Source organism: Lysobacter sp. HA35 (genome assembly GCF_054061195.1).
On record NZ_JBSSDY010000001.1, the window covers coordinates 952,500 to 1,010,170 of the forward strand.

44 protein-coding genes and 1 pseudogene (2 of these 45 cut by a window edge) are annotated in these 57,671 nt (G+C 66.9%); 17 read left to right on the forward strand and 28 right to left on the reverse strand.

The window, feature by feature from the left end; translation table 11 throughout:
* The 14 genes from ACVWZN_RS04750 to aqpZ all read left to right on the forward strand — a co-directional run.
* Window positions 1–83 carry the final stretch of a cytochrome c oxidase subunit 3 gene (locus tag ACVWZN_RS04750; RefSeq protein WP_456952818.1) on the forward strand. Its footprint begins 523 nt before the window's first position, so only the last 83 of its 606 coding nucleotides appear in the window; its start codon lies beyond the left edge, outside the window; its stop codon occupies window positions 81–83.
* Entirely contained in the window at window positions 74–421 is a 348-nt protein-coding gene (locus tag ACVWZN_RS04755) for a hypothetical protein (RefSeq protein WP_456952819.1), read from the forward strand. The genes ACVWZN_RS04750 and ACVWZN_RS04755 overlap by 10 nt, the downstream gene beginning before the upstream one ends.
* Complete coding sequence (locus ACVWZN_RS04760) at window positions 409–2,241, forward strand: PQQ-dependent catabolism-associated beta-propeller protein (RefSeq protein ID WP_456952820.1); 1,833 nt, start codon at window positions 409–411, stop codon at window positions 2,239–2,241. Before ACVWZN_RS04755 ends, ACVWZN_RS04760 begins: the two co-directional genes overlap by 13 nt.
* A complete protein-coding gene (locus tag ACVWZN_RS04765) occupies window positions 2,217–3,053 on the forward strand; it encodes a substrate-binding domain-containing protein (protein ID WP_456952821.1) in 837 nt (278 codons plus the stop codon). Before ACVWZN_RS04760 ends, ACVWZN_RS04765 begins: the two co-directional genes overlap by 25 nt.
* A gap of 100 nt (window positions 3,054–3,153) precedes the next feature.
* The gene (locus tag ACVWZN_RS04770; protein WP_036141991.1) at window positions 3,154–3,504 is read left to right on the forward strand and encodes an HU family DNA-binding protein; all 351 of its coding nucleotides are present in this window, start codon (window positions 3,154–3,156) and stop codon (window positions 3,502–3,504) included.
* A 71-nt stretch (window positions 3,505–3,575) separates the two neighbouring features.
* Window positions 3,576–3,869: a hypothetical protein gene (locus ACVWZN_RS04775; protein WP_456952822.1), complete on the forward strand. Its 294-nt coding sequence runs from the start codon at window positions 3,576–3,578 to the stop codon at window positions 3,867–3,869.
* A 483-nt stretch (window positions 3,870–4,352) separates the two neighbouring features.
* Complete coding sequence (locus ACVWZN_RS04780; protein WP_456952823.1) at window positions 4,353–4,910, forward strand: DUF3302 domain-containing protein; 558 nt, start codon at window positions 4,353–4,355, stop codon at window positions 4,908–4,910.
* Complete coding sequence (locus tag ACVWZN_RS04785; RefSeq protein ID WP_027083127.1) at window positions 4,910–6,124, forward strand: efflux RND transporter periplasmic adaptor subunit; 1,215 nt, start codon at window positions 4,910–4,912, stop codon at window positions 6,122–6,124. Before ACVWZN_RS04780 ends, ACVWZN_RS04785 begins: the two co-directional genes overlap by 1 nt.
* A 3-nt stretch (window positions 6,125–6,127) precedes the next feature.
* Window positions 6,128–7,588: a TolC family protein gene (locus ACVWZN_RS04790; protein WP_456952824.1), complete on the forward strand. Its 1,461-nt coding sequence runs from the start codon at window positions 6,128–6,130 to the stop codon at window positions 7,586–7,588.
* Entirely contained in the window at window positions 7,585–8,661 is a 1,077-nt protein-coding gene (gene cax, locus ACVWZN_RS04795) for a calcium/proton exchanger (RefSeq protein WP_456952825.1), read from the forward strand. Before ACVWZN_RS04790 ends, cax begins: the two co-directional genes overlap by 4 nt.
* 9 nt (window positions 8,662–8,670) lie before the next feature.
* Window positions 8,671–9,354 carry a potassium channel family protein gene (locus ACVWZN_RS04800; protein ID WP_456952826.1) on the forward strand — a complete coding sequence of 228 codons (684 nt, stop codon included), beginning with the start codon at window positions 8,671–8,673 and terminating at the stop codon, window positions 9,352–9,354.
* 116 nt (window positions 9,355–9,470) lie between these two features.
* Entirely contained in the window at window positions 9,471–10,874 is a 1,404-nt protein-coding gene (locus ACVWZN_RS04805; protein ID WP_456952827.1) for a DUF3300 domain-containing protein, read from the forward strand.
* Window positions 10,871–11,779: a DUF2950 domain-containing protein gene (locus tag ACVWZN_RS04810; RefSeq protein WP_456952828.1), complete on the forward strand. Its 909-nt coding sequence runs from the start codon at window positions 10,871–10,873 to the stop codon at window positions 11,777–11,779. Before ACVWZN_RS04805 ends, ACVWZN_RS04810 begins: the two co-directional genes overlap by 4 nt.
* A 97-nt stretch (window positions 11,780–11,876) precedes the next feature.
* Window positions 11,877–12,608 carry an aquaporin Z gene (aqpZ, locus tag ACVWZN_RS04815; RefSeq protein ID WP_456952829.1) on the forward strand — a complete coding sequence of 244 codons (732 nt, stop codon included), beginning with the start codon at window positions 11,877–11,879 and terminating at the stop codon, window positions 12,606–12,608.
* 12 nt (window positions 12,609–12,620) lie between these two features.
* Here aqpZ and ACVWZN_RS04820 read toward each other — a convergent pair whose 3' ends face one another.
* From ACVWZN_RS04820 to ACVWZN_RS04900, 17 genes are all read right to left on the reverse strand, one after another.
* Window positions 12,621–14,315, reverse strand: coding sequence for a SulP family inorganic anion transporter (locus tag ACVWZN_RS04820; RefSeq protein WP_456952830.1), 1,695 nt, complete (start codon window positions 14,313–14,315; stop codon window positions 12,621–12,623).
* Between the two features lie 100 nt (window positions 14,316–14,415).
* Complete coding sequence (locus ACVWZN_RS04825) at window positions 14,416–15,888, reverse strand: OprD family outer membrane porin (protein WP_456952831.1); 1,473 nt, start codon at window positions 15,886–15,888, stop codon at window positions 14,416–14,418.
* Window positions 15,889–16,042: 154 nt separating this feature from the next.
* Window positions 16,043–17,746: an aspartate:alanine exchanger family transporter gene (locus tag ACVWZN_RS04830; RefSeq protein WP_456952832.1), complete on the reverse strand. Its 1,704-nt coding sequence runs from the start codon at window positions 17,744–17,746 to the stop codon at window positions 16,043–16,045.
* 27 nt (window positions 17,747–17,773) lie between these two features.
* The gene (locus tag ACVWZN_RS04835; RefSeq protein ID WP_456952833.1) at window positions 17,774–20,530 is read right to left on the reverse strand and encodes an Orn/Lys/Arg family decarboxylase; all 2,757 of its coding nucleotides are present in this window, start codon (window positions 20,528–20,530) and stop codon (window positions 17,774–17,776) included.
* Window positions 20,531–21,004: 474 nt separating this feature from the next.
* Window positions 21,005–22,663, reverse strand: a complete 1,659-nt coding sequence (locus ACVWZN_RS04840) for a hypothetical protein (protein WP_456952834.1) — start codon at window positions 22,661–22,663, stop codon at window positions 21,005–21,007.
* Window positions 22,564–23,709, reverse strand: coding sequence for a hypothetical protein (locus ACVWZN_RS04845; protein ID WP_456952835.1), 1,146 nt, complete (start codon window positions 23,707–23,709; stop codon window positions 22,564–22,566). Before ACVWZN_RS04845 ends, ACVWZN_RS04840 begins: the two co-directional genes overlap by 100 nt.
* A 7-nt stretch (window positions 23,710–23,716) precedes the next feature.
* Complete coding sequence (locus tag ACVWZN_RS04850) at window positions 23,717–25,003, reverse strand: hypothetical protein (protein ID WP_456952836.1); 1,287 nt, start codon at window positions 25,001–25,003, stop codon at window positions 23,717–23,719.
* Window positions 25,004–25,023: 20 nt separating this feature from the next.
* Window positions 25,024–26,346, reverse strand: a complete 1,323-nt coding sequence (locus ACVWZN_RS04855) for a hypothetical protein (RefSeq protein WP_456952837.1) — start codon at window positions 26,344–26,346, stop codon at window positions 25,024–25,026.
* A 75-nt stretch (window positions 26,347–26,421) separates the two neighbouring features.
* Window positions 26,422–27,483, reverse strand: coding sequence for a hypothetical protein (locus tag ACVWZN_RS04860; RefSeq protein WP_456952838.1), 1,062 nt, complete (start codon window positions 27,481–27,483; stop codon window positions 26,422–26,424).
* Window positions 27,484–27,515: 32 nt separating this feature from the next.
* A complete protein-coding gene (locus ACVWZN_RS04865; RefSeq protein ID WP_456952839.1) occupies window positions 27,516–29,276 on the reverse strand; it encodes a hypothetical protein in 1,761 nt (586 codons plus the stop codon).
* A gap of 227 nt (window positions 29,277–29,503) precedes the next feature.
* A complete protein-coding gene (locus ACVWZN_RS04870) occupies window positions 29,504–30,925 on the reverse strand; it encodes a S8 family peptidase (protein WP_456952840.1) in 1,422 nt (473 codons plus the stop codon).
* A complete protein-coding gene (locus tag ACVWZN_RS04875; protein ID WP_456952841.1) occupies window positions 30,922–31,689 on the reverse strand; it encodes a hypothetical protein in 768 nt (255 codons plus the stop codon). Before ACVWZN_RS04875 ends, ACVWZN_RS04870 begins: the two co-directional genes overlap by 4 nt.
* Complete coding sequence (locus ACVWZN_RS04880; protein ID WP_456952842.1) at window positions 31,686–31,967, reverse strand: hypothetical protein; 282 nt, start codon at window positions 31,965–31,967, stop codon at window positions 31,686–31,688. Before ACVWZN_RS04880 ends, ACVWZN_RS04875 begins: the two co-directional genes overlap by 4 nt.
* Window positions 31,967–32,962, reverse strand: coding sequence for a hypothetical protein (locus ACVWZN_RS04885; protein ID WP_456952843.1), 996 nt, complete (start codon window positions 32,960–32,962; stop codon window positions 31,967–31,969). Before ACVWZN_RS04885 ends, ACVWZN_RS04880 begins: the two co-directional genes overlap by 1 nt.
* Before the next feature lie 9 nt (window positions 32,963–32,971).
* Window positions 32,972–38,245, reverse strand: a complete 5,274-nt coding sequence (locus ACVWZN_RS04890) for an N-acetylmuramoyl-L-alanine amidase (RefSeq protein ID WP_456952844.1) — start codon at window positions 38,243–38,245, stop codon at window positions 32,972–32,974.
* Window positions 38,242–38,586, reverse strand: coding sequence for a hypothetical protein (locus ACVWZN_RS04895; protein ID WP_456952845.1), 345 nt, complete (start codon window positions 38,584–38,586; stop codon window positions 38,242–38,244). Before ACVWZN_RS04895 ends, ACVWZN_RS04890 begins: the two co-directional genes overlap by 4 nt.
* Window positions 38,587–38,892: 306 nt before the next feature.
* Entirely contained in the window at window positions 38,893–39,879 is a 987-nt protein-coding gene (locus ACVWZN_RS04900; protein ID WP_456952846.1) for an AfsR/SARP family transcriptional regulator, read from the reverse strand.
* A gap of 272 nt (window positions 39,880–40,151) precedes the next feature.
* Between ACVWZN_RS04900 and ACVWZN_RS04905 the strand changes: the two genes are divergently transcribed.
* Window positions 40,152–40,511 carry a helix-turn-helix domain-containing protein gene (locus tag ACVWZN_RS04905; protein ID WP_456952847.1) on the forward strand — a complete coding sequence of 120 codons (360 nt, stop codon included), beginning with the start codon at window positions 40,152–40,154 and terminating at the stop codon, window positions 40,509–40,511.
* A 52-nt stretch (window positions 40,512–40,563) separates the two neighbouring features.
* Here ACVWZN_RS04905 and ACVWZN_RS04910 read toward each other — a convergent pair whose 3' ends face one another.
* From ACVWZN_RS04910 to ACVWZN_RS04920, 3 genes and pseudogenes are all read right to left on the reverse strand, one after another.
* Window positions 40,564–41,550 (reverse strand): amino acid permease, encoded by a 987-nt coding sequence (locus ACVWZN_RS04910; protein ID WP_456952848.1) that lies wholly within the window; start codon window positions 41,548–41,550, stop codon window positions 40,564–40,566.
* Window positions 41,507–41,785, reverse strand: a pseudogene (locus tag ACVWZN_RS04915) (amino acid permease); the annotation flags it as partial. The pseudogene ACVWZN_RS04915 and the gene ACVWZN_RS04910, both read right to left, overlap by 44 nt.
* A gap of 49 nt (window positions 41,786–41,834) precedes the next feature.
* Window positions 41,835–42,914: an aromatic ring-hydroxylating oxygenase subunit alpha gene (locus tag ACVWZN_RS04920; protein ID WP_456952849.1), complete on the reverse strand. Its 1,080-nt coding sequence runs from the start codon at window positions 42,912–42,914 to the stop codon at window positions 41,835–41,837.
* A gap of 387 nt (window positions 42,915–43,301) precedes the next feature.
* Between ACVWZN_RS04920 and ACVWZN_RS04925 the strand changes: the two genes are divergently transcribed.
* Window positions 43,302–43,712, forward strand: a complete 411-nt coding sequence (locus ACVWZN_RS04925; protein WP_456954715.1) for a GNAT family N-acetyltransferase — start codon at window positions 43,302–43,304, stop codon at window positions 43,710–43,712.
* Window positions 43,713–43,903: 191 nt separating this feature from the next.
* Here ACVWZN_RS04925 and ACVWZN_RS04930 read toward each other — a convergent pair whose 3' ends face one another.
* From ACVWZN_RS04930 to ACVWZN_RS04950, 5 genes are all read right to left on the reverse strand, one after another.
* Window positions 43,904–44,608: a TMEM175 family protein gene (locus tag ACVWZN_RS04930; protein WP_456952850.1), complete on the reverse strand. Its 705-nt coding sequence runs from the start codon at window positions 44,606–44,608 to the stop codon at window positions 43,904–43,906.
* Between the two features lie 609 nt (window positions 44,609–45,217).
* Window positions 45,218–45,679, reverse strand: a complete 462-nt coding sequence (locus tag ACVWZN_RS04935) for a hypothetical protein (RefSeq protein ID WP_456952851.1) — start codon at window positions 45,677–45,679, stop codon at window positions 45,218–45,220.
* A complete protein-coding gene (gene pgaC, locus ACVWZN_RS04940; RefSeq protein WP_456952852.1) occupies window positions 45,676–46,926 on the reverse strand; it encodes a poly-beta-1,6-N-acetyl-D-glucosamine synthase in 1,251 nt (416 codons plus the stop codon). Before pgaC ends, ACVWZN_RS04935 begins: the two co-directional genes overlap by 4 nt.
* A 220-nt stretch (window positions 46,927–47,146) precedes the next feature.
* A complete protein-coding gene (locus ACVWZN_RS04945; protein WP_456952853.1) occupies window positions 47,147–48,823 on the reverse strand; it encodes an FAD-dependent oxidoreductase in 1,677 nt (558 codons plus the stop codon).
* Between the two features lies 1 nt (window position 48,824).
* A complete protein-coding gene (locus ACVWZN_RS04950) occupies window positions 48,825–49,106 on the reverse strand; it encodes a UBP-type zinc finger domain-containing protein (protein ID WP_456952854.1) in 282 nt (93 codons plus the stop codon).
* Between the two features lie 265 nt (window positions 49,107–49,371).
* On the opposite strand from ACVWZN_RS04950, the gene ACVWZN_RS04955 reads away from it, so the two are divergent.
* The gene (locus ACVWZN_RS04955) at window positions 49,372–49,947 is read left to right on the forward strand and encodes a DUF4136 domain-containing protein (RefSeq protein ID WP_196804330.1); all 576 of its coding nucleotides are present in this window, start codon (window positions 49,372–49,374) and stop codon (window positions 49,945–49,947) included.
* Window positions 49,948–49,963: 16 nt separating this feature from the next.
* Here the strand turns inward: ACVWZN_RS04955 and ACVWZN_RS04960 are convergent, their stop codons facing one another.
* The 3 genes in view from ACVWZN_RS04960 to ACVWZN_RS04970 are tightly spaced (at most 56 nt apart) and all read right to left on the reverse strand, a layout consistent with a single transcriptional unit that may run on beyond the window.
* Window positions 49,964–54,340: a response regulator gene (locus ACVWZN_RS04960; RefSeq protein WP_456952855.1), complete on the reverse strand. Its 4,377-nt coding sequence runs from the start codon at window positions 54,338–54,340 to the stop codon at window positions 49,964–49,966.
* 4 nt (window positions 54,341–54,344) lie between these two features.
* A complete protein-coding gene (locus tag ACVWZN_RS04965; protein WP_456952856.1) occupies window positions 54,345–55,496 on the reverse strand; it encodes a response regulator in 1,152 nt (383 codons plus the stop codon).
* A gap of 56 nt (window positions 55,497–55,552) precedes the next feature.
* Window positions 55,553–57,671, reverse strand: the 3' portion of a protein-coding gene (locus tag ACVWZN_RS04970) for a patatin-like phospholipase family protein (RefSeq protein ID WP_456952857.1). 152 nt of this gene lie beyond the right edge of the window; 2,119 of the gene's 2,271 nt are visible here — the last part of the coding sequence; the start codon falls outside the window, past its right edge — the gene reads right to left on this strand; the stop codon is at window positions 55,553–55,555.

Sequence of the window (57,671 nt, forward strand, 5' to 3'; positions counted from 1 at the left end):
ACAACGCCATGTACTGGCACTTCATCGTCGGCAGCTGGATCGTGATCTACCTCGTCATCTACTGGACGCCGCGATGGCTGTGAGCCGACTGCATCGCTCGCGACTCGCGCCGTGGGCCGGGCTGATCGCCGGCATGGTCGCGGAGATCGTGCACCACCAGTTGCTCAGCGACATGCTGCGCTACGACTGCCGGCTGGGTAACGGAAATTCGGGACTGGCGGTCGGCATTCCCGCGATTCTGCTGATCGCGCTCGGCGCATGGCTGTCATGGGCGTCGACGCGCGGCGGCGATCCGGAAGCGCCGCATTTCCAGACCCGACGCTTCATCGCACATGTCGCGATGATGATGGCCGCGCTGCTGGCGGTCGGCATCGTCTGGCAGACGACGGCGACCATGCTGGTACCTGCGTGCGCACCGTGAGGCGGGCAGTAGCGATCGTCGCCGCACTCCTTCCGCTCGTCGCATTCGCGCACGGCGACGCCGCAGATCGCCTGTCGGCACCGGATTGGACCTTCGATGCGAGCGTCACCGTGCCGCTCGCGATCTCGCTGGTCTGGTACCTGATCGGGCTGACGCGTCTCGCATCCCGCAGCGCGACCACCGCGACGTGGCGGAGCGGGGCGGCCTGGTATCTCTCGGGCTGGCTCGTGCTCGCCGCCGCGGTGGTGACGCCGCTGCATCAGGCCGGCGAACGCTCGTTCGCGGCGCACATGCTCGAACACGAGCTGTTGATGCTGGTCGCCGCGCCGATGCTGGTGATGTCGCGGCCACTCGGCGTGATGCTGTGGGCGCTGCCGGCGTCGCGGCGTGTCGCTCTGGCGTCGACCGGCAAGCAGTCCGCGGTGTCGGGGACGTGGCATTTCCTGACGTCGCCCGTGCCCGCCAGCCTGCTGCAGATGGCCGCGCTCTGGGGCTGGCATGCGCCGCCTGCGTTCGATCGCGCACTGGCGAATCCGGGCTGGCACATTGCGCAGCACCTGTCGTTCCTGATCACGGCGCTGCTGTTCTGGTGGTCGATGCTGCATTCGCCGCGCGCGCAACGCGGTCTGGTGGTCGGCTGCCTTTTCTTTACTGCGACCGCGAGCGGCGCACTGGGTGCGCTGATGGCGTTCTCCGAGAGCCCCTGGTACGCGGGCTATGCATCGTTGCGTCTGGACGCATTCGGGCTGAGCCCGGCGGAAGACCAGCAGCTGGCCGGGTTGTTGATGTGGGTGCCGGGTGGTCTCGTGCACGCGGCGGCGGGTATCGCCTTACTCGCACGCGGACTGGTCGACACCCCATCGCGCGCGATTGGTTCGCTCGCGGTTGCCGCGGCTGCGCTGGTCGCGATCCCGCAGGCTCGCGCCGAAACCATCTACGTCAGCGACGAACAGGCCAACGTCGTGCACGTCATCCACTCGCCGTCGTGGACGCACGAGACGATCGCGGTGGGCAAGCGCCCGCGCGGGCTGCGGATGAGTCCCGATGGCCGCCGTCTGCTGGTCGCCGCGGGCGACGACGACCGCATCGATGTCGTCGACCTTGCGACCAAGCGCGTCATCGATCATCTGCCGTCGGGCCCGGACCCCGAGCGGTTCGCGCTGTCGCCGGATGGACGTCGGCTCTACATCGCCAACGAGGCCGACGCGAAGGTGTCGGCGGTCGACATCGCCGGCAAGCGCATCGTCGGGCAGGCGGGCGTTGGCGCGGAGCCCGAAGGCATGGCGGCGAGCCCGGATGGCCGATGGGTGGTGGCGACGTCGGAAACCGCGAGCCTGGTGCATTTCATCGACGCCGCGACCATGAAGGTGGTCGATAGTCGAATGGTCGGTACGCGCCCGCGCGATGCCTTGTTTACGCCAGATGGGCGCTGGCTGTGGGTGACCTCCGAAACGCGCGCCACCGCGACGCTGTTCGACATGCGCACCCGCACGCCGAGCCGCGTGGTCGACTTCGACCGCGATCCCGGCGCGACCGACACGGTGCAGGCGGTCGGCATGGCGCTGTCCGGTTCGCGCCTCTACGTTGCGCTGGGCCGCGGCGACCGCGTCGGGGAGGTCGACACCGCGACCGGACGCATCCTGCGTTATCTGCCCGCGGGCCATCGCGTCTGGGGCATCGCGCTGTCGCACGACGGCAAGCGTCTCTACGCCGCGAACGGGCTGTCGGGCGACGTCGGTGTGGTCGACCTCGCGACGGGCCGCAGCATCACCACCATCCATACCGGAGGCAAGCCATGGGGCGTCGCCGTCGGGCCCTGACGCTCATCGCGATGCTGCTCGCCGTGCCTGCCGTGCAGGCGCGGGAGCTTCGCGTATGCGCGGACCCGAACAACCTGCCGTTTTCGAAATCGGATGGCAGCGGATTCGAGAACAAGATCATCGCGCTCATCGCCAAGGATCTCGGCGCGGAAGTGCGCTACACCTGGTGGGCGCAGCGCCGCGGCAACGTGCGCAGCACGATCAACGCGAACGAATGCGACGTGGTGCCCGGCGTCGCCAGCGGCGTGGACATGCTGTCGACCACGCAGCCGTATTACCGGTCGACCTACGTCTTCGTGGCGAAGCAGGGGTCGTCGTGGACGAACGTATCGTCGCTGGACGACCCGCGCCTGCGCGACGCAACGATCGGCGTGCAGCTCATCGGCGACGACGGTGCCAACACGCCGCCGGCGCATGCACTTGCACGACGTGGCCTGCACGAGCACATCCGCGGCTACACGGTCTACGGCGATTACGCCGACTCGACGCCGCAGAAGCCCATCCTGGATGCGGTCGCGAGCGGGGAAATCGACCTCGCGCTGGTCTGGGGCCCGACCGCCGGTTACTACGCGAAACAGGCCGCCGCGCCCTTGCTCCTGACCCCGGTCACGCCCTGGCTGGACGGGGCCGAACCCATGGTCTTCGACATTTCGATGGGCGTTCGACGCGACGATCGCGCGCTGCGCCGCGAGCTCGACAGCGCGCTGGAACTCGAGGCGCCTGCGATCGCGAAGATCCTCGACGACTACGGCATTCCGCGCCCGTCGGTCGACCCGGCAGCCGCAGAAATGCCCGACGCGGCGCAAAAATAGCCAAAAGCCGGGATTTCAGGCCGAAAATGGCGGAAACCACTTGCAACCGGGACGCGGTCGCGCGATAACGCGCATTCCTTCCACCCGGAACCTGCAAACCATGGCGACGAAGAAAGCGAGCGGTGCCTCCAAGATCAAGCCGGTAACCGAACCGCTGGGCAAGAGCGGTCTGGTCAACTTCATTTCCGAGCGCACCGAAGTGGCCGCGCGCGACGTCCGCGCCGTGCTCGGCGCACTCGAGGAGGCTGCACACGGCTCGCTGCACAAGAAGGGCTGCGGCACGTTCACCTTCCCGGGCATGCTCAAGGTGACCAAGGTCGACGTCCCGGCCAAGCCGAAGCGCAAGGGCATCAACCCGTTCACGAAGGAAGAGCAGTGGTTCGCCGCGAAGCCGGCGTCCGTCAAGCTCAAGGCACGTCCGCTGAAGAAGCTCAAGGACGCGGCGGTCTGATACGCCTCCAAGCCGCCGGCCACCAGGCCGGCGGTTTTTTTTCGTCCGTACGAAACGCGTAACCTGTCGACATGTCACTCGCCTACGAAGTCGCACGCGATGCCGTGCTCGCCCTCAGCGACGAGGTCGGGCTGGTCGAACGCCTCGCGCGTGCGCACGATGTCCTCGAGACGCTCGATCCTGCCGCGCACCTGCCGGAACACCTCCGCTTCCGCTTCGAGGAACTCGTGGCCGACATTGCCTACGGCGCGGATTCCGTGCACGGCGCGCTCGCGCGCATGAGCGCGGCGGATCGTCACCGGCTTTCCGAGCGCATCGTTACGTTGTTCGCCGAAGTCGCGCGGGCCTTTCCGGGCGATCTCTGATCGCGGATCAGTTTCGATCGTGTGACGCGAAGTCGCGAAACGGAAGAGTCGCTGCTCGCGATCAAAGCGTTGCGGGGCCGTGCCACTCGCAATGTGCAGCAACAAACATCTCGTCGTGGATACGCACTGCTAGTCGGCGTACTCGTCGGTGACAAACAACGCGCCCGACACGACGCACCGAGCGTTCGACGCAGCAAGCCGACGCCCGTCTCCGCTAAAGACCCCTCGCGCACCCTTAGAGAGCACACGCTGGCGGCCATTACGCCGCGTCGTCGCGTGACACGCGAACTGCCACTGCGGCCTCGTCGGCATGAGCTCGCTGGCTCGCCGTGCATAGTCACCACCCGCGTGCATTGCAGCCCGGTAAGCCACGGTGCTCCATGCGCATTCCTGCCCGAAGGGGCAGGGCGGGATACCCCCAGTGTCGATTCCGCGCCCTTGAACCCGCTGGGATGATCGGTGCGGACGTACTGGACCGGATCGATGAATCGACAGTTCGCACGCGTAACGCCTGTGACGCCCGCGACCGCCGATTCCAACGCGTCGCGCCGGGCGCGTCGTCGCAGCCTTGCGACCGCGATGTCGCTCGTCGCGTGGATCCCGGCCGCGCATGCGTCGTTCCTGCAGGGCGAGGCGCTCGACTCGCTCGCGAATGGCGTCGCATGGGTCGCGCTGATCATCGTGCCGGTGGTGCTGATCGCGGTGTTCTGGATCGTCCACATCATGCCGGAGAAGATCGCGGAGAAGCGCCGGCATCCGCAGCTGTCCGCGATCAAGACGCTCTGCCTGCTGTCGCTGGTGTTCGGCGGAATGCTCTGGCCGATCGCATGGTTGTGGGCTTACACCAAGCCGGTGATTCACAAGCTCGCCTACGGAACTGATGTCGACGACACGCCGCATCACGGTGAAGCGCTCACGCCGATCGACGATGCGCACGCGGCACCGCATACGGATGACGACGTGCACGCGCTGCGCCAACGCATCGCGACACTGGAAGCGCAGCTCGATGCGCAGTCGCACGCACCGCGAGGAAGCATCTGATGGAGATCATCCTGCTCCTCATCTATTCGTTCTTCGTCTGGCTGATCTTCTTCAAGTTCAAGTGGCTGCCATGGACGTTCGTCAGCCAGGTGATCGTGGTGACGATCCCCATCATCGGCCTGACGCTGCTGATCCTGCTGCTCAACATCGTGGCGCCCTCGTCGTCGGATGTGCGCGTCATCAATTACGTGGTGCAGGTGATTCCGCGCACGATCGGTCGCGTGACGTCCGTGCCTGTGGAAGCGAACCGGCCGGTGAAGAAGGGCGACGTGCTGTTCAGCGTCGACCCGACGCCATACCGCGAAGACCTGTCGCAGCTGCGGGCGCAGGAACCGGAGCTGATTGCCAAGCTGTCCAGCGCCGAGGCCTACCAGCGCGAACTGCGTGCACAACTGCGTGCGGCACGTGCCGGTGAGACCGCGGTACGCGCCAAGCTCGACCTTGCGAAGCGGCGCGTCGGGCAGACCGGCGATCTGGCGCACTCCGGTGCCGGCCCGAAGTTCGACTACGAGCAGGCGCAGGCAGACGCACGCGCGCTGGAAGCCGATGTCGCGAACAACAACGCCGGCGTTGTGCAGGTACAGCAGAAGCTGTCTGCGACGACACACGGCGGCGAGCTGTCGGAAGTCGCGCAGGCGCGTGCAGCGCTCGAGCAGTTGCGCGCGCAGATTCTCAAGGCCGAGTGGATGCTCAAGGAGAGCACGGTGTATGCGCCGGCCGACGGAACCGTCGTCAACCTGCAGCTGCGCGAAGGGTCGTACGCGAGCAACCTGCCGCTCGCGCCGGTGATGACCTTCGTCGAGAAGGAACAGTGGGTGATCGCGATGTTCGCGCAGAACGAACTGCGCTACGTCAAACCCGGCGATGAAGCGGAGATCGCGCTCAAGACGTTTCCGAACCGCATCATCAAGTGCAAGGTCGATTCGATCGTCTGGGCGTCGGGCACCGGGCAATTGCCGATCGGCGGCATGACACCGCAAACCGCCGCGGTTCCGCTGCAGGGTACCGGCGCGCCGGTCACTGCTGTCGGTGCGCCGGTGCGTTACGCGGTGCGGCTGCGGCCGATCGGCAAGGATGCAACCGCCTTCCTGCCGATGGGCGCGCAGGGCATCGGCGCGGTCTACACGGACCACATCACGCTGATCCAGATCGTGCGTCGCATCATCCTGCGCGTGTCGACCAAGCTCGACTGGCTCGTCCTCAAGCTGCACTGAGCCATGGCCGCCCGCCCGCTTCCGGGATCGTGCATCGGCGGACTCGCTGCCACGCTGGCGGTCGCGCTGGCGATGCAGGGATGTGCGACGTCGCCACCGCCGCCGCGCGATGAGATCGCACGCGAAGCACTCGGCGACGCACATGTCCCGGCGAACTGGGCGTCCGGCCTGCGTGCGGGCGCAGTCGCCGACAACTGGGTCGCGACGTTCGGCGACCCCGAACTCGATCGCCTCGTCGGCGAAGCCATCGCGCACAACGCCGACCTGCGCATCGCCGCGGCCCGGATGGAGGAAGCCGCCGCGCAGGTCGACATCGCGAACTCGCGGCTGAAACCTGCCATCGGAATTCTCGGCCGCGCGAGCAGCAAGCCGTTGTCGGATTTCGTCGCGATGGCCGCCGGCGCGATCGTGCGGTTCGCGTGGGAGATCGACCTCTGGGGTCGCCTGCGTTACGCGCGCAACGCCGAGCGCGCGATGCACGATGCGAGCGGTGCGGACTACCGCTATGCGCAGCAGTCGATCGCTGCGGCGGTGGCGCGCACGTGGTTCATCGCCGCGGAAACGAACAAGCAGCGTCAGCTCGCGGACCAGATGGCGAAGGACGCCGAGGCGCTGGTAGGTCTCGCCGAGCATCGCCTGAAGATCGGCGCAGGCAGTCAGGACGACCTGCTGGTCGCCCGCACGAATGCGGCGAGCTACGCCGACGCCGCGCGACAGGTCGACCTCGCGCATTCGCAGTCGCTGCGCGCGCTGGAAATCCTGCTGGGGCGTTATCCGGCGGCGCAGATCGCATCACGTGACGACCTGCCTGCGTTCCCCGGAACGACGCCCGCGGTCGGTTTGCCGACGGATCTGCTGTCGCGACGCCCGGACATCCTCGCCGCCGAAGATCGCGTTGCCGCGGCGTTCAATCACGTCGGCGAGGCGAAGGCATCGTTCCTGCCGAGCCTGTCCATCCTGCTCGGGGCAGGGCGCCTGCAATCGAATACGAACGGCTTCCAGGACGAGCCGCGCAACACGCACAGCAGCAGCGCGATGCTGAGCGGGCCGCTCTATACCGGCGGTGCGCTGACCGGGTCACTGCGCGCGAGCAATGCCGAACAACAACAGGCGATCGCCGACTACGGCCGCATGGCGCTGAAGGCGTTCAACGAGGCGGAAGACGCGCTCAACGGCGAACAGATACTCGCGTCGCGCGAAACGTTGCTCGCTGGTGCCGCGCGCGACAGTCGCCATCTGGTCGACCTGCAGCGTCAGGCGTATCGCGTCGGCAAGGTCGACATGCGCACGGTGACGCAGAGCCTGCTGACTGCGAACGCGACGGAAGTGACGCTCCTGCACGTGCGTCGCGAACGTCTCAACCAGCGCGTCGACCTGCACCTCGCGCTCGGCGGTAGTTTCGATGACTCGCCGGCCGCAACGTTGCCCGCATCAGCGTCGAGTCCGAAGGAAGCGCGCCGATGAAGTGGCTGCTGCTCTTCGTTCCGCTGGCGATCGCGCTCGAGTTCCTGATGCCGGGCAGGCCGATGGTGATCTTCGCGGCCGCGGCGATCTCGATCATCCCGCTCGCGGCATCGATGGCGCACTCGACCGGAACGCTCGCGGAGCGTTTCGGACCGGGCATCGGCGGTCTGCTCAACGCCACGTTTGGCAACGCGGCGGAACTGATCATCACGCTGGCGGCGCTGCGCAACGGACTGTACGGCATGGTCAAGGCCGCGCTGATCGGCGGAATCATCGGCAACATCCTGATGGTGCTCGGCCTGTCGATGCTGCTGGGCGGCATCGGTCGCTCGTCGCAGAGCTACAACGCGCTGGCCGCGAGTTCGCAGGCGACGATGCTGCTGCTCGCGGTCATCGCGCTGATCATGCCGGCCGCGTTCCGCTCCGTTGCACCGGAAGACTCCGGCGCGCTGAACTCGATCAGCGTGTGGATTTCGTGCGCGCTGATCGCGGTCTATGCCGCGTACGCGGTGTTCAGCCTGGTCACCAATCGATCGATGTTCGAGGACGACGGCGCGGAGCCGTCGCAGGGCGAGGTCGCACACGCGCACGGGCCGCCGCAGTCGACGCGGCGCGCGGCGGTCATGCTCGGCGTCGCAACGCTTGCCGTCGTGTGGATGAGCGAGCTGCTGGTCGCCGGCATCGAACCGACCGCGCACGCACTCGGCCTTTCCGACGCCTTCGCAGGCGTTTTCCTGCTTGCCGCGCTTGGCATTGCGGCGGAAGGTGCGACCGCCGTCGTCATGGCGCGTCGCAACCGCATGGGCCTGTCCATGTCGATCGTGCTCGGCTCCAGTGTCCAACTGGCGCTGCTGATCGCGCCGCTGCTGGTGCTGCTGAGCTACGTGGTCGGGCCGCATCCGATGGGCCTGTTGTTCGGCGGCGGGCTCGTGATCAGCGTGCTGTTCTCGGTGCTCATCGTTAACGGCGTCGCGCGTGACGGGCGTTCGGACTGGCTGCGCGGCGTACAGCTGCTCGCGGTGTACCTGATCCTCGGCAGCGTGTTCTATTTCGCGCCGGACACGGGGGGCTAGGCCGTGCCCGTGCTCACCAGGATCAGCCCGCGCCTGAGCGAACGCCGCTACCTGCTGCTGTTCGGCATGCTGCTCGCGACAATTGCGGTCGGGCCGCTAGCGGAGGAGTTCGGCTTCGGCTCGAAACTGCTCGACGTGTTCCTGGGCCTCACGCTGCTCTCGACCGTGTGGCCTGCGCAGTCCTCGACCGCTCGCGGCGCGACGATCGCGCTGGTGGTCGTAGCGGTGCTGCTGCGGCTGCTGCCGTCCGGCGCGTTGGGCGGTCACGCCGAAGCCATCAGCTACGCGCTCTGGGGCGCGATCGCGCTGTTCGCGGCGTATCGCGCATTGAACTACGCACTCACGAACGTGCCCGTCGACACCGACCACATGATGGCCGCGCTCAGCGCCTATCTGCTGGTCGGCGTGTTCTGGGGCGCGATCTACGTCGCCGTCGAAGAAGGCATGCCGCGTTCGCTGCTGGTCGCGGGCCAGCCGTTCACGAACGGCATGTCGCTCAACGACGGCATCTATTTCAGCTTCGTCACGCTCGCGACGCTCGGCTATGGCGACATCACGCCGATTACGCCGATCGCGCGCGGGCTGGCGGTATTCGAAGCGATCGTCGGGCAGTTCTACCTGGCCGTGCTGGTGGCGCGGCTGGTCGGGCTGCGCCAGGTCGCGGCGTCGGGCGATGGCGCGCGTCCGGGCTGAATTGCCGTCGTGCCAGCGGGGTCGCGAATGCGATCGCGCGTTGTTGTCCCCGTGGCCGTGCGGCCGCGGTCCGGCGGGTGCTGCGGCTCTTCGCCCAACTTCAGGAGTGATCCATCATGAACGCCCCTCGTGATTACGACCGACCCCGCCGGTCCGGGGTCGCGACCGCAGTGGCCTTTGCCTGCGTGCTGCTCGCCTCGATGCCAGGTGGCTTCGCGGTGGCCGCGCCGCAGTCGTCGTCGGCCAGTGCGCCATCGGGCAGCGCCGTGTTTTCCAGCGCCGAGCTCGACCAGATGCTCGCGCCGATCGCGCTGTACCCCGATTCGCTGCTCGCCCAGGTGTTGATGGCCTCGACGTATCCGGGCGAGGTCATGGACGCCGCCACATGGTCGAAAGCCAATCCGAGCGTGAAAGGCGACGCCGCCGTGAAGCAGGTCGCCGGCAAGCCCTGGGACCCGAGCGTGCAGGCGCTGGTCGCCTTCCCGCAGGTGCTCGCATCGCTGGGCCAGGACAGCAACTGGGTGACGCGTCTCGGCGACGCGTTCCTCGCCGAACCCGATCGCGTGATGGACTCGGTGCAGCGACTGCGCGACGCCGCGCAGAAGGGCGGGCACCTCGCGTCGAACGAGTACCAGAAGGTGGAGGAGCAGGGACAGACGATCGTCATCGAGTCCAACGACCCGGATGTGATCTACGTGCCGGCCTACGATCCGTCGTACGCGTACCCGGGCTACGGCTGGGGCGCGTATCCGCCGTACTACTACCCGCCGGGCGCTTACTGGTATCCGGGCTATGCGCTCGGTGCCGGGATCATGTTCGGCATTGGCGTCGGCATCGTCGGCGGCCTGTGGGGCGACATCGCCTGGAACGGTGGCGACATCAACATCGATGTCGATCGCTACAACAACTTCGAGCGCAACATCGATCGCGAAGCCAATCGCGGCGACCGCCAGGGCAATCGCGATACCCGCCGGAGCGAGCGCCAGGCCGGCGACAACAAGTTCCGCCACGACAGCGCGCATCGCGAAGGCACGCCGTATCGCGACAAGGGCACGCGTGATCGCTTCGAAGGCCAGCGCGCGAGCGCCGACAACCGCATGCGTGGCGATACGCCGCAACGTGCGCAGGCACGCGACCAGGCGCGGCAGTCGATGGACAACCGCGGCATGGATTCGCCCGCGCGTTCAAACAGGGAAGCGCAGGACCGCGCACGTTCGGCGTCGAACGACCGCTCGATGCAGAACCGGCAGGGCAGCCCGCCCGGAAGCCGCGACAGCTACCAGCAACGCGGGCAGAACAATATGCAGTCGCGTGATGCGGCGCGCAGCAACTACGGCAGCTCCGGCCGCGGCGATGCGTTCAGCGGGGCGAGCAGCGGCATGCGCGACACCAACGCCGCGTCGAATCGCGGACGGTCGAGCAGCTCGGGCTCGTATGGCGGATCCCGCGGCGGTGGCGCATCGCGTTCGATGAGCCGCCCGCCCATGAGTCGAGGTGGTGGTGGAGGACGTCGTCGATGAACACTTCAAACACACTGCGTGTCATGCCGCGCGCGTTGCTGGTCATCGCGCTGGCGGCATCACCGATGGCTTGGGCGCAGCAGGCCTATCCGACGCCGGACGCCGGCGCCTCAGCACTCGTCGACGCACTCGGTACGTCCACTGCCGACACGGCCAAGCTCGGCCAGGTGCTCGGTTCCAACTGGAAGGACTACGTGCCCGCGCAGGGCGGGCCGAAGCGTGCGGACGTGGATGCCTTCCTCGCCAAGTATCGGCAGAAGCACGCGTTCACCACGTCGGGCGGCAACACGATGCTGACCGTGGGCAACGACGGCTGGACGTTCCCGATCCCGCTCACCAAAAAGTCCGACGGCTGGCATTTCGACACCGCCTCGGGCGCAGCGGAAATGCGTGCACGCGCGATCGGCCGGAACGAGCTCGACGTCATCAAGGCGCTGCAGGCGTATCGCGTCGCGCAGTTCGAATACGCGGACGAGGACCGCGACGGCGATCGCGTGCTCGAGTTCGCGCAGAAGATCGCGAGCAGCGACGGCAAGCACGACGGCCTGTTCTGGGCCGACGACGACAGCAACGAAGTCAGCCCGCTCGGCCCGCTGTTCGGTGACGACAAGCCGAAGGCCGATTTCCTCGGCTACCACTACCGGATCCTGACGGGGCAGGGCGCCTCGGCACCCGGTGGCGCGTACGACTATCGGCTCGGCGACAACATGGTGCGCGGGTTCGGCCTGGTCGCGTGGCCGGCGGACTACGGGAAGACGGGCGTCACCACCTTCGTCATCAGCCAGGACGGCTTGGTGTTCCAGCGCGATCTCGGCAAGGACACGGCGCGCATGGCCGAGGGCATGAAGGTGTTCGATCCGGACAGCGGTTGGATGCAGGTGGGCGACAACACCGCGTCGAAGTAGCAACAGACGAGTCGGCGACACGCGCATCGTCGCGTCGCCGGCGCACGGCGTGCCATGGCGGCGCGCCGTTTCATGCCCATCGGTAAGGAGCGACACCATGACCAAGAAACTCGTCGCCGAGCTGCTCGGAACGTTCTGGCTGGTTCTCGGCGGCTGCGGCAGCGCGGTGCTCGCCGCTAATTTCGGCGGGCCCAGCAATCCGCTGGGCATCGCCTTCGTCGGCGTGTCGCTCGCGTTCGGCTTGACCGTGCTGACCGGCGCGTATGCCTTCGGTCGCATCTCGGGCGGGCACTTCAACCCCGCGGTCACCGCCGGACTCTGGGCAGGCGGACGATTCCCGCCGTCGCAGATCGTGCCGTACTGGATCGCGCAGACGCTGGGCGCGTTGCTCGCGGGCTTCGTGCTGTTCCAGATCGCCAGCGGACATGCGGGCTTCGCGGTCGACCCGGACTCGGCGGGCGCGTTCGCTACCAACGGCTACGGCACGCATTCGCCCGGCGGCTATTCGATGGGCACGGCGGCGGTCTGCGAGTTCGTGCTCACCGCGTTCTTCGTCATGGTGATCATGGGTTCGACGCAGCCCAGCGCGCCTGCAGCGCTGGCGCCGGTATCGATCGGCTTGGCGCTCACGCTGATCCACCTCATCAGCATTCCGGTGACGAATACTTCGGTGAATCCGGCGCGGTCGACGGGTGTCGCCGTGTTCGTCGGTGGCGAAGCGATCTCGCAGCTCTTGTTCTTCTGGCTGGTGCCGCTCGCCGGTGGTGTCGTCGGTGGCGCCATCTATCGCTGGCTGGGGCACGAGGGCGAGATCGCGCCGATGGCATGACACGCCGATGCGTCAGTCGTCTCGCACGACCGGCGCATCAGCGATCGGCGGCAGTTCGTCCCAGACCTCGATCGCATCGGCGACGGTCGCGAATACACGGCCCGGCCCGATCGCTTCGTACAACGGTGAACGACGCACGGTCTCTAGCACGTCGGGGCTCAATGCCGCCAACCACACCTCCGTGCCGGCGGCACGCTGCTTGGCTTCGGCGTCGCCGAGCGCCAGCAGAGCGGTGTATTCGATGTCGAATACCGCGCGCAGGTCGAGCACGATCACGCGTGGACGGTTCTCTGCGAGCAGCGGCTGGATGCGCTGGCCGAAGTACACCGCGTTGCCGAAGAACAGCCGACCTTCAGGTCGCAGCACAAGCAGGCCGGGCACATGTTCATCGTCCGGATTGCGGTCCGACGGCGGGCGGAAGCGACGCGTTCCCGGCTTGCGTCGCAGCACATGCAACCGTGGATGCAGCGATTGGTAGGCCAGCGACATCATCGACACGATGATCGCCACCACGATGCCGCGCAGCGCGCCCATCGCGACGACACCGACCAACGCGACGAGCGCCCAGATGTATTCGGTGCGACGCACGCGACGGATCGCCGCGAACTCCTGCAGGCTGATCAGGCCCGTGGCGAAGACGATGGCGATCGCGGCGAGCGTCGCGCGTGGGACGCTCTCGAGCAGCGGACCGAGCCAGAGCATCGCGCCGAGTGCGAGCAGCGATGCAACCAATCCCGCTAGCTGCGTGCGCGCACCCGCGCGGCGGTTCACCATCGTCGCGCTCGCCTGGCCACTCGCCGGCATGCAGCCAACGAATGCGCCCGCCGCGTTGGCGATGCCGAGCGCACGCAGTTCGACATCGGCGTCGGGGTAGGGCTCGTTCGCGGTCGCAACAGCCTGCCCTGCCGTCAGCGACTGGATAAAGCTCATCAGCGCGATGCCCATCGCGGCTGGCCACAGTTGCAACGCCATGCGGAGGTCAGGTAATACGAGTGACGGCAGGCCGGTTGGTACGCGGCCGACAACTTCGACGCCCGCGGCGTCCAGACGAAACACGATCACCGTCACCGTCGATATCGCCACCGCGATCAGTGGCGCCGGCATCCGCGGGCTCCATCGATGCAATGCGACCAGCAACGCGATGGTGAGCACTGCGACGATGAACGTCGCCATCGAGGTGTCCGGCAACGACGTCGCCAGCGAGACCAGCTCGTCGACGCGACGGTCGCCCTGTACGTGCAGTCCGAACAGGCGAGGCAACTGCTCGATCAGCACGACAATGGCGACGCCGGACCGGAAGCCCGTCAGCACGGGCGCGGATATGAAGTTGGCGAGGAAGCCGAAGCGCAAGGCGCTCGCGATGAGCAACAACGCGCCGGTGAGGGCGGTGAGCGTGGCAGATGCGCGAAGCAGCGTCGCGATGTCGGGGTAGGGCGCCAGTTCGACCAGTGCCGCGCCCGTCAGCATCGCGACCGTCGCGCTGGTGCTCACGCTCAATGCGCGGGACGTTCCGAACAGCACGTACGCCAACATCGGAACGAATGCCGTGTAGAGGCCGACGTACGCCGGGAGTCCTGCAAGCGCCGCGTAGGCCAGCGTCTGGGGAAGCACGATCGCGGCGGTGGTAATGCCTGCGATGACATCGCCACGCAGCCAGCCGATCCGGTAGTCGCGCCAGCCGCCGAGCAGCGTGGTCGCGCGGTTCACGACATATCCCGCTCAGCACGCGGCTGCAAGGCGCGAGGCATTGCAGGCGTGCGAACCAACCATCCGCAAGAACGCGGCACGACCACGACGGTCGTCGCGGTTACAGCGACGGCGGGTCGTAATAGATCATGACGCGGAGGTCGCGCAGGTCCTGGCTCGCTGGATCGTCCTGCGACACCTGGCCGTAGCGCACGCGGAACATGAAACCCTTGAGCGCGCCTTCCGGTACGTTCCACTGCAGGTTGACGTCGGCTTCCTGCCGCGAGAACTGGCCGGGCGCGTCCGGCGTGCTGCCATTGACGTACAGCCCGTACATGCTCAGGCCTTTCACGCTGTGGAAGTTGTAGCCGGCGCGCATCATCCACGCGTCTTCGCCGTCGCGGTTGAAGTCCTCCACCTGCACGCTGGTGTAACCCGGATAGCTGCTCCACGGGTTCTGCATGTTGGTGTCGCCGCCGGCGCTGGTGTACGCGACCGTGTACAGCGCGTTGCCCCAGCCGAGCTCGGCCTTACCACCCCACTGGTGCGATTTGAAGTCGCCGCCGCGCAGCAGGTTGTCGCCGACGTTCTGCTCATCGCTGTACTGCAGCGCGAACCCGAGCTTGGTCTTGTCCGAGAGTTTGTGGTCGTACTTACCCTCGGTATAGAAGATGTTGATGATGTCGTTGCTGTAGTAATCGATCGCACCGACCGACCAGCCGTTGAACTTGTAATTCAAACCTGCGGCATACACGCCGCGATCCACGCCACGCGGTGCGCCCGCGTCCTGCGCCATCGAGACGAAGTGGTCGGCGTTGCGTTCCTTGATCTCGTCGAAGTAGCCCGCACCGAAGCGCCACTCGGGTTGCCCGTCGCCGCCGTACAGGCCTTGCACGACCGCCGCGGTGAAGGTGTTCGGCGTCATGCGGCTGTCGTTGCGGTTGATGTACGGCGTATCGAAGCCGCGCGCGCCCACGGTGAGCTTGGTGTCGTCGTTGAGCAGGAATTCGCCGTACAGCTCGCCGAGCACGGCGTAACCGTGCTGACCCGGCTTCAGCAGCGTCGTGCCGTCCTTGTCTTCGGGGCCGTAGAGCTTGTTGGAGCCGTACACGGTCGAGCCGAACGAGAAACGGTCGCGGAAGTAGCCGGTCTTGAAACCGGCCGATCCGCCGATCGCCCACGCCGTGCTTTCGCTGTCGTCGTACTTGGTGCGATCCAGATAGTAGGTGCGCGCCTGCACGTCGAACTTGGTGTCCTGCCACGCCTTGCGTCGTGTCTCACGCACCGAGTCCTCGTGCGTCGGCGGGCCGAAGCTTTCCGACAGCGGTGCCTGGCCCTGTTCGAGCGACGACGGCGGGCCTTCGCCGTCGGCATCGGCATTGCGTTCGAGGGCCGGATCGGTCGTGCCCGACGTCGCCGCACTGACCTGCGGTTCGAACGGCGCGAGCGCGAGCGCGTCGAGCTGTTGCGCCGTCATCGATGCCGGCGAGCCATGTGGCGTGGCGGCGAACACGACAGCGGCGGGCATGGTGCCCACCGCGGCCAGCATCAGGCAGAGCGACCGGCGCGTGCCGGTGGAAACGTGGCTGCTCATACGTCCTCCCGTTGCTGGCTGGACCGCCGCGCTGTCAGCGGTCGGCCCTCCCGACGCATCCGTCGATCGTCCACAACCTCGATACGTTCCCTCGCCGACTGCACGGTCTTGTGGGGCCGTTTCGGTCGTTTCTTGGGCGCGGACTTCTTTGCCGTCACTGCGACAGCACCATCGCGAAGTAGCCGAACACCGTGTAGAGCACGCCCGACACCGCGTAGCCGACCGGGAATCCGACCCAGGGCACGCTGCTGTTGATCTCCTTCGCCGCTTCGCGCGCGGGGCCGGAGTGCGAGCGCGAACCCGCGACGCCACCCATCAACACCGCAGGGTTGATCTTGAAAATGTGGTAGCCGATGGCCCATGTGACGAAGGGCGGGATCGTGCTGGCGACGAAGCCGGCCAGGAAGATCTTGATCGCGATCGAACCCGTCAGCTGCTCGAGTAGCGTCGCGCCGGCGTTGATGCCGACGATAGCGATGAACGTCACCAGCCCGAGGTCTTCGAGGATGTTGCGCGCGGCATTCGGCGTGCTGCCGAAGAACCGCAGGCGCGACACGACCGACGACACGAGGATGCCAGACAGCAACAGTCCACCCGCGTTGCCCAGGCCTACCGAGAAGCTGCCGACCGGCACGTTGATCTTGCCGACCAGCAGGCCCAGCACCATGCCGCCCGACAGCGTGAGCAGGTCGGTCGACGTGCTCTGCCGCGCCACCTTGCCTAGCAACGCGCCTGCTTTGTCGACCGCGCTCTTGAGGCCGGTAACGTACAGCACGTCGAAGCGCTTGATCAGCGTGTCGGCGCCGAGCGGAATGGTCTCGCCACTGCGTTCGATTCGGCTCACACCGAGCTGGCCGGCGAAGTCGCTCTGCGCCAGCGAGCGCAGCGGCTTCTCGTCCATCGACTTCTCGGTGACGAGGATTTCCGCCTGGTCGAGCGCAATGTTGAGTGCGCGCGAATCCGGAATCTCGCTGCCGACCAGGCCGAGGTTCGACGTCAGGTCGTCGAGACGTCCACCCAGTGCGATGACGTCACCCTGGCGAAGCACGGTATCCGGCGATGCACCCAGCACCTCGTCGCCACGCACGACGTTGACGATGCGGTACTGCGGATAGGTCGAACGGAACTGCGCGATGCTCTGGCCGGCCGTCGTCGCATTCTCGACGCGATACGCACGCAGGCCGCCCGGGCGATAGCCCGTCAGGCCGGTGTCGTCGACGTTCGCGACGCCGTGGGTTGCTTCGTATTCCGCCGCCGCCTTCTTCGCGTCGACGCCCCACCAGCGCGGCAGGTACTTGCACACGAGGATGATGCCAACCGTGCCCCAGAGATACGTCACGCCGTAACCCAGCGCGATCATCGCGGACACCGACTCCGGCGTGCTTCCGGCGGGCACTTTGTACGCGCCCTGTTCCATGGCCATTTCGGCCGTACCGATCGCCGCCGACATGGTCTGCGAACCCGCGAGCACGCCACCCGCCGCACCTGCCGGCAGGTGGAACACCGGGCCCGACATCAACACCACGAGGCCGAGGCCCAGGAACGAGCAGATCACTGCGAGGATGGTGAAGGTGATGCCGTCCTTCTTCAGGCTGTTGAAGAACGCGGGCCCGACGCGAAGGCCGACGCCGTACATGAAGAGGTAGTAGAAGAGCGACTTGGCGAAGTTGTCGAGTTGCAGCTTCACGCCGTAGGTCGACGCCCACGTCGCGAGTGCCGCACCGACGACCACGGCCGCGGCGACCATGCCGAGCCCGTAGCCCTTCACCGAGAACTTTCCGACCAGTACCGCCAGGCCCACTGTCAGGAACAGCAGGATGTACGGGTTGTCGGACAGGAACTGAAAGAACCCTTGCATGGCAGGCCTCCGGTAGCGACGAAGTGCTTACTGCATCGAGGACGCGGACCACGTCGCGAGCACGTCGGGCTTGAGCAACTTGATGCCCTGTTCCGCGTGGTAGCCGTGGATTTCCTTGACGTCGAGCTTGCGCATGAACGCAATCGTGTCGTCGGTGATGACCTGCCCCGGCACCATGATCGGGAAGCCGGGCGGGTAGGGGATGACGAAGTTCGCGGACACCATCTCCGGCCCGTCCTTTAATCGGCGTTCGACGTCGTCGCTGTTGAGGCGCACGAATTCGCAGTTCGTTTCGTCGTAGGCCATGAAGAACGCGGGCCGCATGTGGCCTTCATTGCTCTCGGACTTCGAGTTGTCGCGGAACACGTCGTGGAACCGGCTGAAGTTCGGCAGGTCCGGCACGTCGGTCATCAGCGACTTCACGCGCGAATCGAACTTCGCCTGTCCGGCCTCACCGGAATCGGCGAGCTTTGCATCGATCTCGCGCGACAGATCGGCCAGCGCCTTGATCAGCAACGCCGCATCGCTGTGCGTGTTGTTGATGTTGGTCTGCACCAGGATGCTGTTGCGCGACGTCTTGTTGATCTGGATGTCGAAGCGCTCGGCGAGCATGCCCTTGAACTGCGTTCCGTCGAACCCGGCCGCGCCGCAGATCAGCGTGAGGCGCGTCGGATCGAGCGCGAACTCGTCGTCATCCCAGGCTTCCACGGTGTCCGCCCACGAAGCATTCGGCGGGCCGTAGTCGACGATGCCGGACTCGCGGAACTCGGCCGGGATCATGTCCTCCGGCGTTGCCACGCGGAAATACTTCGAGATCAGCGGATGGGTATTGATCGTGCGGCGCAGGCGGATGGCGAGGTCGGTCATCTGCACGGTCAACGCGAAACCTTCGAGCTCCATCTGCCGACGTGCGAGGTCCAGTGACGCGATCAGCTGCAGGTTGGGCGAGGTCGAGGTATGCGCGAAGAACGCTTCCTCGAACGGGCCTTCGACCTTATGGAAGTCGTCGTCCCAGACCAGCATCATCGAGCCCTGGCGGAACGCCGACATCGATTTGTGCGTCGAGTTGGTCTGATACGCACGGATGCGCACCTTGTCCGGGTCCGGCATCAGCCGCGTGTCGAGCAGCGCCGCGTCGTCGAGGTTCGCGTGCTTGGCCGACCACGCCTTGTACTGCTCGCGGTAGGCCTCACTCTTGTAGCGCTCCGACAATGCGGCGGCCGCACCCATCGCGGTACGCCGACGATGGAACGGGCTGAAGCGCGCGAAGCCGAACCAGGCTTCGTCCCACAGGAACACGAGGTCGGGCTTGATGGCGAGGCATTCCTCCATCACGCGCTTCGGGTTGTACATGTGGCCGTCGAACGTGCAGTTGGTCATGTCGATGACCTTGACGCGGTCGAGCGTGCCCTCGGCCTTGCAGTCCAGCAGCGCCTTCTTGATCGTGCGCAGCGGCACCGCCCCGTACATCGAGTATTGCGTCAGGGGAAACGCCTCGACGTAATAGGGTTGGGCACCGCTGAGCACGAAGCCGTAGTGGTGCGACTTGTGGCAGTTGCGGTCGACGATGACGATGTCGCCCGGCTTGCAGATGGCCTGCACCACGATCTTGTTGGACGTCGACGTTCCGTTCGTGCCGAGATACGCGCGCTTCGCGCCGAACGCCCGCGCCGTCGCGTTCATCATCTTCTTGATGTTGCCGGTGGGCTCGAGAAGGCTGTCGAGCCCGCCGGTGGTCGCCGACGATTCGGCGAACAGGATGTTCGTCCCGTAGAAGTGGCCCATGTCGCGGATCCAGTTGGATCCGAACACCGACTTGCCACGTGCGATCGGCAGCGCATGGAAGGTGCCGATGGGACGCATCGCGTACTTCTTCAGGTTGTCGAAGTAGGGCGTCTCGTAACGGTCCTTGATGCCGTCCAAAATGGCGAGGTGCAGCTCCATCGGTTCTTCGACGTGATGGAACACACGACGCACGGGCGCCGCTTCGTCGCTGCCGGCGAGAAGCTCCGGCGAGCGATCGGTGAGCAGGAACAGGTCGAGTTCCGGACGGAAGTTGCGCAGCCCGCGCGCAAGTCGCGTAGCGAGCGCACCGGGCGCGGCCGTGCCCTGTTCGACGTTGATATGACGTGCGAGGTAAGCCTTGAGGTCGGGCACCTGGTGCTTGGATGCGTACTGGAAGCCGTCGACCAGGATCACGCTCTGGATGTTCGAGTTCACCATCGCGGCGAGCGCGGCATCCTCGAAGCTTCCGACGTGCACGGTGGTGTACAGGAACGGGTCGTCCGGGCGGCGCAGGCGTCGCATTTCGTCAGCGGCGCGCGGCCACGACGATGGATCGGTGGGGGAGACGATAAGCACTTCGAAATACGGGCGGATCTGCGCACCTGCGACGTCGGGCGGCGCGCTGTCGAGCAAGGTCCCGTCGCCTTCGCTGTTCGCGTCCCACGCTTGTTCATCGCGGCGGAAATCGCCGGACAGCAGCGTCGCCGAAATGCGCTGCACGAGGCGCGCAAAACCTGTGGCGTCGCCGGAATCGAGCGCGCCGTCGAGTGACGACAACAGGCGCGTGCCCGGATACGCCCAGCAGAATTCCAGCCGCGTGATGCGGCCCAGCAGCGTGCGGCATTGGCCGCGATAACGCTCGCCCTGTTCACCGGCACTTCGCTGGTCGGCCCATGCACGGGCGAGGGCATTGAGTTCGCGCCATTGATCGGAGCGCGAGCTCGCGGCGGAGAAGACGTGCGACAGGCCGCTGCTGTCCGTGTGAGCGACATCGTTCATGGGTGCGCCTCGTGGATTCGCGTGTGTGCAAATCGCACCCACGCCATGCGGGCGCGCGGATGCTGCCCGTGAAACGTAGGACGCACGCTTCGGCACGACTATTGGCTCTGGTGCCACATCGCATTGCCCGAAGGGGCATGGATTCGTCGTTGTGCGTAGCGCGGTGGACGCACGAGCGACGACGGGACAGCTTCAATGTTCACATCGGAGTTGGCGGACTCGGCCTGCTCGAGTTTCTTCGGGTATCGATGTTGCACCGTGGCGAGACACGGCTGCACCGTTCGAGGCATGCGCTCTTCGCGACTGCGAGACCGACGTCGTTCGGCGTGGAATGCCGCGCGCGGCGCAGCATTCGAGTTGAGAAAACGGATGGCTTGGCGCACGCATCGCGAGCGGCCAGCGACGCGATGTGTCGACGATCGCCGACGACCGTTCGCACGCATAGTCGCGGTAGGGCCCGCTGGGTGTACGCCGTCAGCGGAAGCGCGAGTCGATGGCCCCGCCGATTGCACCGCCGAGCAGTCCGCCGGCCGCGGTACCCACTGCGCCTCCGACCGCGGCGCCGATCGGGGCGCCCACGACCGCACCGACACCGCCGGCGGCAGCACCGATCGCGCCGCCGACCGCGCCTCCGGCGGCCGTGCCCGCTGCGCCGCCCACGGTTGCGCCTACCTGGGTTCCGACGGCACTGCCGGACGTCGGTGCTGGGGCCACAGTGGCGCCGGTAGCGTTCGGCGCGGCCGGTGCCTGTGTGTTCGGGCTCGCCGCGGGTGCTGGTGCCGGCGGAGTTGGAGCCGGCGGCGATTGAGCGGATGCGCCAGTCCCTGGTGTCGGCGGATGCGGTGTACCGCTCGGCGCAGTTGCGGTACCAGGCGCAACGGGCACGGTCGGAGACGCCGTCGAACCCGTCGCTGCGGGGGCAGACGTGGTGCCCGTTGGAACCGTTGTCGTCGTCGTGCCGGGTGCCGGCCGCGCAGGCGCCGCAGCCGCCGGTGCAGGCGCTGGTGTTGCCGTCGGCATCGCGATGGGCGTCGCAGCCCGCCGCGCATCTTCGGAAGCGCGTTGCGCCGCCAGGCGCGCCGTGCGCGCGGCAGCGGGGTCTTCGACGACGGCCGCCGCAGGATTGATCGTGCTGTTGCGGATGCGATCGGCCTGCGCCTGGTTCGCCATCTGGTTCAGCGGCAGGTAGTCGCTACGGAAATTGAGCTCGACCGACGAGTTGAGATCGAGGTCCGTATTTATTTCCTCGGTCGACTGCGAGCGTTGCGTCGACACGTAGCCGATCGTGTTTTCGATTTCCGCACTCGCGCCCCACGGACCCACGCCGAAACTGCCACCGCCCTTGATGCGGTTCCGGATGCTGGTCTGGCTGCCCTGGTCCTGGTTCGCCGCGCTGCGCGTATCGATGTGGAAGCGCATCGCGGCGTTGATCTTGCCGCTGTCCACGACGATGCGCTGCATGCCCATCATCACCATGGTCGCGAGCATCTGCTGTCGTTGCCGTGCAAGGTGTCGACGCGCGAGCGGAACCAGTTGCTCGGGGTTGCTGGCATCCAATGGATCACCTGGCTCCATCCCCAGCGTCGTACGGATGATGTCGGCGGACGGCATCGACGCACCGCTACGCAGTCGCAAACGCGCGTTCGCCACCTCGTCCGGATCCGGCGGCTCGCCCGGTTCGACGTCGGGTGCTTCGTATTCGATGGATTCCGGAAACTGGTCGGCGACCCATTGGCGCACGCGCATCAGGCCGAACTGCGTGCCTTCGAACCCTTCAGCCGACGCCGACACCGCATTGAGCAGGTTGACGTACTGCTGCATCTGCGCCTGGTTCGAATCGAGCATGGCGCGAAACACGCCATTGATGAGGTCGGTGACGAAGCGCGGGAACGACACGGCGTTGAGAACGCTCTGCGTCGTCTGCGCGATCCGATCGGCCGATGCACCAAAATCCGGTTGCGACTGTGCGCGTGCAAGCGGCGCAGGGTGCTTCGACGCGTCGACTGCCGCGCGCGCGTCGCCTTCCTCCTCGATCAACCGCGCCGCGAGCGCCGAAACCCGCACCATCGCATTGGCAAGCGACCGGCGATCACCATGCTCCAGCGCGTGGTAGCCCGGCGCCTGCTCGAGCACGTCACGGACTGCGCCGCGGATCCAGTGCGGCGGCGCTTCGTCAGTGCCCTCCGCGGAGGGCGGCGGCCGAGCGAGGCGTGGCGTGCGCAAGGCCGCGTCCATGGCGTGCTCAGGCGGCGATGGGCAGCGACGATGGCGTGCCGGACGCCGACTGCGCGGGCTGCAGCGGCCCCGCGTCGAGCCATCGCTGCGCGCTCATGATCAAGTCGGCATCCGAGGCAGAACGCGGATCCAGCGCGACGCTCGCGTTGTTGTAGTTGGCCGCCAACCACGTCAGCACCGCCTGGCCGGCGCGACCGCGCTCCGCGTGGTGCTGCACGTCGGTCGCGCTGCCGGGGTGTGGTGCCGTCGCGGCTGGATGCGGTGGCGATCAGCGCCCATAGCGACTGCGTGCCGAATGCGACCTGCAACATGCGATCGCGCAGGAAGCCGATCGCGACGTTGATGGTGTCGATGACGTCACGCACGGCGATGGATGCCATCGAATCCATGCGCTGTGCGATGAACTCGGCCATCGACGATGCGCACGATGCGAGGCCGACGTGCTCGCGCAGGTCTGGCCGCACGCCCGTGTCGTCGGCGTTGTCGGCCTGCGCGGTGATCGCGCGGCATAGCGCCGTCATCAGGCGGTCGAAATGCGGCTGCTCGATCACGCGATTGAAGACGGCTTGGCGTTCGCCTTCCTGCAGACGATCACGTCGGCCGCGCCAGAACGCATTGATCGACTGTGCGACGGGCCCGAGCGGTTGCGTAATAGCGCCGCTGGCGAAGAGACCGGCCACCAGCTCGGCGCAGCGCAGCAGGCCGGCGATTTCGAGTTCCGCGGCGAAGTAGAGCGGACCGGCCGCACGCAGCTGGGCGGCATCCATCGCATTCGGCGCGCCGGCGGGCAGGTCGATCGCACCGGGGTCGTCGGCCAGGGCGAGCGACAGCGCGTGTTCGTGGCGCTGCACCTGCGTGGTCGCCAGCGCGAGCGCGCGAAGCAGGGCGGCGTGCGCCGGTCGCCATGGCACGCGCACGTCGGGCGGAGGCGGGGCGAGGCGCATGGCGGATTCAGGCCGGCGCAGCGACGGTGCCGGCATTCGAGGCGGCGCGCGGCGGTGGAGCGTTCGGATCGACCGGCGTCGAGTTCCCTTGGATCGCCGCGATCATCGCCGGCGACGCGAGCTTCTCCATCGGGAAGTAGTCGCTCTTGAAGTTCACGCGCACCTCGCCGGTGAGCTTGGCTTTCATGTCCTGCTTCGATTCGGACGTCTCATCGACCGACGACGACACCGTGGTCATGTGCCGCTGCACGTTCTCGTTGACGGAACCTGCCGCGCCCCAGCCGAAGTGCACGCCGGCCGCGCTCTTATTGCGGTTGTAGCTCGACTGCGTGTCGGTGAGCCCGGCCTGCGCATCGCGCATCATTTCGTCGCTGGCGCGGAAGTCGAACACGACCTTCGCGTTGATCTGGCCGTCGGTGACGACGATGCGGTTGATGCCGAGGATCACCATCGACGACAGCAGCTGCTGTCGGCTGCGGGCCATCTGCAGGCGCGCGGCCTGCACGAAGCGCTGTTCCTGATCGGCGTCCGAGATGTCGTTGACCGGTTGCGCCAGGCCGAACTCCGCGCTCGCTGCCGCCATGATGGCTTCCATGCCGTCGGCGTCGGTGGGGGCCAGCATGCTCCCGGGGCCGTCGGGGTTCTTCTGCACGCGCAGCGCGTCAGGGAACTTGCCCGCCACGTACTCGCGCGCGTTGTCCATGCTGATGTTGTCCTGCGCGAACTCGTCGACCGACTGCGACACCGACTTCAACAGCTCGGCGTATGCGCGCATCTGCTGGATGGTGGCGTCGACGATCGCCTGGAACACGTTCTGGATGAGCCCGCCGACGAACTTCGGGAAGTCCACCGCTTCCATGAGCTTCTTGGCGTTGGCGCCGAGCTTGCTGGTGGACGCATCGACGAAGTCCGCGCCCGCCGCGGTCCCGATCTTGTCCGACGCCTTCTGCTTGGCCTGCTCGACCGCATCGGCGAGTGACCGCGCGGTCGGCGGCGAGTTCGGCACGGCCGGATCCGCGGCATGCGCGGGCGCGATGCGCAGCGGCTTGGGCTCACGGCGCAGCACACCACCGGTCGCGCTGAGTTCCTGACGTGCGAGATCGTCGGGATTCGCCATGTACGACGCCACCCGCACCATGTTGCGTGCGATCTCCTGTTGTTCGTTCGAGGGCAACGCACGGAAGCCGGGCGAGGACTGCAGCAGCTGACGCACGTGCGGACGAACCACGTCGAGCGTGGCATCGCCCAGCCATCCGGGTTCGCTGCTGGAAACGCGTGGCGCGGCGGCGTACATGGGAGGGCTCCGGTGCGGAATCAGGCGGCGGGTGCGGGCGCAGGCGCGACCGCGGGCGGCTGTGCGGACGCGCCCGGCGACGGCGGACGCCCGGCGAGCGTCTTGACCATCCCGGGCTGCGCGTTCATCTGGATCGCGGCGATCGACTCGGGATTGGCGAGCTTCTCGAGCGGCAGGTAGTCGCTCTTGAACTTCACCTTCATCGTCCCGGCCAGCGACGCCTTGGCCGTGAGCTGCGAGTCGCCCTGCGTCTGCGTCACCGACTGCATCGAAATCAGCGGCTGGCTGACGCTCTTGTAGTCGCCCTTCGTATAGAAGCTGGCATCGCGACGCTGTTCGACGATGCGACCATCCGGCATGCGCGTCATTGTCTGGCTCGGGCCGCTGCGCAGGATCGCGCCATTGGCGACCTGCTCGGTGGTGACCGTCGCATCGCCATAGTCGAACGACTGCGCGGTGTGCTGGAACTGGAAGTTGTCGCGCGCCTGGAAGTCGTACATCACCTTCGCGGTGAGTTCGCCGTCGGTGACAACGATGCGGTTGATGCCGAGCATCACCATCGTCGCAAGCAGTTGCTGGCGTCCGCTCGCGATCTGCGTGCGTGCAGCGGGAACAAGCAGTGCTTCGACGAGCTCGTCGTCGAGCCGGTCGATGGGCTTGTCGAGCGGCAGCGACTGGTTGATGCGCGTGACCGCCGCGGCTTCGTCGACGCCTTCGCGCACGACGACGCGCGGCTGCGGCGTCGCAGGCGCTTCGGCGAACGAACCCGAGCCGAACGAGAACGGATCGTCGCCGCCCGTCTGCAGCTGGAACACGTCAGGAAACGTCTGCACCAGGTGGTCCCGGCCCTGGTTCTGCGTGGTGTTTTCGTCCCGGAAATCGTTGAGGCTTTTCGAGACGTCGGCGACGAGCTTCGCGTAGGCCTCCATCTGCTCGATCGAGGTCTGCACGATTGAATGGAAGACGCCGTTGATCAGCCCGGCGCAGAAGTCGGGGAAGTTGACCTGTTGGAGTAGGGCGCCGGCCACCGACGCGCCTTCGCGCGCGGCCTGTGCGTCGAACTTCGGTGTTGCAGACGCGTCGGATGTGTCGCCTGCGAGTGCACGCACCTGTGCGTTGGGGCGCGCGACGTCGCCACGCGGCGCGACCATCTCCTCGCCGATCCGCACCATGCCCTGCGCGAGGTTGCGCTGCGCATCGGGCGAGAGCTTGCGGAAGGCGGGGCTGGCTTCCAGCAGGTTGCGCACCGCCTGACGCACCGGCGTGCGCGCGTCGGCGGCGGGCGCAGGCGGTGTGTAGGTGCGCGAGCCGGGTGGAAACAGCGGTGCGCGTGCGATGGACATGGCGGACTCCGGATGGATCGGCATGCGATGGAACGTCGCGGAGCGTGTCGGCGCGACACGCGATCCGTTGCAGCGCTACTGCAGGGCGCGGGCGTCTTCCAGCGCGTCGCGCATTTCGAACTCGATCGGCCGCACGTACAGGCTGATGCGCGCCGGCGAAATCGGATTGACGCGGATACTGAGCACGGAGAAATGACCTTCGTCGCCCGTGTCCATGCCGAACGCATCGAGCCAGCGCGTGAGCGCCGCGAGTTGGCGCGGTCGTTCGGACAGGCCGAGCTTGAGCAGGTCGAGGAAGCGCGAGGGCAGGTCGGGGATCGCGGCGAGCAGCACCTCGAGCTTGAGTTCGGCGCCATCCGGCGTTTCGCGTATGCCGACCAGCACGCCGCCCGGCGGCAGGTCGAAACGCCCGCCGAGCGCGACGCCGACGATGCGCATCAGGCTCGGCAACTGGTGACCGATGCCAAGGCGATTCATCAGCGGCCCGAGCGCCGATACGGCCATCGGTCCGCGATGCAGGAACGTCACCCGCTGGCTGCCGCTGTCGCGCTTGCAGCCGATGCTGGTGAAGATCGGCATCAGGTTCGGCATCTCGGTCATCACCTGGCGCGTCAGGTTCGATAGGCCGGGTGACAGGGCCTCGATCTGCGTGGGCAGCAGCTCGTAGTAGACCTTCGCGGCGTAGAGGCCATCCTCGTCGAACGCACTGCCGAACCACGCGCCGTAGTTCATCCACGACAGGCCACCGAATCCGCGCCATTCCTCACTGCGCGAATCGAACCACTTCAATGCGTCGCGGCCGAAGATCGGCGCGACCAGGCGACGCATCTCGCTGGTGGCTTCATCACGCCGTGCGATCGGCGACGCGTTCGGGCCGAGCGGCTCGATGGTGAAACGCAACTTGCCCGGCTCGCTCTCCGAGAACGAGGGCTCGTACGGCACGGCGCCCGGCGCGAGCGAGTTCTGTGCGTACGAGTAATCGTTGTCGGGCAGGTAGAACGTGCGCTCGATGAGGTTGTCGAGGTAGGGCAGCGGGTCGCGCGTGCCGAGGGCGCGCGCGGCCGACTGCAACGAACGCTGGACCAGATGCTTGACCGCCTGTGGTCCGGCCCGTTCGGGGAAGGTGGAGACATTCATGGCAGGGCTCCGGAGTCGGTCAGGTCACTGGTTCAAAGCGAGGGCAGGCTGATGCCGGCCTGGTCGAGCACGGCACGGGCCTCGGGCGGCAGGCCGTTGCCGTTGCTGATCGGACGGCTCGGGATCACCGGCGATTCCACCGACTGCGAGTACTGCTCGATGCTGGCTTCCTGCACGCCACTCACCGCCAGCCACTGCTCGCAGGCCTGCACGAGATCCCAGTCGTTGGGGTTGAGCATGGGCTGGTCGCTGCCGCTCATCTGCGGATTCGTCAGCGCGTTGACGCTGATGACTTCGCCGTAGCGGCCCGCCAGGCGGTCGCTGTGGTTCGCCAGCCAACGAATGACCACCGCGGCCGAACGCGCCTGCGTGCGGTGCTGGTGCGTGTTGCGCAGCCCGCCGAGGTAGTTCGCGTTGATCTGGTCGATGAACTGCCACATGTCGCGCGCACCGACGCATGCACGCAGCTCGGGATCGGACAGCACGTCCCGGAACTCGAGGATGGTCTGCTGCAGTTCGGCGGCCGCGAAACGCACGATGCCGAAGCTGTGCACGGACAGGTTGGCGGCGAGGTCGCGACCGGCCTTGCGCACCTGCTCCTGCGAAACCGCGACGGGCACGTTGGTGCGCAGCATCCGGTCCACCGAAAGCTGGCGTCCGAAGTTGGAGACCGCTGCGATAAACCGCAGCCACAGCTCCTTGAACTCCGGGTTGCCGGGCAGGGACGGATCGCCTTCGTTACGACCGAGCACCTGCCGGTAGAGATCCTGGCGCTCGTTCTGCGTCATCCGCTCGGACGACTTCTTGATGTAGGCATACAGGTAGTCGCCGGCCTTGCCGCGGCTGATCGGCAACAGCCCGGTGCGGAACAGGTCGACGCACTTCTCGACGACCTGGAACATGTTCATGTCCTCGCAGTGCGAGGCGAAGGTGATCGCCTGCGCGCCGAGCAGGTTTTCGCGCACCGCGACTTCGTCGGTGGTGTCGTCGAACTCCGGCAGCGAGATTTCGGCGGACGACAGCGGCGCGCCTTCGATGGCGCCCGACTGCATGTCGTAACCGTTCTGGATGCGACTGGTCAGCCACGGATCGTTCGCGGTGATGCCCGTCGCAACGAGACGACGCACCAGCGCCGCGACATTTCGCGCCGACAGCGCGCACACCATGTCGGTGCCGCTGGGGCGGAAGGCGACATCGGTGCTCACCGCATCGCGGCGTTCGTTCGGATCGCCACCGGGGCGCTCGCAGCCGACGATGTCGGCGTCGATCAGGCCCGCATCGATCTGCGACTGCAGCGTCACCTTGTACTGGTCGGACAGCTGACCGAAGGCGGCATCGAACAATGCGCGGTTGGCGCGGTACTCGCCTTGCGCGGTGCTGATCGCACGCACCAGTTCGCCCTTGCCGCGCGTCACTTCGACATGGTTGTCGAGCTGCAGGATGCCGGCGATGCCCGCGAGTTCGCGTTCGCCTTCCTTCAGCGGCTTGAGCAGATTGGCCGGCACGCGCTGGCTGCCGAGCAGACCGTACTCGTGCACGAAGTCGTTGCCGTCCGACAACTGGCGCCACGGCGTCTGGGTGATGGTTTCAGCCACCACCTGGTAGAACGGATCGGCGGTGATGTCGCTTGCGAGGGCCTTCTTGATCGCCTCGTAGTCGCGCTGCTGCGCGGTGGTGAGGCCATCGAGACTCTTGTTGGACAGGATGGATTCGAGTTTCAGCTTGCGTCCGCGCAATTCCTCACGGGTCTTGTGCTCGCGCTCGCCGAGATCGACCAGCAGGATGCGGTTCATGGCGGTTCTCTCTTCGTGGTGAGTGGAGGTGTTGTGGGTGGAGCTGGACGCGGCGGCGGCCGCGGGTGGTGCGGTCGCCGCGGTATTGCGCGCCGACTTCTTGGCTGCAGCCTTCGCCACACGCGGCTTCGCGCGTGCGTTGGCACTTGATGTCTTCGACCCTCGTGTGGTACGCGTCGCGCCGTTCTTCCGATTTCGGTTCGTTGCCATTGCAATCTCCTCGGACGTCAGGCCGCGGCAGGTACGGGGGAAGACTCATAGGTCGCGTCGTCGCTGTCGGCGTCGCGAAGCTGCAGGTCGATGTCGTCATCCAACGCGTGCAACGCGGCCGCGGCGTCGACCACGCCATGGCCGCAGCCGGTGACGCCGGCACGTGCAAAAGGTCGCGCGCTCGCGATCAGAAGGCGCTTGCAGTCCTCGCCCGAGAGCGGCCATGCGCGTCGCTGCGCGCGCGACGCCATCAATGCGCAGACGGCTGCAACGAAGGGCGCCGCGAAACTCGTGCCGGTCGCGTGCTGGTAACCGTCGAGGCCGCAGGTGACGATGTCGCGGCCGGGCGCGCACAACGCGACGTGCGCGCCGCGCGTGGTGAACGAGGTCGGCTTCATCGCGGGATCGACGGCGCCTACGGCGATGACACCTTCGTGCGCGGCGGGATGGAAGCGCTCGTCCAGCCCGGAATTACCGCTCGCGGCGACCAGGATCACGCCGCGCGCGAGCGCATAGCGGATCACTTCCTCGTGCGGACGCGGCGCATCGCCGCCGAGCAGCGAGTCCGGCGTGCCGAAGCTCATGTTGATGACCTTCACGCCGAGGTCGATCAGGCGCTTCATGCCGGCGTCGATGTTGTCGAGTGCACCGACACCGAAGCGCTTGCCGTCCGGACCGACCGCCGCACCGAGCACGCGAACCGGCGTGAGCCCGCACACGCCCGCGCCACCGGACGGCATGCTCGCACCGCGTGCAGCGATGATTCCCGCGCAGCCCGAGCCATGGCCGACGTCGTCGTCGGGACGCTGGCCGCGATGGCGGAAGTCGCCAACGAGTGTCAGGCCGCCGACCGAATCGGGATCGAGGTCGACGCTATCGAAGCCGGCGCGTACGCGCGCATCCAATTCGGCGTGATGCAGGGCGACGCCGGTGTCGGCGAGGCCCACGACGATGGCGGGATCGCCGGGTTCCAGGCGTAGCGCCTGCGGCAGGCGGATTGCGTCCTGCGCCCATGACGTTTCGGCCGCGCGGCGCGCATCGCGACCGAGCGCAGGCGCATCGAACGGTGCGTGGCAAAGGTGGTCGGCGCTGACGCGTTCGACCATTGGCAGTTCGGCGAGCGCGCCCAACAGCGCTTGCATGCGGCCGGCATCGCGCACTTCGACGCGAAGCACACGCGCGACGCCGCTGAGCTGCTCGGCATCGTCGAAGCGACGCGCGCCCACGACATTGCGCTCGGCGCGGCGAACGCGCGCGCTGTGCAGTCGCGCCACGCGCATCGCGCCGCCGTGGTGGAGCAGGATGCGGTCGATGACGCCGCCGTCGACGTAGTCCGCCTGCGGCGTGCCGTAGCCGTGCACTGCGCGCAAGCCCGGCACGTGCTCGGGCATCTCGCCGAGTCTCAGAGTGAGCAGCAGGCGGCGCGGCACGACGTTCATCGCGCGGCCTCCCAGCGGCCGAGCTGGCCTTCGGACAGGTGCACGCGCGCGGACTCGCCATCGCCGAAATCGACTTCGGCTTCGCAGCCCAGCTGCATCGCCATCGGCGCGAGCACGATTTCGCCATCGCGCGCGGCCACGACCGGTACCGCCATGCCTGCGGCGCGCACCAGCGGAAGGCGCGCAGCGCGCAGGCCTGGCGCCGTGAGATGGATGCGATCGCCCTGGTCGTTGCGCTCGACGCGCGTCACGCGTGGCGCCGCCGCGCTCATGATGGCCTGCTGCAGGCGATTGACCGGCATGCGCGACAGCCGCGCGATGACATCGGTGCCTGCGCTGGCTTTGAGTTCGTTGAGTTGCGTGATGGTGCGAACGCCGATGCGTTCGAGGCGCCGCTGGTCGTCGTCGCTGATGCGGTCGCCCAGCGCTTCCTTGAGGCTGAACTTCGGATCCTCGGCTTTGAAGTCGATCGCGTTCTCTTCGACCATCGCCTTGGTGATGGTCGTGAGCGCGAGCTTGATCGTGCTGGCTTCCGCTTCGCCGGGGCCGGCGGGGCGTACGTAAACGTCGTCATCGACCATCTGCACGAACGCGCGCAGATCGATCGAGACGTCCTTCACCGCGAACGTCAGCGGCATGCGGCCGACGCGCGCCTTGATCGCCATCGACGCCTGCGCCTTGTCGAGCTGCTCGGTCAGCGCCTGGATGAACAGGTCGAAGGGCACGCCCGAGTCCTGCACCAGCGTAGGAATCTGCGCGCTCATGAGGCGCTGCCTCCGTGCTGCTCATTAGCGCGATGTGTTTCGGCTGCACCTTCCGCGCTCCAGCCGATGACGAGCCTCGACGCCGTCGGCAACCAGCCATCGAGAGCGCGCTGGCGCGGTACATCGGCGAGCAGCACGCAGCCGCCGTCACGGAAGATGGGCCGTAGTTCGAGCGGAAGCGTCATGTCGACGTTCGAAAGGCGCACGCCGCCTTTCACTTCGATGGCGGTCAGGCCGTCGTGCAGTTCGTCGAGCAGCTGGTGGAGTTCGCGGAGCATCAGGCGACGCCTCCGGTGGGCGGCGGCGCGGGTATCGGCGTCGCGGCAGGCACGGCCGGTGCCGCGGCGCGCAGCGCAGGCGCATGTCGCTGCACGGCCGCGGCTTTCGCGGGCTCGACGAGCTTGTCGAGCGGCATGGTTTCGCTGACGAAGTTGAGCTTCACCTCGCCGAACAGGTCGGCGCGCACGCTGGATTCGTTCTGCGCGTTGACGGCCAGCGTCGACACCATCGTCGAGCTCTGGCCGGAATAGCTCGCCGCGCCACGCTCGCCCCAGTTGTTGACCGACTTCGGGTCGCTGCTCGTCGCGTACTGCACGCCGGCGGCATCGCGCGCCGCGGCGCGGAACATGACCTTCGCGCTGATGCTGCCGTCGCGCACGGCAACGCGGTTGAGGCCCATCAGCACCATGGTCGACAGCAGCTGGTGGCGCTCGGAGCCGATGTTGGCTCGCACCTGCGGCACCACGCGTTCTTCGAGTAGTTCGGTGGTCAGTTCTTCGCCTTCGACGCCGTAGTCGGCCAGCCACGCGGGCGTGATGCCTTCGGCGCGCGGCGCGACCTGCGGTTCGGTGCGGTCGGCGCCGTCGGGCAGAAGCAGCGCGACATCGCCGGGATAGCGCGTCGCGAGCCAATCGCGCGCCTGGTTTGGCGTGACGTTCGCTTCGGTGAACTCTTCGACCGTCTTCGCGCACGCGCTGACGAGTTCCGAATAGCTCTCCATCTGTCGGATCGATGCATCGACGATCGCGTCGAACGTGCCATGCACCAGTTGCGCGACGAAGCCCGGGAAGTCGATTTCGTCGACCATCGCACCAGCACGTCGCGCGATCGTCTCGGTGGCCTGCGGCTTCGGGGTCGTCGTGGTGGTTGCCGGTGCGTCCGCAGCCGCCATCGCGTACGACGGCGCGATGCGGCCGTACGCATCACGCGTCATACCCGGCGGGAAGATCCCGCCGCGGGTTGGCGTTCCGTTGAGGGGAGGGCGCGCGGACATGGAGGCGTCTCAGGCCGCGAGGCTGGTGTCGGTCCAGCGGTTGCTGCGCTCGTACCGGCCGTTGCCGAGCAGGCGCAGATCGATGCGTGCACACGGCGCGCCCTGGGCGAGTCCGCTGAAGCGCACGTCGATGCCGACGCGCAATGCGGCGACGCCGTCGGCGTCCGGTGCGTCATCGATGCGTGCGACCACGTCGACGCCATACCCGAGCTGCGCAGGCGCGCCAGCGCTGATCACCACGTTGCCGATCGAGCCATCCGCCTCGCTGCGGAAGCGCACGGTGAGCGGCAGCGGCGCCGACTGGCCTTCCAGCGCCGGCCATTCGCCGAGGTCGATCACCACATCGGTGGGCTGCAGCGACGACACGGCCGAGACCGGGCTCTGCGGCGCCTTGCGCCCGTCGAGCTGGTCGAGCGCCCAGCGGCTCGCACCTGCGTTCCCGCGCACCACGCTCATGCGTGTGCCGGCGACCCGGGTCGGCTCGATCGGTTGCGCTCCGTCATCCGACAGCGAGCGACCGAGCGGGGCGGCGGCAAGGCGATACGTCCTGCCTGCGCCGAGCGATTGCGCCTGTGCGGCGGCGGCGGGCAGATGCAGCACGCGCCAGTTGCCGTAATCCGGCTCCGCCATGTTGCCGAAGTCGGCGGCGAACGAGTCGAATGACATCCAGCCTTCGAAGCCACGGTTGGGCGGGTTGAACGCAACTGGATCGTTGTCGAACGCGGTGGTCGTGTCCCAGGGATTGAGGACATACAGCTCGGTGGCGGCCGGATCGTTGAGGTCGCCACGGATGCCCGACACCACGACCGCGTGCGGCGCACCGACGATCACCACCCATAGCGGGCCGAAGTCGCGCAGCCACTGCGCCCATTGCGTCGGCGTGTGATACAGGCTGGCATTCGACGGTTGCTCGATCACGCGGAAGCCGTAGTGATCGCGCACGCGCTCGAGCTGGTCCCAGCCGTACGACGTCGCAAGCGAACCGCCGGCTTCATGCACGAAGGCTTCGGGGTCGAACGATGCGTCGCTTCGGAACGACTTCAGCATCGCCATCGATGCCGCCCAGCAGGCGTTCTTGTCGGGCTGCGGCACCAGCGTGACGCGATGCTCCACCGTGTCGGCCGACATCGCACGCGAGCCGCGGCACGCGAACGTCGTCGCGCGCCCTTCGATCCAATCGATCTTGGTCGGCGTGATGAAGCAGGCGCGGTTCACGCTCGCGCCGCCGGTGCTCGCGTTGATCGGTCCGCGCGTGACGTGCACGCCGCAGACGAATGCTTCCAGGCCGCCACCTTCGTCGCGCACGGTGTACACCGGCGAACCACTCGCACCCGCGATGGCGAGGATGTCGTAGTCGATCGTGTCGGGCGTCGCCTGGCCCTGCGCGTGTCCGCCGTGCAGGTGCTGCTTGTCCGAATCGGTCACGTCGCGGAGCTCGGGATGCAGGTTGGACGAACCCGAGTAGCCGCACACCGCCAGCGGCATGTTCATGGAGGGCGTGGCGTTGAGGAACTTGAAGTACGCGCCGTTGGGCGCAGAGATCGGCACATTGTCGATCACCGCGAGGTCGTGGTCCCAATCGCCGCTGCCGGTGTAGTTCGGTGCCAACCGCCACTGGGAACTGGTCATCGTGCCTTCGCCGAACGGCGTCGAGCCGACGCCGTTGTGACCAGGAATGATCCGCACCGACGCTTTCTGGTAAAGGTTGTGCGCGCACGTGAGGATCCGGTTGGGGCCGATGTAGAAGCCCGTGCCGGTGAACACGTCGCCATTCGGCTTGGTCATCTCGAGATAGCAGATGGCCGAATGCGGGAATGCGGACGTGTTCTCGACGCCGACGTACCACTCCTCGCGCTGCTGGCTGAACGCGTCGTTCGTGCATTGCAGTGCGGATGCGGGGTTGGACGGGTCGTAATAGGGCGTGATCAGTTCCTGTGCACGCACCGGCGAGGACGACACACCGCGCGCACGCGGCGGTGGTTTCGAACCGAGCGACTGCGCGATGGTGTCGAGGCCGACGCCGAGGAAGCGGAGTTCGTCCTGCCAGCCGCGCAACGCATGCGCGGCATGTTCTTCGATCAACGACTCGAGCGAGGATTGCAGCGGGAAGTTCGTGTACTGCGCGTTCGGATAGCGGGACAGGATCAGGCCGCGCAGCAGCGACGATGCAAGGTCGCGATACGCGTGGCGGATCGTCGACATCGCCGCGTTGAGATCGGTCTGCGGCCGGTCGAAGTCCGGCGTCGCGGCCTGGACCACGGCCTGGACCACGAGCTGGACGATCGTTACCGCCTCGCCGAGCCCCGGCGCCAGGCTGAGCATCGTGCCGGTGGCGCCGATCATCGCGTTCATCTCGTCCCATTGCTGGCGATGCGCGGCGATGCGCTCGGCGACGTCCGTGTGCGCCATCTGCGTTGCGGCATCGATCCACGCGAGGAACGTGCCGATGCGGCGGCTGATCATCGGAAGCGCGGTCGGAACGGTGAAGTCGCGCGACGGCGCGGGCACCTGGTTCGCGTCCGTGAAGAGCTGCGCATACGGCGTCGGCGGCATGCGATCGGCGACGAGGTCGAGCACCTGCATCGCCACCGCGGTCGCCAGCGAGAGCAGGTCACGCTGCAGCAGCATCCGATCGGTGGGGTCCTGCAGGTCGCGACCCATCCGGTCGAGGATGTCGTGGCGGGTGCGTGCACGTGCGCGCGAGTCCGCGTTCTCAGAACTACTGTATTGCGTCGGATCCGGCGCGGGCGCGCCAGTGGCACCGTCGGCAAGACGCTGGTTGTATTCGCTGGTGAACGCCTGGATGTACTGGCCCGGATCCGCAAGCCCGGACGGCCAGCTGAATTGCGCAGGGTCGACGGAGTACGCACGAACAGCTGCGCGGCCGCGCAGCCCTTGCGACGTCGCCGGCACGGCGCCGGTGGAGCTGTTCTGCGCCAGCGCCTGCGCCGCCAGCTGCACGCACTGCATGTACGTGTCCCAATCCCAATAGGACGACGGACAATCGTGCTGGTCGGCGGGCGTGGCTTCGCTATGGCCGACGATGTGTTCGCGGTCCAGCGGAATGCCGTACTGCGACGCGAGCCACGCAACGAGATGGGCGGAGGCTTCGTACTGCTCCATCGTCGGCGGCAGGTCGCGGCGGTTGAGACGATACGGCTTGTTCGCGTTGTGCTCGATGCCGATGCTGCGGCTGTTCGCGCTGGATGCGTGATACGCCGTGTCGGCATTGCGCACCATCTGGACCACTTCGCCATCGCGGCCGACGATGTAATGCGCGCTGCTCGGGCCGGCCTGCACGCCGGTGTTCGGGTCGCGGCGTTCGCCGTCCTGGAACCAGCTGATGGTGCCGTTGATGTTCGGCCCGCCGGCGGTGATGTGGATGACGATGCGATCGATCACGGCACCGCGGCGACGCCCCGTATGGAAGTTGCGCGCATGTGCGGGTGCGAAGCGGCTCGCTCCCGGGTAGTCCGGCGTGGGCGCGCTGAGCGTACGGGTGCGTCCGCGCAGCGACTGCGCTTCGGCGAACTCCGCTTCGACCGGCTCGGATTCGTGGCTGTACGTATCGACGTCATCGAAGCTGGCGTCGTCATTCGATGCCGAGTCGTCCGACAACGCACGCGCGCCGAGCGAGAACGTGAGTGCCTGACTCCATGCCGCAGCCTGCTGGCGGATCCATGCGAGCTTGGCGGGCGTGACGCGACAGCCGAGGTTCGTGGTGTCGCTCGCACCGGCCACGTGCACGCCGACCATGTGCATGCGCGGTGCGTCGCCGTTCTCGATGTAGTACACCGGCGAGCCGCTCGTGCCACCGAGCGACTGCAGGTCGTAGTCGAAGGTTTCGTCGGTCGGCAGCGAGCGGATGTAGCCACCGTGCAGGTGCTGCTTGTCGGCATCGATGGTCGCGTTGACGACGCTGTCGATGATGCCCTGCGGATCGGAATACGCGGCGTAGCCGGAGACCACGACGCCTTCCGGCCGCGACTGCGTCAGCTCCTCGACCAGGTCGAAATAGTTCGACGACGCGTTCGCCGCCGGAACGCGGATCAACGCCATGTCGAAGTCGCGGCTGGAGGACACGTACGACGGATGCTTGACCATGTCCGCGGCGGATACGCGGAAGCGCCCGAAGGGTTCGTTGGCACCCGCGCCGCCCGCACCGTTCTTGCCCGGCACGATGATCAGCTCGCTTTGCCCGTCGACCACGTGTGCGGCAGTAAGCAGCAGATTGGGCGCGATGAAGAACGCGGTGCCGTGCTGCGTACCGTCGGCGCTGCCGTCGGCCCGACGCGCCTGGCAGATCGCGCTGTGGGGCATCACGGTCGTGTTCTCGACGCCCGCCCACCACTGCACGCTGGCCGCGAAGAAGCCGATCTGCGTGCGCAGTGCGTCCATCCAGTCGCTGGGGTTGTAGTAGCTGGAGACGACGCGCATTGCGCGCGCGGCGGGCATTCCGCCGGTGCGCGTGGGTTGCGAGCGATGAGTCGGCATCGGGCCGAAGCCGTCGTCGTAATCCGCGCCTTGCATGCCGCCGTAAGGCGACGCTCCGCCACGTGTATAGCTTTGCCCGCTGCCGTTGGTGCGAATGCCTTGCGAGGTTGCGGTTGGCGCGGCCGTCGCTGCAGGTGTCGCCGGCGTCGACGGAGGCATCGGCGCCGGCGGGGCTGGCGCTGTCGATGCAGTGGCAGGCGGTGATGACGCCGCCGCGGATCCCGGCGCCTGACGCCAGAGTTCATCGGAGTACCCGTCGCTGTAGGGCGTGGGCGACGCGGGCGCTGCCGTGCTGGCGTTCGGTGTCTGCGTCGGCGTGGCAGATGGCGCATCCGGAAGGGCATCACCGCCCCAGGCCGGTGCCGCCGCGGGTGCGCCGTAGTTCGTCCCATTGCCGTTGCTGTTACGCGCGCCGCGACGGAAGCCGCGCTCGGTCAGCCCGCGCAGGCTCACATACATGTGACCGCTGTCGGGGCGACGCACGGTGATCGGCTTGTTGCGATCCTTGTCGGCATACGTCGCGACACCGAAATACAGGCGCGGCTGGCCGACGAAACGCGCGACCACCGCGGGCGGAACGAGATACACGGCATCGGTGCGCGGACGCGCGCCCTGCAGCGGCGTCGCGTAGAAATTGCCCGCCGTGCGGCGCGTGCGATTCTCGGGTTTGAACAGATCCGGGTCGGTCGCCAGCCCGATTTCATAGAGCGGCTGGTCGGCGTTCACGGTGAACCCGAGCACGCTGAAGCGATCGTCGATCGATTCGCGATTGGCACGGATGCGGGTCATGACGAACTCCTGGCTTGCAACGCGACAGGGGAGGGCGAGGCTGCTTCACGGGTGGGCGTGCCATCCGCCGATGGAATGGGAATGGCGACAGTGGCCTGCGGCGGGTCGTCGAGCGCGGACGAGATGCGCTCCCAGAAGCGCTGCTGCGCGTCGATGCCGATGCCTTCCAGATGCGGGCGGACGAAATCCAGCACCGCATCCAGGTTGCGGAAGAACGCGCGCTGCCCGCTCTGGATGTGCTCCACCGAACCGCGCCATTCGGTTACCGAGGCGTCGCCATCGCCGCGCTCGCACCAGACGCGAACGATGAATACGGCGGTGCGGTCTTCGAGGAGGGCCATCGCGGAGCTCCGGGAGCGTGTCGAGCCGACGCTGCGCCGCCCGCGTCACCGATGGATCACCGCTGGATCACGCGTGGATCACGCGATGGCGGGGGCGCGTGATGTGCGGTGTCGGCCGTCCACGGTCGATTGCGGCAGGCAGGTGCTGTCGGCGGTTGAGGCTGGTTCGTGCACCGGTGTTATGGAGTCGTACGCGCAACTGACGACGGCCACCCGGAGCACGGTGACCGCTCGCCATCTGCGGATGTGCGCGCAACGCAACGCCCCGCGCCGATGACGCGGCATTCGATGCGCTTGAAGGCGCCCTCAGTTCAGCAGGCGCAGGCTCAGCTGCAACTGCGCATCGGCAGCTGCCAGGTGCGCACGCGCACCGTGCAAAAGATCGCGCGGTTCCGTGCCCGCAACGTTGCCGGGCATCGCGTCGATCACGAACGGCGCCGCGATCGTTCGCGGCATCACACCGTCGCCGCGTCGTCGGTCGCCAATCATTGGAGCCTCGTCCGGCGTGTGCAGTCCGACCGCGCTGTCCGCGATGCGCCGATATAGCGCCTGCGTTTCGCGCATCGGCTGGATCGCCAGCTCACGACGCAACAGGTCACGGCAATGCTCGAACTGGCGCAGGGCCAGGGCACGCTGGCCGCTGGCGACCAGCAGCTGCATCAGGTCGCGGTGCACGTCCTCGCGCAGCGGGTCGTGATCCAGGATGCGTTGCGCATGCGTGATGCCGTCCAGGTAGTTACGACGGATCGTCGCGATCTGCATCAGCCGGTAGAGCGCGTTGAGGAAGTTGCGGCGATAACGCTCGCGTGCGCGCAGCGCCCAATCGTCCGACAGCTCGATCAGCAGGTCGGCCTTGTAGAGATGCACACCGTGCTCGAGCGCTTCGACGTCGTCGTCAGTGAGACGCTCGACGGAACGCGCCAAGCGCGGTTCGACGAGCCGATCGAACTCGGCGACGTCGAGCCACACATCAGCCTGCGGGCACAACGCGATGCCACCACGCCGATCGGTCGTGATGAGTCCCGCGTGGGCGAGGGGAGGGGTCTCGAGCAGGCGACGTAGGCGCCATAACGCCGTATTGAACGAGCCCGTGCTGCCGCTTGTGCCGGGATCCGGCCAGAGACTGGCAAGCAGTTCTGAACGGCTGAAGCTGCGCCCGTGTCCCAGCGCGAGGTACGCGAGAAGGCTGGCGCTACGGCCGGCGACCGCCACGTCAGCAGCGCTATCCGGGCCCGTAGCCAGCGCCATCGAGCCGAACAGTGAGATACGCAGCATCGGCCGGCCCTCTGCCATCACCGGCATCCTGCCGGCGCGGTCGGCACCCCCGGGCGCCTGTCGTACGCGCGATGACGCACCCGATCACGGCGCGATGCAACCGCTCGCGTCGGCAAGCACTCCTGACCCGGCGACCAGCCGCAACCATTGCCCGCGTGCACCGACGAGCGGACAGCGGCGCTGCACCGCGTGGCGACAGAATCACTGGCAAGGCAGTTGCGCGTTCCCCCTCGCGTTCACGGTCGAGCTTCCGACTGCGATCGCTCCACGCGTCATCCCGCGAGCACGCCATGACCTCGTTGTCCCAGCGTATCCGCCGCGCACGCACTGCCGCCGCGCTCTCGCAGAGCACGCTCGCCACGCGCATCGGCATCAAGCGCAGCGCCGTCACCCAGTGGGAGCATCCGCAGGGCACGCACCCCAGCGTCCAACACCTGATCCGCATCGCGCTCGAGACCGGTACGAGTTTCGAATGGCTTGCGACGGGTCGCGGCTCCAGCGAACTCGATGCGCTCGATACGACGCCTGCACTGATGGTCGACGATTACGCCGGCGACGAGTTCGAAGCGCAGGCGCTCGGTCATTTGCGACGCATGCCGCCCGCGAAGAAGCGCATGGCGGTGGCGATTCTGGAGACGATGGGGCGCTGAGTAAGCGTGTCAGTTCGCCACCGGATCGGCCCAGCAATTGTTCGGCGGCTTACTAGTTCGGCTGCCGCCGCGACGCGAACCGTCGCCACGCATACATCGGCATGCCGGCCACGATCAGCACGCCGCCCCAGGCGAGTGCTTCCTTACCGATGCCGCTCAACGCATACAGCGCGTAGAGCAGTGCGAGCGCAGCGACCACCCGACCCGGACGACCACGTTGTCGCAGCCATGCAGCACTGCTGATGACATACGGCAGCAACGTCGCCGCCGTCGACAACAGGATCGAGAACGTGAACACCTGCACGAGCGAATGGCTGTAGTTCGACATCACCAGCACGCTCGACAGCGCCGACCCGATCAGCAGGCCGGCGACCGGCGTGCCGCGCTTGTCGCATCGCTCGAACAGGGCAGGGAACACGCCGTCGCGGGCAGAGGCAAGCGATACCTGCCCGCAGACCAGCACCCAGCCGTTGAGCGCGCCGAAGCACGAGACCGCCATCACCCCGGCGAGCACGCGTCCTGCCGTCGGTCCCCACAGCAGGCGTGCGGTGTCGGCCATCGGCGCGGACGAGTGCGCCAGCTGCGCGGTGGGCAGCAGCGCGACAACGGTTGTGCACGCCAGCACCGTCGCGATTCCCGCCAGCAGCGTGCCGATCAGCGTCGCCCGTGGCACCGTGCGCTCCGCATCGTCGACAGCGCCTGCCGGGACGGTCGCGGCTTCGAGACCAAGCAGCGCCCACAGCGTCAACGCGACAGTCGATTGCGCGACCGAGGGCAGCGACTGACCGGTCGGATTGAACGTGAGCGATGACGTATCGACCGCCCACACCGCGATGCCGCCGAACAGCAGCAGCGGCAGAAGCTTCAGCACCGTGGTGACCACCTGCATCCGCCCGGCTTCTCGAACGCCTGCAAGGTTGACCAGCGTGCACGCCCACAACGCGAACAACGCACACGCCGCGCTGCGTGCGGGCGTTGCGGTCGCCGCCCGGCACCAGCGCACCGAGGCTGCCGGCGAACGCGACTGCGATCGCCGCATTCGCGCACCACACCGAAATCCAGTAACTCCAAGCAACCGTAAATCCGACCAGGTCGCCGAACGCGTTGCGCGCGTAGATGTATGGCCCACCGCTTTGCGGCCACTGCGCCGACAGCCGCGCGAATGTGGACGCGAGCAGCAACGCGCCGCACAACGTGACGGCCCAGCCGACGAGGCTTGCGAGGCCGAACGGCGCCAGCGCCGATGGCAGTAGGAATGCACCCGAGCCGATCATGCTGCCGACAACCAGCGCGGTCGCGGACCACAAGCCGAGCGGACGGGCGTTACTCACGCGACGACCGGTACGCTCCGCGCAACAGCTCCTGAAAGTGATGCACGGCGTTCTCGCGCAGTGGATTCAGTCGCCCCGGCACATACGAGCCGGACGCGAGCCCGCGTTGCACGTCTTCGCAGATCGTCAGGTCTTCGAGCTGCACTTCGTCGCTGAACACGAGATCAGCCTCGCGCCGTGATTTGCCCTGGTCGCTGTCGTCCATCGCGTAATAGAAATCGAACTCGACGCGGCAGCGGTCGACGCCACGCGGCACGACGCGATTCGTCTGCAGACGCCCCGGAAGGATGTTGAGCATGGTGTTCGGCCACATCCAGTAGTACAGCGCGTCGCCATCCCCATACAGCGCATCGCCACTTTCAAGCGGGCTCCACTGGTACGAATACCACTCGGCCGTTTCCGTGATGTAGCTGCGGTAGTCCAGCAACCGATTCAGTCCCGGATGGATGTGCGGGACGTGGTAGCCCTCGAGATAGTTGTCGACGTAGACCTTCCAGTTGCATCCGACGTCATAGCTCACTCGCCGATGGTGACCGTAGCGCTCGAGCCCGCGCGTCGGGCCGAGGCGCTCGTTGATGCCCGCCACGAATGCGTCGAAGTCCGGTGCGTGCGCCTCATCAACCGCAGCGAGTACGAGCCCGTTCCACACACGCACCGCGAGCTGTGGAAGATGCACATCCGACACTTCGAAATCCTGCACGCCGCCCATCTCCGGCGCCGAACGCAGCACGCCATCGAGCCCGTACGTCCAGCCGTGATACCGGCAGCGCAGCGACTTGGCGGCCAAGCCATCGCATGTGGCGATCGGGCCCGCACGATGCCGGCAGACGTTATGGAATACGCGAACGTCCCCATCCGCGCCGCGCACCGCGATCACCGGCAATCCAGCGAAATCCGCGACGACGTGATCGCCTGCATCGCGCAACTGGCAGACGTGCGCGATCAGTTGCCACGTGCGGTCGAACACGAGCGCGCGGTCGACTGCCGGCATGTCGGCGCCGACATAGAACCGCGCGGGCAGGGCGGTGGCATGGCTCAACGGTTGCGGGTCGAGCAGGGGGGGCGTGGTCATGCGCCGAGTATGGCTTCGAAGATCGACGTTGGCTTGCGCTGGGGCGGGAGAGCGGCGCCGCTGGTCGACGGTCGAGCGGTGTGTCCTGGTCAAGCTGATCGGCGTGGCCGGCGGTGCTGGCGGACGCTGACCTTCCGCGCGAGGTTCGATGGCCAGCCTGCTTTCCGCCACGCGGCATGGGCCGGCCATCGACCGGTCGATGCGTCTTCCGTATGCCCATGCGGGCAAAGATGACCGGCGGCTCGTCGCGCTGCCTGGTCGACGCTAGGCTCGGTTCCACTTCCTGATGGAAATCGCTGCGAGCTGCGCAACAGGATGTCGGCGCACTGGCCGGCGAGCGACCAACCGAGAGTTGTTCCGTCAGCGCCGAGGTGAGCCGTGAAAATCATGGAGCTGAAGTCCGACAGCGAGATACTCAGCGCGCGCGACGTGATGCGCCAATTGCGAACAGCGATCGCGCACGAAGACTACCTGTCGACCGTGCGACGGATGATGGACGGCGGCTATCGTCAGGCAGCTCTGTTTGATGGCGATCAGGTACGCGCAGTTGTCGGGTTCCGCGTCTTCGAAATGCTTTACACCGGGCGGCTGCTTTACGTGGACGATCTATCGACGGACGAGCGCGTTCGCTCCAAGGGGTTCGGCCACGCGCTGCTCGACTGGGTGAAGGCTGAGGCCCGCGCGACGGGCTGTAAGGAACTGCATCTGGACTCCGGCGTGCAGCGCGCGGCTGCGCACCGCTTCTACTTCCGTGAAGCCATGACGGTTAACTGCTTCCACTTCCGCGTGGACGTTTGAGCGGCACGGGTGCGCGCGAGGCGAGGGCGGTGTGTCGAAACGCCGGCTGGAGGCTCGCTTGAAAGCGTTGGTTAGCTTTGTGTGCGTACCTCAGGAACCTATGTCCCCCCACCGTTAGGCTCCAAGTCCGCCCTTGACGCAAAGCGCGCATCCACGACGAGGCCACACACCAGCTCAACCTCGCGCAGCCGCTACTCCTTCAACTTCTCGGCCTCATCCGGCTCGTCGCCGGGCTTGTAGCGCGGCTTGGGCTGCGGCAGCAGGAAGAGGGCGACGCACAGCAGCGCGACGGCCACTCCGATGCGTGGCACCACAATCGCAACCGGAACCGCGGCAATCTGGATCAGCGTCGCAATGCCATAGCGACGCGTCATCTGCCGCAGGAAATCCGGCGCCAGTCGTTCATCCATTACGCGGCGGCCTGGCATTCCGTAGAACCACTTCGCCATCCAGGTGCAGGCGGTCGCTGCGAGACCAGCGACCAGAGTCACCGACGCGACCGGCTCGAAGCGCGTGCCGAGGTGGAAGCACCAGACGCGAACCGGATAAGGAATGACGACGACCGCCAGCAGGAAGAGCAGGTTGATCACGCTGAACCAGTGATCGCTCTTCGAGTAGATGCGCCCCGAGTAATGGTGCTGCACCCAGTACGCTCCGATCACGATGTAGCAGAGGGCAAGCGCAAGAAATTCGCGCCACTGCTCCGCCATGGCAGACACCAGATCGCTGTAACTGTGCGGGCCATCTGGAGACCCGGGAACCTTGATCTCGACGATCAGCAGCGTCAGCGCAATAGCGAAAACGGCGTCGCTGAATCCCTCGAAGCGGTTCAGCCCACGCTCGGCACCGTGCGTTCGCGCCTCGGTGTGTCGGTCAATCTCATTGCGTAGCGCCATGTGAGCGGTATCTCCATGCACGAGCGAATCTTCGCGGCGCAATGGTCGCTAAGGTAGCGACGCAACAAATCGCCAGCGGCGCATGGAATGGTTGCAGAACAATGTTCGGCACGCGCAGAGCATTGATTACCCGCGCTCACGTTCAGGCGATCTGACACCTGAGTTAAGCGCGCGGCAAAGCGGCTTCGGCTGGGCAAGCGAACTGCAGCCGAGAAGGGCATCACGCGAACAGACGCACGGCTCTCGCGAGGCCGCTTGAGCAGCGACGGTGGATCGTTCCAATCACCGCATGACGAATCCACATCGGCTCGAGAGAAGCATCGCCGGTGCCTGCACCGAACTTACGGACGCTGACCTCGGCGGCATCAACAGGCGGCCGCTCACTTTGGTTTGACGCGAACTCCGTCCGCCACCCCGACGTTCGCGTAGCTGTTCGATATGGCCTTTGGCTGAGCGCGAGGCGCGCACGTTTCATTCTTTTGAAGGACGGCCACGAGGTTTACCGATCATCGCAACAACAACGCTGCCAGACAGGAGACACCACACGCCCGGTACCTATAGGAGCGCGCATCATCGCCGGTGGTGTGGAGCGCAGCCGTCGCGAACGTACTAGCTCGACGCCCGATCGTTCGCATCGACGGTGACACGAACAACGGTTCGGCCCTGCATGCGCACGGTCATGCATTTGGACGACTGCGGCACGTCGCGCGTCGCCGCATCGACACCGAAATGTTGCCCATAGTCCACCGCGTTCACCGGCAGCGGGACGCGTAGTGACGGGCCGACCCGAACCAGTCGTCGCCATCGCAATGCAGCTAAAAACAGCAGCCACGCGACGAGAATCGCGACGACGCGCAGGTACGGCGTCATCTGCACCAGCAGCGTTCCGGCGGGCCAAGGCGGGGTAGGGGGCACGCGGCCGAACACGAGTGCGAGCCAGTAGTGCGACATGGCGATCAGGTCGTGTCCCAGCGCGATCAGCACGCACCATGCAGCAAACGTCAGCACGAAATCACGGGCGGCCACCCCATCGGGAACGCGTCCATCGTCGACGAGCGGGGGCCACTTCATTCGACGTAACCACGATCGGGGCTGCTCCATCGTCCGCTGTCCTGCCGGAAGATCGCACGCGGCAAGCCTACGATGGCGGTGATGGCCTGCAGCAACCAGAACACGACGGGATACCAGACGATCCAGAACACCCATCGGAATGACTGCGGTTCGTAGCGGCGATCCAGCGCGGCGGCGACCAGTGCCTGGACCACGTAGTGCACCGTAAGCAGAAGGCCCGCCGCGTGAGGCAATGTGCCGATGCCCTGCACGCCGAAACCGAAGTCGATGCCGACGCGATGCGAGAGTCCGGCGAGCACCATCAGGCCGATCGAATACGCCCAGATCTTCGCCATCAGCCAGTTCAGCCAGATCGGCAACATGCGCAGTCCTCGGCCGTGCCAGACGTATCGCGCCGAATCGAGTGCGACGCGGCTGCCGCCTTCGCTCCAGCGCAGCCGTTGCTGCCACAGACCGCGCAACGTTTCCGGCGTGAGGATCCACGCGAGCGCCTTCGGTTCGAATGCGACGCGCCAGCCCGCGATTTGCATGCGCCATGTCACGTCGACGTCGTCGGTGAGCGATCGATGCGTCCACCAGCCGGCGTCCTGCAGCGCGCTCTTGCGGAACGCGCACACGGCGCCGGAGACGGTGAACAGGCCGCCATACACGTTCTGCGCGCGCTTGATGAGCCCGACGATGCCGGAGAATTCACCGACCTGGAGGCGCCCCAGCAGGCTGCTTCGATTGCGGATTCGCGGATTGCCAGTGAGGCCCCCAATGCCGGAGTCGTTCTGCAGTCGGCGCACGAACCACACGACCGCATGCGGATCGAGCAGCGTGTCGCCATCGATGCAGACCAGCAGCTCGTGTCGCGCTGCGAGTGCGCCGACGTTCAACGCCATGGCCTTGCCAGCGTTCGCGGCGAGATGGACGACGCGCAGACGCTCGATGCGCTCGGCAAACGCGTCGAGCATCGCGCCCGTGGAATCGCGCGAACCATCGTTGATCGCGACGATCTCGAAATCGGGGTACGCGATGTTCGCGAGTGCGGCGAAGGTCTCGTCGAGCTGACGTTCCTCGTTGTGGCACGGCACCAGGATTGACACCGGCGGATAGTCGTCCAGCACCGGTGGCTGGTCGTACGGCGGTTCGGAACGTTCGCGCACGACGTGGAAGATCAGGCCACCGACGACCCAGTACCACGTGGCCACGAACGGATAGCCGAAGCACACGGCGCCGAGGACGGTTTGCAGCGGGCTGAGCACGTCAGGCGGTCCGAGGCGGCGACCCGGGCGATCCGTCACGACCGAATCTGCCGAACGCTGCAGCGGCCGCGAGCTAGCCGGGAATTACGGTTCCGGAGCGTCCGTAGTGGCACGGCGTCGACGGCGGGGCTATTGAACCTCGGGGCAAGGCCTTTGGCAGGCCCATCTCGTACTTCGCATAATGCCTATTATGTCAACCACGACGCCCGTGGGCCTAGGATCAGGTCGCCGTTGCTACTACCGCCTTCGTGACAGCCCCGGAACCCAGGCTCGCTAGATGCGCGTGGATCTCCGCCACCACCGTGGCGCCTTCGCCGATGGCCGCGCCCACGCGCTTCACCGATCCTGCGCGCACGTCGCCAATCGCGAAGATTCCCGGCACGCTGGTCTCGTGGTCCGAACGCTCGTCGTCGGCGGCGCTGCCTGTCACGACGAAGCCGCGGTCGTCGGTCGCCACGCCACAGCCACCGAGCCATTCCGTCGCCGGGTCGGCGCCGATAAACAGGAACACGTGCGCCACCGGATGCGTCTGCGTGGCCCCGGTATCGCGATTGGCCCAGGTCACCGATCGCAGGTCGTTCTCGCCCGATTCGATCGCGACGATCTCCGACCGTGTGTGCAGCTCGATGTTCGGCTGTGCCGCGATCCGCTCGATCAGGTACGACGACATGCTGGCCGCCAGACCCGGGCCGCGGATGACCACGTGCACGCGGGATGCGCTCGCGGCAAGGAACACGGCGGCTTGGCCTGCGGAGTTGCCTCCGCCGACGATCACGACTTCGCGGCCGGCCGCCATGCGCGCTTCGATGGCGGATGCCCAGTACCAGACGCCCCTGCCCTCATGACGTTCGAGATCGGGCAGCGTCGGCCGGCGATAACGTGCGCCGCTGGCGACGACCACGGTGCGCGCACGCACATCCGGATGGCCGTCGAGCGCGAGCCGATGCAGGCCGTCGCCGCCGCGCGACATCGAGGTGACGTGCGTCGGTATGGCGAACTCGGTGCCGAACTTTTGCGCCTGGTTGAATGCGCGCGCCATCAGCGCCTGGCCGGTGATGCCGGTCGGAAAGCCCAGGTAGTTCTCGATGCGCGCGCTCGCGCCGGCCTGTCCGCCGAAGGCACGCGAATCGAAGACACGCACGCTGAGGCCTTCGGACGCTGCATACACGGCAGTCGCCAGACCTGCCGGGCCGGCGCCGACCACGACGACGTCGTAGATACGGTCAGGGTCCGGGTCGGTGACCATGCCGGCGCATTCGGCGAGTTCTTCGATGGTCGGGTTGAACAGGATGCCGCCGTTGGGACACACCGCCCACGGCAATGCATCGCGCTGTTGCGGATGGCTGGCGACCAGCGCCGCGGCGTCGGTGTCGTCCGCCGGGTCGAACACCACGTGCGGTTGGCCGTTGCGCGCGAGAAAGCTGCGCAAGCGGACCATGTCCGGATCGGCAGGCGAACCGACCAGCGTCAGGCCCGCACCCGTTTCGATCAGGCCGACACGACGAAGAATCAGCGCGCGCATGATCCGTTCGCCGAGGTCGGCCTCCGCCACCATCAGCGCGCGCAGCCGTTCGGGCTCGACGAGCAGCGCCTCGACCGGGCCCAGCGCATGGCCGTCGACCAGCGCCGGGCGCCCGGCGAGTTGCCCGATCTCGGCGAGGAACTGGCCCGGCCCCTGCTCCACCACCAGTGCGACATGACCGAGCCCGTCACGCCTTGTAATACGCACGCGTCCGTCGATGAGCACGTACATGCCGGCGCCGCGCGTACCGGCGGCGTATAGCTGCTCGCCGCCATTGAAGTTGCGCAAATGGCCGAAGCGTCGGATGCGCTCGATATCTTCCGGCGACAGCGTCGGAAACGTCTGCTCGCGGCGTTGCGATGCCGGGTCCGCCATGTCAGCGACCGTCCGCGTCCGGCATCGGCTCGAGGAACACGGTGTCGACGTAGCACCAACCCCAGCCTTCGCCGGGTTGCGCGCTACGGATCAGCGGGTGTGCGGTGGATTTGAAATGCGCGGTCGCGTGGCGGTTCTTCGACTGGTCGCAGCAGCCGACGTGGCCGCAGACCACGCATTGGCGCAGGTGAACCCAGTCGTCGCCGAGCGCGACGCATTCGGGGCATACCGACCCCGGCGAACCGACCGTGCGGATCTGGTCGAGGTGGCTGCATGCGGCCATGGCACGTCCTCCATTCGCACCACGTCGTGCGTGGCACGGCGAGCATAGCAACGGCGGAAGGCGGGACGCCTGCGTCGGGTCGGCGTGGCAGACAACGCACGCCCGGTCGCCAGCGCGGAGCCGCGTGCTTGGATCGCACTGGGCGATCGCGCTGCCTCACCTGTCCCCAAGGGCAACCGCGTCTTCCCCCAAGGCGAATGCCGGTTCCGATATTGCAGGACCACAATCGTTGATGGACGAGCCGTCCGAGTCGAGGAGCCGTGCCATGCGCGACATGTTCCGACCGGTCTTCCGCGCCACATGCCTGAGCCTGGTGCTGCTGGCCGCAGGCTGCGCCAGCACGCCGACCATCACGTCGAACTACGACCACAGCGCGAACTTCGGCGGCTATCGCACGTTCGGATTCTTCTCGCCGCTCGGCACCGACCGGACCGGATACTCGACGCTGGTCACGCAGTCGCTGAAGAACGCGACGCGGCGCGAAATGGAATCACGCGGGTACACGTACAACGAAAACGCGCCGGACCTGCTGGTCAACTTCAACGGCAAGCTCGAGAAACAGGTCGACGTGCGCACCATGCCGATGGGGCCGCCGATGATGGGCTACTACGGCTATCGCGGCGGCTATTACGGCGGCTGGGGCGGCTACTACACCGACGTCAACCAGTACACCGAAGGCACGCTCAACGTCGACCTCGTCGATGCGCGGCAGCGTCAGCTGGTCTGGGAAGGCATCGCGGTCGGTCGCGTGTCCGACAAACATCGCCAGGATCCGGACACCGCGTTGAGTGCGGCAGTCACCGAGATCTTCAAGCAGTACCCGTTCCGCGCGACGCCGTAGCGGTCGTCCGAGTCCGCTAGATCGCGCGTGTCGAAAGCTCGGCGGAAGTTAGGCCGAGTGCTTCGACGCGTGCGAGCGCGTCGGCGAAGCGGAACGCATTGATGTCGCGTGCGATCGGTTCGAGCCGCGCGGCGAACGGCGTTCCGGCGGTGCTCGCGCGTAGTGCTTCGACGGCGTCGACCGCATCGGCATCGTCGTCGTGAAGCAATGCGATCAGGTGGTCGATCTGCGGCCTGAGCGTGTCGATGCTTGCGGCTGTCGCGGCCGCGTCCAGAGCAGGCGTTGCTGCAGTTGCGTCGAACGATGCGAGCTCTGCGAGCACGGCATCGAGTGCGTCGACCAGGTCGCTCAGCCGCGGCGCGATTTCCGCGTGGGTCGATCGGCCCTGTACCAAGGCCTCGAGCGACGTTGCAGCGCGCTGGACCTCAACCGCGCCGATCGTGCCTGCGGTGCCTTTCAAAGTATGCGCCAGACGCAGCATCGTCTCGCGGTCGCCCCGCTCCATCGCTGCGCCGAAATCGGTCTTGAATCCGCGGCTCCCCGCAACAAACGCGGTCAGCATCCGACGATAGAGCTCGGCGTTGCCGAGCGTGGTCGCCAATCCGATCTTCGTGTCGATGTGTTCAAACGGACCGATCTCGCCGGTGCGAACATCGGCTCGATCAGCCTCCGGCGTCGAACCCGCAGCGTCGTTCGCGCGCGACGGCCGTATCCATTTCGCCATCGTCGCGAACATCTCGGCCACCTGCAGCGGCTTGGGGATGTGATCGTTCATGCCCGCTTCGAGCACACGTTCGCGATCACCTGCCATCGCGTTCGCCGTCATCGCGATTACCGGCAGGTTCGCCAGACGCGCGTCGGCACGAATCGCACGCGTCGCTTCGTAGCCGTCCATCACCGGCATCTGGCAGTCCATCAGCACACCGTCGAACGCGGCGTCGTTCCCCAACAAGTCCAGCGCCTCGCGGCCGTTCTCCACCAGAACCACGTCGATGCCGGCCTGCCCGAGCAGTTCGGTCGCGAGCACCTGGTTCATCTCGTTGTCCTCGACCAGCAGCACGCGTGCACCTTTCAGACTCGCGACCGCCCTCGCCTCGCCGGCCTTGCGCTCATCGGCGCGCCGTTCGACCGGCACGCCGTGGCCGAGCACGCCGGCGATCGCGTCGAGCAAGGTCGACGGCGTCACCGGTTTCGTCAGCACCGCACGCGGCGTGACACCGCGCTGCGTCGCGTCGGCCAATACGTCATCTCGGCCGTATGCCGTGACCATGATGACGGGCGGCACCTTCGCGACAGCGCCCGCCTGCATGCGCTGCATCACGGCGACACCGTCGTCGCCGGGCATGCGCCAGTCCATCAGCACGACATCGAACGACGTGTCGGCGTGGTCGGCATCGGCCACCTGTCGTAACGCATCCTCGCCATCACGCGCGACGTCGACGTCGAAACCGAACGAGCGTGCCATGCCGGACAGGATCTCGCGCGCGGCGGCGTTGTCGTCGACGACGAGAACGCGCAAGCCGGCGAGTTCCTCGGCGTGCCGCATGCGGCGCGGCTGTGGCTCGGCCTGCAGTCCGAAGTTCGCGACGAAGTGGAAGGTCGACCCCTGCCCCGCTTCGCTGTCCACCCAGATGCGGCCGTCCATGAGTTCAACCAGGCGTTTGGAGATCGCGAGCCCGAGCCCGGTGCCACCGTACTTGCGCGTGGTCGATGCATCGGCCTGGCTGAAACTCTGGAAGAGGCGGCCGCATTGCTCGGGGGTCATGCCAATGCCGGTATCGCGCACCTCGAAGTGCAAGGTCGCGACGTCGTCGACGCGATGCTCTTCATGCACGCGAACGACCACCTCGCCGCGCTCGGTGAACTTCATCGCGTTGTTGCCGAGATTGACCAGCACTTGGCCCAGCCGCAGCGGATCGCCGACAAGTGACGTTGCAACATCCGGAGCGACGTCGAAGAGCAGCTCCAGCCCTTTCTCTTCGGCGCGCAGCGCAAGCAGGCTGGCGAGATGATCGAGGACATCCTCGAGTCGGAAGTCGGTGCGCTCGATATCAAGACGACCGGCTTCGATCTTCGAGAAGTCCAGGATGTCGTTGATGACGCCCAGCAGGCTTTCGCCGGCACGCTGAATGCGGTCGACGTAGTTGCGCTGGCGCGTATCCAGCGAGGTTCCCAGCGCGAGGTGCGACATGCCGATGATGGCGTTCAGCGGCGTGCGGATCTCGTGGCTCATGTTGGCGAGGAACTCGCTTTTCGCGCGCGTCGCCTCCAGCGCTTGCTCGCGAGCGGCGCGTAGCTCGTCCTCGGCGATCTTCTGCGCCGTGATGTCCTGGTACACGCCGTACATGAAGCGCGTTTCGCCCGTGTCCGCGTCGCGCACGAGCTTGCCGGCGGCGTGCACCCACACGATGCGGCCATCCGTCGGGCTGCGATACGGATAGACCGCGTCGTAGGCGTCGTAGCGGCCTTCGACCGCGCCTTGGTAGCGCTCGACCACCTGCGCTGCCGCCTCGTCACTGACATCGGTGACACGCGCCAGCCATTCGTCCTGCAGGTTGTAGCGGCCGTCCGGCTTCGGTGGCTCGCCGAGAATCGCGGCGGCGCGCGGCGAAGCGAAATAGACGTCGGGGATTCGGTAGTCGACGTGCCAGTAGCCGCAACGCGTCAGTTCGAGTGCGATGTCGGACTGGAAATTCGCGCGCTTGAGTTCCTCGTCGGCGCGCTTCTGGTCGGTGATGTCAGCCACTGCGACTGCGACGCCGCCACCGGAGGCCGCGTCGATCGGTGCGGCGCTGACGCGGATCCAGGTCGGTTCACTATTGGCCGACGGCAGCGCGATCTCGACACCGTGGAGCGCGTTACCTGTCTGCAGCACCTCGGCTCCCGGGAATGCGTCGGGCAATGCGGCATCTGCGCCTCCGGTGCCATCGAGCGCGCAACGCCGCAGCGCGTCCGCATCCATTCCCAGCACCTGCGCGCTGAGGTCGTTGGCTTCGACCACCCGGCCGGCCCTGTCGTAGAGGATGGCGCCCACCGGCAGCGCGTCGAACAGCGCCTTCAGCCGCTGACGATTCGCGTTGATGTCCTCCAACAGTTCTTCCGCACGCCGGCTGCGCTGCAGGATCTCGAGATGCGAGGCCAGCGGAGCGAGCAGCGCGGCCGCGAGCGCGCGCTCACGCGGTTGCGGTGGACGATGCGCAGCGACTTCGACCACCGCGAGCACTTGGCCTCCCCGGACCACGGGCCACAGCTCGACCACACTCGCTCGCAGGTCGCCGAGCCCGGATCCGACGGCGGCGTAATCGGCCGGGACCGGGTCAAGCACGATCGGCCGACCGTCCGCAGCGCACTGGCCGACCAGTCCCTGTCCCCGTTCGACGCGTTCTCGAATGCTGCCATCGCCCGCATAGCTGCCGTGCAGGTCGAGCGCGCCGCCTGCATTCGACACGTAGAACGCCGCCCGCGCTAACGGCCACACGCCGACCAGTGACGACAGGAAGCCGTCCGCTGCGTCACGGTGGGACGTGCTTTCCATCAGCGCCGCGGAAATGGTCGACGCGTTCGATACCACCCATCGCTGGTCTTCCAGCTCGCGGGCCTGTCGCTGCAGCAGCACGATGGAGCGCGCGAGCGTCCCGATCTCGTTCGGGTAAGCCGTGCACGGAATCTCGACGTCGAGCTCGCCTTTCGCCACGCGCTCGGTTGCCAGTCGCAGCCGTTCCGCGGGCATCCGGATCGACCGCGCAACGAGTCGCGACAACACGATCCCGAACAGCAGGCCGCCGAGCACGAGCGCGATCGCGAATCGCGTGCCGCGGCGATCAATTTCCTTCGACTGCTCCACCGCCTCCGCGGCATGTGTGCTCTTGAGGTCGAGCACATGCATCAGCGCGCTGTTGGCGTTGCGAAGCGGCTGTTGGTAGGCGTCGCCCGCTTCGAGCGCGGATGCCTTCGCGCCGTCGCCCTGCTGGACGAGGGTCAGCACGTCACCCGCGACGCGATCGAAGCTCAAGACGCTTGCTTCGAACTCGCCCATCGAATGTTTGGTTTCCGGGTTCACCAGCGTCGCGCGCGTCTCCGGGATATGCGCCCACAGGTTGAGACGCGCTGCGATCGCTTGCCGCCGTGCGGCATCCGCTCCAGCTCGCGAGCCGGCGAACGCGGCGGCGCGTACGCCCTGGTCGTACTGCACCAGGTCGGTCTGCAGCGATTTGATGTCAGCGATGCCGAGCAGATGCTTGGCGTAGAGCGCATTCATGCGCGACTGCATCGCGTGCTGGCTCAGCAGACCCTGCACACCGATGCCGAAGGCGATCAGCAGCAGGATGGTGAACGCGATCCGCAACTTCGCGCGGACGGTCAGCTCTTCCATGCGGGCGGACAGGCCGGTCATGACGTCAGAGGTTGGCGACGCCGGTCGCATCGCGCAGCCGCTGCAACTCGACCTCGCGTTCGTGCTCGCCGTCGACGAAGTGCTCGGCTATGCGTCGGCACTCGTCGCCCAGCACCACGAACGCATCGACCACGTCCGGGTCGAAGTGCTGGCCACGACCCTTGACGATGATCTGCATCGCGTCCTCGTGCAGCATCGGCTCCTTATAGACGCGGCGACTGATCAGCGCGTCGTAGACGTCGGCGACGGCCATGAGCCGCGCGCTCGTCGGAATCGCGTCACCGGCGATGCCTCGCGGGTAGCCCGAGCCGTCCCACTTCTCCTGATGGCCGTAGGCGATGTCGCGCGCCATCGACAGGAAGCCGAGGTCCTCACCGGCGTCTTCCAGCGCACGCTCGATCGCTTCCTTGCCGAGTGTCGTATGCGTCTTCATGACCTCAAACTCGTCTTCGGTCAGCCGGCCGGGTTTGAGCAGGATGCGGTCGGGAATGCCGACCTTGCCGATGTCGTGCAGCGGTGCGGACTTGAACAGCGCGTCGATATTGGTGGGCGTGCAGAAGTCGGCGAAGCGCGGATGCGTGGCGAGTTGCTCCGCGATACGTCGCACGTAGTGCTGGGTGCGCAGGATGTGGTTGCCCGTCTCGTTATCGCGCGTCTCGGCGAGGGACGCCATCGCGCGGATCGTCACGTCCTGGATGCGCGTGACCTCGCGCGTGCGTCGTGCGACCTCCTGCTCGAGATAGTCGTTACGGTCGCGCAGGAAGTCGCGCGCCTGCTTGAGCTGCAGATGATTGCGCACGCGCGCCAGCGTGATCGACGGGCTGATCGGCTTGGTGATGTAGTCGACCGCGCCGAGTTCCAGCCCGACGCGTTCGTCGTCCGTGCCGCTCATGGCGGTGAGGAAGATCACCGGGATGTCGCGTGTCACCGCGTCCGTCGTCAGGCGACGCATGACCTCGTAGCCGTCCATCACCGGCATCATGATGTCGAGCAGGATCAGATCCGGCGGCGCGTCACGAGCGATCTGCAGTGCGCGTTCGCCGCTGTTGGCGACCTTGACGCGATGCTCGCCACGCAGCAACGCACTGATGAGCGCGAGGTTGTCCGGCGTGTCGTCGACGACGAGCACGGTGGCGCGATGGTCGATGTCATCCATGGAGCACCTCTGCGATAGATCGTAGGAACGCAGCCATGTGGCTTCCGGACGCCACGTCAGAAAGCCCGGCCGATTTCGAAGAACAGTGCGCCGTTGCCAGCTTCGCGCCAGCCGTAGCCGAACGTCATCGGGCCGAGCCAGGAATCGAACCCGAGGTAGAGGCTGCCGTTGAGCACGCCGTCGGCGAATGCGATGTCGCTGCGGTGTTCCCAGGCGTTGCCGTATTCGATGGTCGAGCCCGCGAGCGCGGAGCGCCCGAAGAACTTCGCGAGCTGGTACGTGTAGCCGACGAAGACGACCGCGTACTGCTGGCCCGTCAATTCGTTGATGCGGAAGCCGGCAAGCCGCGTCAGTCCGCCGAGGCGGTATCGCGCCTGCACCGGCAATTCGCCTTCGACGGTGCTCGCGACGCGCGTGCCAACCTGCAGGGCATGCTTGCCGAAGCTGTGCGCGGCGACGGCATCGAGTTCGGCCTGAGCGTAGTCGGTGTCCGCGCCGAGCGCGGTTCGCGACACGGCGTACCGTGCATTCGCGTAGTAGCCGTCGCGCGGAAAGTACAGGCTGTCGAGGCGATCGACGTTCGCGAACGCATAGGCCAGGCCTTCCTGGAAGTCGAAGGACTGCAGCGACGGATCGCCGACCTCGACGCTCGCGCGCCCCTTTTCTACTTCGATACCGAACGCCGCGGCACCGACGCGACCGAACTCATGTGCCAGTTGCAGCTTCAGGCGCAGGGCCTGGATGTCGTACCGGGCAATCGCATTGCCGCCGTCGTCGAAGACATTGAGGTTGGGGTTCTCGTACGCGAGGCGCCCCGAAAACACATTGCGGCCGGCAAGGTCCAGCGGCTGGTAGTACTCGCCGATTAGCGCCGGCTCGCTGCCGATCGCAGCGGTGACGCGCCCTTCCCCGCCGCGCGCGTTCAGCGGTGCGAACAGGATGGCGGCGCGGATCGTGGTGTCGTAGTCGCCGTCGAAATCCGAGCTGTGTGTCAGGCCGAGCTGCAGGTAGTTCGGGCCCTGCGTCTTCGGGCTGGCGTGCAGCACGACGCCGGTGCGGCCGCCCTCGTTGACCACCTCGTAGCTGACGCGCGAGAACGTGCCGAACCCGTAGACGTCGAGCGCGTGCGATTCGAGCCGGTCGATGTCCAGCGGTTTGCCGACCTCGACGTGCAGGCGATCGAGCAGCAACGCATCGGAGTACGCAGTGCTGTTGTCGATGCGCACGAACTCGATGACGGGCGGGCCGTTGCGCTCCAACGCTGCGGTACGTGCTCCGCGTTCGGTGTCGAGCGGTGACGACAGGCGCGCGAGCGCCGGGGCTGCGGCCTCCGCGGCATTGGCGCCGATGTCGAGTGCCTCCAACGCCTTGTCGAAATCGCTGGTCGAGATGCGATCGCCGAGCTGCGGCGTGATCAAAACGTCTCGCGGGCCGAGCGTTGCAAGCTGTGCGTGCGTGTTGGCGGTGGTCATCATTCCGCCGATCTGCGACAGCACCTGCAGTGCGCCGGCGTCCGGGCCGAGCGTGCCAAGCGGCGTACCGACGTCGACGGCAATGACGATGTCGGCGCCCATGTCTCGCGCGACGTCGATCGGCACCTGATCGGCCAGGCCGCCATCGAGCAGCAGGTGGCCGTCGATCTCGACCGGATGAAAAACCGCAGGCAGCGACATGCTCGCGCGCATCGCCATCGCAAGACTGCCGTGGTCGAGCACCACGGCGCGGCCGCTGTTGATGTCGGTGGCGACCGCGCGGAACGGGATCGGCAGGTCGTCGAAGCGATCGATCGTGCTGGCCTGCAGCGTTTGGCGCTCAAGGAACGCGAGGATGCGCTCGCCCTGGATCAGGCCCGGCGATGCACGAAGACCCTTGCTGCTCAGGCCGACGCCGAGTGTTGCGAGGCTGTCGCGATCGTCGAGCTTGCGTCGATAGGAACGCTCGGGGCGCGGTACCGAGTCGTCGAACATCTGCTGCCAGTCGGTGGAACGCACCAGTTGCTCGATGGCCGAGGCGGATCGGCCCGACGCGTACAACCCGCCGACCAGCGCACCCATGCTGGTCCCGGCGATGCAGTCGACATGCACGTGCAGCGCTTCGAGCTGCTTCAGCACGCTCACGTGCGCGATGCCACGCGCGCCGCCGCCACCGAGCACCAAGCCGATGCGCGGACGCGTG

Excerpts from the sequence above, each read along its gene's own strand:
- ACVWZN_RS04855 (WP_456952837.1), bottom strand. The coding sequence starts at position 26,346 with ATGTCCATCGCACGCGCACCGCTGTTTCCACCCGGCTCGCGCACCTAC.
- ACVWZN_RS04910 (WP_456952848.1), bottom strand. The coding sequence starts at position 41,550 with ATGCGGCGATCGCAGTCGCGTTCGCCGGCAGCCTCGGTGCGCTGGTGC.
- ACVWZN_RS04860 (WP_456952838.1), bottom strand. The coding sequence starts at position 27,483 with ATGAATGTCTCCACCTTCCCCGAACGGGCCGGACCACAGGCGGTCAAG.
- ACVWZN_RS04875 (WP_456952841.1), bottom strand. The coding sequence starts at position 31,689 with ATGAGCGCGCAGATTCCTACGCTGGTGCAGGACTCGGGCGTGCCCTTC.
- ACVWZN_RS04780 (WP_456952823.1), top strand. The coding sequence starts at position 4,353 with ATGAATCGACAGTTCGCACGCGTAACGCCTGTGACGCCCGCGACCGCC.
- ACVWZN_RS04945 (WP_456952853.1), bottom strand. The coding sequence starts at position 48,823 with ATGGCGGACCCGGCATCGCAACGCCGCGAGCAGACGTTTCCGACGCTG.
- ACVWZN_RS04965 (WP_456952856.1), bottom strand. The coding sequence starts at position 55,496 with ATGGATGACATCGACCATCGCGCCACCGTGCTCGTCGTCGACGACACG.
- ACVWZN_RS04765 (WP_456952821.1), top strand. The coding sequence starts at position 2,217 with ATGGGGCGTCGCCGTCGGGCCCTGACGCTCATCGCGATGCTGCTCGCC.
- ACVWZN_RS04785 (WP_027083127.1), top strand. The coding sequence starts at position 4,910 with ATGGAGATCATCCTGCTCCTCATCTATTCGTTCTTCGTCTGGCTGATC.
- ACVWZN_RS04935 (WP_456952851.1), bottom strand. The coding sequence starts at position 45,679 with ATGAAGTGGCCCCCGCTCGTCGACGATGGACGCGTTCCCGATGGGGTG.
- ACVWZN_RS04900 (WP_456952846.1), bottom strand. The coding sequence starts at position 39,879 with ATGGCAGAGGGCCGGCCGATGCTGCGTATCTCACTGTTCGGCTCGATG.
- ACVWZN_RS04905 (WP_456952847.1), top strand. The coding sequence starts at position 40,152 with ATGACCTCGTTGTCCCAGCGTATCCGCCGCGCACGCACTGCCGCCGCG.
- ACVWZN_RS04865 (WP_456952839.1), bottom strand. The coding sequence starts at position 29,276 with ATGAACCGCATCCTGCTGGTCGATCTCGGCGAGCGCGAGCACAAGACC.
- ACVWZN_RS04810 (WP_456952828.1), top strand. The coding sequence starts at position 10,871 with ATGAACACTTCAAACACACTGCGTGTCATGCCGCGCGCGTTGCTGGTC.
- ACVWZN_RS04775 (WP_456952822.1), top strand. The coding sequence starts at position 3,576 with ATGTCACTCGCCTACGAAGTCGCACGCGATGCCGTGCTCGCCCTCAGC.
- ACVWZN_RS04930 (WP_456952850.1), bottom strand. The coding sequence starts at position 44,608 with ATGGCGCTACGCAATGAGATTGACCGACACACCGAGGCGCGAACGCAC.
- aqpZ (WP_456952829.1), top strand. The coding sequence starts at position 11,877 with ATGACCAAGAAACTCGTCGCCGAGCTGCTCGGAACGTTCTGGCTGGTT.
- ACVWZN_RS04825 (WP_456952831.1), bottom strand. The coding sequence starts at position 15,888 with ATGAGCAGCCACGTTTCCACCGGCACGCGCCGGTCGCTCTGCCTGATG.
- ACVWZN_RS04845 (WP_456952835.1), bottom strand. The coding sequence starts at position 23,709 with ATGCGCCTCGCCCCGCCTCCGCCCGACGTGCGCGTGCCATGGCGACCG.
- ACVWZN_RS04790 (WP_456952824.1), top strand. The coding sequence starts at position 6,128 with ATGGCCGCCCGCCCGCTTCCGGGATCGTGCATCGGCGGACTCGCTGCC.
- ACVWZN_RS04830 (WP_456952832.1), bottom strand. The coding sequence starts at position 17,746 with ATGCAAGGGTTCTTTCAGTTCCTGTCCGACAACCCGTACATCCTGCTG.
- ACVWZN_RS04850 (WP_456952836.1), bottom strand. The coding sequence starts at position 25,003 with ATGTACGCCGCCGCGCCACGCGTTTCCAGCAGCGAACCCGGATGGCTG.
- ACVWZN_RS04960 (WP_456952855.1), bottom strand. The coding sequence starts at position 54,340 with ATGACCGGCCTGTCCGCCCGCATGGAAGAGCTGACCGTCCGCGCGAAG.
- cax (WP_456952825.1), top strand. The coding sequence starts at position 7,585 with ATGAAGTGGCTGCTGCTCTTCGTTCCGCTGGCGATCGCGCTCGAGTTC.
- ACVWZN_RS04835 (WP_456952833.1), bottom strand. The coding sequence starts at position 20,530 with ATGAACGATGTCGCTCACACGGACAGCAGCGGCCTGTCGCACGTCTTC.
- ACVWZN_RS04870 (WP_456952840.1), bottom strand. The coding sequence starts at position 30,925 with ATGAACGTCGTGCCGCGCCGCCTGCTGCTCACTCTGAGACTCGGCGAG.
- ACVWZN_RS04890 (WP_456952844.1), bottom strand. The coding sequence starts at position 38,245 with ATGACCCGCATCCGTGCCAATCGCGAATCGATCGACGATCGCTTCAGC.
- ACVWZN_RS04770 (WP_036141991.1), top strand. The coding sequence starts at position 3,154 with ATGGCGACGAAGAAAGCGAGCGGTGCCTCCAAGATCAAGCCGGTAACC.
- ACVWZN_RS04955 (WP_196804330.1), top strand. The coding sequence starts at position 49,372 with ATGCGCGACATGTTCCGACCGGTCTTCCGCGCCACATGCCTGAGCCTG.
- ACVWZN_RS04885 (WP_456952843.1), bottom strand. The coding sequence starts at position 32,962 with ATGTCCGCGCGCCCTCCCCTCAACGGAACGCCAACCCGCGGCGGGATC.
- ACVWZN_RS04755 (WP_456952819.1), top strand. The coding sequence starts at position 74 with ATGGCTGTGAGCCGACTGCATCGCTCGCGACTCGCGCCGTGGGCCGGG.
- ACVWZN_RS04895 (WP_456952845.1), bottom strand. The coding sequence starts at position 38,586 with ATGGCCCTCCTCGAAGACCGCACCGCCGTATTCATCGTTCGCGTCTGG.
- ACVWZN_RS04920 (WP_456952849.1), bottom strand. The coding sequence starts at position 42,914 with ATGACCACGCCCCCCCTGCTCGACCCGCAACCGTTGAGCCATGCCACC.
- ACVWZN_RS04950 (WP_456952854.1), bottom strand. The coding sequence starts at position 49,106 with ATGGCCGCATGCAGCCACCTCGACCAGATCCGCACGGTCGGTTCGCCG.
- ACVWZN_RS04925 (WP_456954715.1), top strand. The coding sequence starts at position 43,302 with ATGGAGCTGAAGTCCGACAGCGAGATACTCAGCGCGCGCGACGTGATG.
- ACVWZN_RS04880 (WP_456952842.1), bottom strand. The coding sequence starts at position 31,967 with ATGCTCCGCGAACTCCACCAGCTGCTCGACGAACTGCACGACGGCCTG.
- ACVWZN_RS04805 (WP_456952827.1), top strand. The coding sequence starts at position 9,471 with ATGAACGCCCCTCGTGATTACGACCGACCCCGCCGGTCCGGGGTCGCG.